Source organism: Streptococcus porci DSM 23759 (assembly GCF_000423765.1).
In the GTDB taxonomy this organism is placed as follows: Bacteria; Bacillota; Bacilli; order Lactobacillales; family Streptococcaceae; genus Streptococcus; species Streptococcus porci.
Window position 1 is genome coordinate 1 of the sequence record NZ_AUIP01000019.1, and the last position, 42,202, is coordinate 42,202.

Annotated in this window: 38 protein-coding genes and 2 pseudogenes; 7 read left to right on the top strand and 33 right to left on the bottom strand. The window is 43.0% G+C overall.

Going from position 1 to position 42,202, the window contains the following annotated elements:
- Positions 1-122: 122 nt before the first annotated feature.
- From rnhC to recD2, 3 genes are all read left to right on the top strand, one after another.
- Complete coding sequence (gene rnhC, locus G576_RS0108265) at positions 123-1,019, top strand: ribonuclease HIII (RefSeq protein ID WP_027974204.1); 897 nt, start codon at positions 123-125, stop codon at positions 1,017-1,019.
- A 58-nt stretch (positions 1,020-1,077) separates the two neighbouring features.
- Positions 1,078-1,674 carry a signal peptidase I gene (gene lepB / locus G576_RS0108270; protein WP_027974205.1) on the top strand — a complete coding sequence of 199 codons (597 nt, stop codon included), beginning with the start codon at positions 1,078-1,080 and terminating at the stop codon, positions 1,672-1,674.
- Positions 1,675-2,015: 341 nt separating this feature from the next.
- Positions 2,016-4,433 carry an SF1B family DNA helicase RecD2 gene (gene recD2, locus G576_RS0108275; protein WP_027974206.1) on the top strand — a complete coding sequence of 806 codons (2,418 nt, stop codon included), beginning with the start codon at positions 2,016-2,018 and terminating at the stop codon, positions 4,431-4,433.
- Between the two features lie 83 nt (positions 4,434-4,516).
- Here the strand turns inward: recD2 and nrdG are convergent, their stop codons facing one another.
- The 14 genes and pseudogenes from nrdG to G576_RS13940 form a co-directional block, all read right to left on the bottom strand.
- Complete coding sequence (gene nrdG / locus G576_RS0108280; RefSeq protein WP_027974207.1) at positions 4,517-5,116, bottom strand: anaerobic ribonucleoside-triphosphate reductase activating protein; 600 nt, start codon at positions 5,114-5,116, stop codon at positions 4,517-4,519.
- Positions 5,082-5,651, bottom strand: a complete 570-nt coding sequence (locus tag G576_RS0108285) for a GNAT family N-acetyltransferase (protein ID WP_169361576.1) — start codon at positions 5,649-5,651, stop codon at positions 5,082-5,084. The genes nrdG and G576_RS0108285 overlap by 35 nt, the downstream gene beginning before the upstream one ends.
- The gene (locus G576_RS0108290; protein WP_027974209.1) at positions 5,620-6,114 is read right to left on the bottom strand and encodes a GNAT family N-acetyltransferase; all 495 of its coding nucleotides are present in this window, start codon (positions 6,112-6,114) and stop codon (positions 5,620-5,622) included. The genes G576_RS0108285 and G576_RS0108290 overlap by 32 nt, the downstream gene beginning before the upstream one ends.
- 40 nt (positions 6,115-6,154) lie before the next feature.
- Positions 6,155-6,328, bottom strand: coding sequence for a hypothetical protein (locus G576_RS13600; RefSeq protein ID WP_169361575.1), 174 nt, complete (start codon positions 6,326-6,328; stop codon positions 6,155-6,157).
- Positions 6,329-6,389: 61 nt separating this feature from the next.
- Positions 6,390-8,573, bottom strand: coding sequence for an anaerobic ribonucleoside-triphosphate reductase (nrdD, locus tag G576_RS0108300; RefSeq protein WP_027974210.1), 2,184 nt, complete (start codon positions 8,571-8,573; stop codon positions 6,390-6,392).
- A 117-nt stretch (positions 8,574-8,690) separates the two neighbouring features.
- The gene (locus G576_RS0108305; RefSeq protein ID WP_027974211.1) at positions 8,691-10,301 is read right to left on the bottom strand and encodes a glycosyltransferase family protein; all 1,611 of its coding nucleotides are present in this window, start codon (positions 10,299-10,301) and stop codon (positions 8,691-8,693) included.
- A gap of 271 nt (positions 10,302-10,572) precedes the next feature.
- Positions 10,573-10,878 carry a DUF1292 domain-containing protein gene (locus G576_RS0108315; protein ID WP_027974212.1) on the bottom strand — a complete coding sequence of 102 codons (306 nt, stop codon included), beginning with the start codon at positions 10,876-10,878 and terminating at the stop codon, positions 10,573-10,575.
- Positions 10,879-10,896: 18 nt separating this feature from the next.
- Entirely contained in the window at positions 10,897-11,316 is a 420-nt protein-coding gene (gene ruvX, locus G576_RS0108320) for a Holliday junction resolvase RuvX (RefSeq protein ID WP_027974213.1), read from the bottom strand.
- Positions 11,313-11,582 (bottom strand): IreB family regulatory phosphoprotein, encoded by a 270-nt coding sequence (locus G576_RS0108325; protein WP_027974214.1) that lies wholly within the window; start codon positions 11,580-11,582, stop codon positions 11,313-11,315. Before G576_RS0108325 ends, ruvX begins: the two co-directional genes overlap by 4 nt.
- Positions 11,583-11,639: 57 nt before the next feature.
- On the bottom strand, positions 11,640-12,797 hold the full coding sequence (locus tag G576_RS0108330) for a glycerate kinase family protein (RefSeq protein WP_027974215.1): 1,158 nt from the start codon (positions 12,795-12,797) through the stop codon (positions 11,640-11,642).
- Between the two features lie 76 nt (positions 12,798-12,873).
- Positions 12,874-13,272, bottom strand: coding sequence for a transcriptional regulator Spx (gene spx, locus G576_RS0108335; protein ID WP_027974216.1), 399 nt, complete (start codon positions 13,270-13,272; stop codon positions 12,874-12,876).
- A gap of 149 nt (positions 13,273-13,421) precedes the next feature.
- Positions 13,422-14,579, bottom strand: a complete 1,158-nt coding sequence (gene recA, locus G576_RS0108340) for a recombinase RecA (RefSeq protein WP_027974217.1) — start codon at positions 14,577-14,579, stop codon at positions 13,422-13,424.
- Between the two features lie 32 nt (positions 14,580-14,611).
- Positions 14,612-15,883: a competence/damage-inducible protein A gene (locus tag G576_RS0108345; protein ID WP_027974218.1), complete on the bottom strand. Its 1,272-nt coding sequence runs from the start codon at positions 15,881-15,883 to the stop codon at positions 14,612-14,614.
- Positions 15,884-15,973: 90 nt separating this feature from the next.
- Positions 15,974-16,141 (bottom strand): annotated as a pseudogene (locus tag G576_RS13940) (ABC transporter ATP-binding protein); the annotation flags it as partial.
- Positions 16,142-16,185: 44 nt separating this feature from the next.
- Between G576_RS13940 and G576_RS13330 the strand changes: the two are divergent.
- Entirely contained in the window at positions 16,186-16,620 is a 435-nt protein-coding gene (locus tag G576_RS13330; protein ID WP_083959990.1) for an Rgg family transcriptional regulator, read from the top strand.
- On the top strand, positions 16,581-16,796 hold the full coding sequence (locus tag G576_RS13335; protein ID WP_083959992.1) for a hypothetical protein: 216 nt from the start codon (positions 16,581-16,583) through the stop codon (positions 16,794-16,796). The genes G576_RS13330 and G576_RS13335 overlap by 40 nt, the downstream gene beginning before the upstream one ends.
- A 64-nt stretch (positions 16,797-16,860) precedes the next feature.
- On the opposite strand, the pseudogene G576_RS12585 reads toward G576_RS13335, so the two are convergent.
- The 12 genes and pseudogenes from G576_RS12585 to argR all read right to left on the bottom strand — a co-directional run.
- Positions 16,861-17,460: pseudogene (locus tag G576_RS12585) on the bottom strand (group II intron maturase-specific domain-containing protein); the annotation flags it as partial.
- Between the two features lie 159 nt (positions 17,461-17,619).
- The gene (locus G576_RS13030; protein ID WP_051178066.1) at positions 17,620-18,285 is read right to left on the bottom strand and encodes a CPBP family intramembrane glutamic endopeptidase; all 666 of its coding nucleotides are present in this window, start codon (positions 18,283-18,285) and stop codon (positions 17,620-17,622) included.
- On the bottom strand, positions 18,258-18,668 hold the full coding sequence (locus G576_RS13035) for a helix-turn-helix transcriptional regulator (RefSeq protein WP_051178069.1): 411 nt from the start codon (positions 18,666-18,668) through the stop codon (positions 18,258-18,260). Before G576_RS13035 ends, G576_RS13030 begins: the two co-directional genes overlap by 28 nt.
- A 74-nt stretch (positions 18,669-18,742) precedes the next feature.
- The gene (locus G576_RS0108370; RefSeq protein ID WP_027974219.1) at positions 18,743-19,297 is read right to left on the bottom strand and encodes a DNA-3-methyladenine glycosylase I; all 555 of its coding nucleotides are present in this window, start codon (positions 19,295-19,297) and stop codon (positions 18,743-18,745) included.
- Positions 19,298-19,312: 15 nt separating this feature from the next.
- Entirely contained in the window at positions 19,313-19,903 is a 591-nt protein-coding gene (ruvA, locus tag G576_RS0108375) for a Holliday junction branch migration protein RuvA (protein WP_027974220.1), read from the bottom strand.
- Between the two features lie 12 nt (positions 19,904-19,915).
- Positions 19,916-20,593 carry a CPBP family intramembrane glutamic endopeptidase gene (locus G576_RS0108380; protein WP_027974221.1) on the bottom strand — a complete coding sequence of 226 codons (678 nt, stop codon included), beginning with the start codon at positions 20,591-20,593 and terminating at the stop codon, positions 19,916-19,918.
- A gap of 4 nt (positions 20,594-20,597) precedes the next feature.
- A complete protein-coding gene (locus G576_RS0108385; protein ID WP_027974222.1) occupies positions 20,598-21,344 on the bottom strand; it encodes an elongation factor Tu in 747 nt (248 codons plus the stop codon).
- A gap of 2 nt (positions 21,345-21,346) precedes the next feature.
- Positions 21,347-22,573 (bottom strand): MFS transporter, encoded by a 1,227-nt coding sequence (locus G576_RS0108390; RefSeq protein ID WP_027974223.1) that lies wholly within the window; start codon positions 22,571-22,573, stop codon positions 21,347-21,349.
- The gene (locus tag G576_RS0108395; protein ID WP_027974224.1) at positions 22,570-22,749 is read right to left on the bottom strand and encodes a hypothetical protein; all 180 of its coding nucleotides are present in this window, start codon (positions 22,747-22,749) and stop codon (positions 22,570-22,572) included. The genes G576_RS0108390 and G576_RS0108395 overlap by 4 nt, the downstream gene beginning before the upstream one ends.
- 331 nt (positions 22,750-23,080) lie before the next feature.
- Positions 23,081-25,045, bottom strand: a complete 1,965-nt coding sequence (mutL, locus tag G576_RS0108400) for a DNA mismatch repair endonuclease MutL (protein WP_027974225.1) — start codon at positions 25,043-25,045, stop codon at positions 23,081-23,083.
- Positions 25,046-25,119: 74 nt separating this feature from the next.
- Positions 25,120-27,669 carry a DNA mismatch repair protein MutS gene (gene mutS / locus G576_RS0108405; protein ID WP_027974226.1) on the bottom strand — a complete coding sequence of 850 codons (2,550 nt, stop codon included), beginning with the start codon at positions 27,667-27,669 and terminating at the stop codon, positions 25,120-25,122.
- Positions 27,670-27,750: 81 nt separating this feature from the next.
- Entirely contained in the window at positions 27,751-28,188 is a 438-nt protein-coding gene (argR, locus tag G576_RS0108410; RefSeq protein WP_027974227.1) for an arginine repressor, read from the bottom strand.
- Positions 28,189-28,661: 473 nt separating this feature from the next.
- Here argR and argS point away from each other — a divergent pair, with 473 nt between their 5' ends.
- Positions 28,662-30,353, top strand: a complete 1,692-nt coding sequence (argS, locus tag G576_RS0108415) for an arginine--tRNA ligase (protein ID WP_027974228.1) — start codon at positions 28,662-28,664, stop codon at positions 30,351-30,353.
- A 57-nt stretch (positions 30,354-30,410) separates the two neighbouring features.
- Here argS and G576_RS0108420 read toward each other — a convergent pair whose 3' ends face one another.
- The 3 genes from G576_RS0108420 to G576_RS0108430 all read right to left on the bottom strand — a co-directional run bounded on the left by G576_RS0108420 (position 30,411) and on the right by G576_RS0108430 (position 35,662).
- Positions 30,411-31,394 carry an LPXTG cell wall anchor domain-containing protein gene (locus G576_RS0108420; protein WP_027974229.1) on the bottom strand — a complete coding sequence of 328 codons (984 nt, stop codon included), beginning with the start codon at positions 31,392-31,394 and terminating at the stop codon, positions 30,411-30,413.
- 206 nt (positions 31,395-31,600) lie between these two features.
- The gene (locus G576_RS0108425; protein WP_027974230.1) at positions 31,601-34,948 is read right to left on the bottom strand and encodes an ABC transporter permease; all 3,348 of its coding nucleotides are present in this window, start codon (positions 34,946-34,948) and stop codon (positions 31,601-31,603) included.
- Positions 34,949-34,960: 12 nt separating this feature from the next.
- Complete coding sequence (locus tag G576_RS0108430; RefSeq protein WP_027974231.1) at positions 34,961-35,662, bottom strand: ABC transporter ATP-binding protein; 702 nt, start codon at positions 35,660-35,662, stop codon at positions 34,961-34,963.
- Between the two features lie 176 nt (positions 35,663-35,838).
- On the opposite strand from G576_RS0108430, the gene G576_RS0108435 reads away from it, so the two are divergent.
- Positions 35,839-36,375: a TetR family transcriptional regulator gene (locus G576_RS0108435; protein WP_027974232.1), complete on the top strand. Its 537-nt coding sequence runs from the start codon at positions 35,839-35,841 to the stop codon at positions 36,373-36,375.
- A gap of 63 nt (positions 36,376-36,438) precedes the next feature.
- On the opposite strand, the gene G576_RS0108440 is transcribed toward G576_RS0108435, so the two are convergent.
- The 4 genes from G576_RS0108440 to abc-f all read right to left on the bottom strand — a co-directional run bounded on the left by G576_RS0108440 (position 36,439) and on the right by abc-f (position 41,819).
- Entirely contained in the window at positions 36,439-38,004 is a 1,566-nt protein-coding gene (locus G576_RS0108440; protein WP_027974233.1) for a PASTA domain-containing protein, read from the bottom strand.
- A complete protein-coding gene (locus tag G576_RS0108445; protein ID WP_027974234.1) occupies positions 37,997-38,671 on the bottom strand; it encodes an ABC transporter ATP-binding protein in 675 nt (224 codons plus the stop codon). Before G576_RS0108445 ends, G576_RS0108440 begins: the two co-directional genes overlap by 8 nt.
- A 12-nt stretch (positions 38,672-38,683) precedes the next feature.
- Positions 38,684-40,144: an ABC transporter permease gene (locus G576_RS0108450; RefSeq protein WP_027974235.1), complete on the bottom strand. Its 1,461-nt coding sequence runs from the start codon at positions 40,142-40,144 to the stop codon at positions 38,684-38,686.
- A 274-nt stretch (positions 40,145-40,418) separates the two neighbouring features.
- Positions 40,419-41,819 (bottom strand): ribosomal protection-like ABC-F family protein, encoded by a 1,401-nt coding sequence (gene abc-f / locus G576_RS0108455; RefSeq protein ID WP_027974236.1) that lies wholly within the window; start codon positions 41,817-41,819, stop codon positions 40,419-40,421.
- Positions 41,820-42,202 lie beyond the last annotated feature (383 nt).

The window sequence follows — 42,202 nt, forward strand, 5'->3', positions numbered from 1 at the left end:
AAAAGGTGAACAAATGATAATAGGCACATCAGAAAAATGCTGAAAAACCTTGAGTTTTCGGGTGTTTTTATACTCAAATGGTAAAATATGACCTTTTTTCTCCTTTATGTTAAAATAAGTCTATGAGCACTATCGTCATGAAAATGGGGCAGGGTCGCACCAAATCTTTGAGTCAAGAGTTGGCTCCCCACCAGATTTCCAACAATAATCCTTACGTGACCTTTGCGGCTAAGGTGTCTGGCACAACGGTTCTAATCTACAGTTCAGGCAAGATTGTCTTTCAGGGCAACCAAGCTCTCCAAGTGGCCCAGTCTTTTGGCTATGTGGCTGAAAATAGCAGAGCTGAAAGCCCAGCTGGACAAAATCTCGCTTTGATTGGGTCTGATGAGGTTGGAAACGGTTCTTACTTCGGTGGCATAGCCGTTGTCGCCAGTTTGGTTACACCCGATGACCACGCCTTTCTTAAATCTCTAGGTGTTGACGACTCCAAAAATCTAAACGACACTAAAATCCGCCAGATTGCACCAATCTTGGAAGAAAAAATTCCCCACAAGGCTCTGCTATTATCCCCCAAAAAGTACAATGACGTCGTGGGCGATGGCAAGCTGCACAACGCAGTCTCCGTCAAAGTAGCTCTTCATAATCAAGCCATCTACCTGCTCCTGCAAGAGGTGGCAAGGCCTGATAAGATTGTCATCGATGCTTTTACCAGCCAGAAAAATTACGAAAAATACTTAAAAAACGAAGTCAACCGCTTTTCCAACACTCTGACTTTTGAAGAAAAAGCCGAAGGAAAATACTTGGCGGTGGCTGTTAGTTCCATCATTGCAAGAAACCTTTTTTTAGAGAATTTGGAAAAGCTAGGTCACGATTTAGGCTACAACCTCCCAAGCGGAGCAGGAGCAAAATCCGACAAAATCGCCAGCCAGATTCTAGCCGCTTATGGTATGGAGGGGCTCAACTACGCTGCTAAGCTCCATTTTGCCAACACTCAAAAAGCCCAGAACCTATTGAAATAGAACCTATCGAAAGGAATTGAGGCAGCCTGACGCACACAAGGCCTCTCTTAATTTAGCTATGAAACATTTTATTAAAGAATGGGGACTCTTTATCCTCCTTATGTCTGCCTTTATTCTCTCCTACATTTTTGTCTGGGTCAATGTTGCCGTCGATGGTCACTCTATGGATCCGACACTGGCTGATGGCGAGCGCCTCTTTGTCCTCAAAGTAGCTAAAATCGACCGTTTTGATATCGTGGTAGCCGATGAAACCGATGAAAATGGAAAGACCAAAAAAATTGTCAAAAGAGTCATCGGTATGCCAGGCGACACAATCACCTATGAGAACGATACCCTCTATGTCAACGGCAAGCAGACAGACGAACCTTACTTGAAAGAGTACCAAGAGCTCTTTGCCAAAGATAAATTGCAGAGCACCTACACTTACAATAAACTCTTCCAGCAACTAGCCCAGCAATCTCCAGCCTTTACCGCTGATAGAAGTAGATCAGCCAACTTTACCGTGACCGTACCTGAAGGACAATATTACCTGCTGGGCGACGACCGTATCGTGTCCAAAGACAGTCGCGAAGTGGGAACTTTCGCCAAGGAAGCCATCGTCGGTGAAATTAAATTCCGCTTCTGGCCCTTTAATAAAATTGGAACGGTTGATTAATAAGACCCCTACCGTGTGTCTGTGATTCAGAACAAAGATAGACTATGATGTTGTGATAAGTCAGCCCAGTAGCTCACAAACTGAGACTTTCCGATACGATAAAAAAGCTTGGTTTTAGATGTTCGAAAGATTTGGAGCTCCCAGACCTTTAAGACTAGAGAGGTCTGAGCTTAAAATGAAAAGACCAGCAGAATCAAATACTAGGTATAAACGCCCATAAACTTCTCGAATCATCCACTAATTAAGACACCCATCATCCGCAAGCACCTAAGGAAGTCTTAGATAAGACTTTAGCTACAGCCTCAATCACAGCTCGTCTGTGATTTTTTACTAGAAAGACTATGAACGAAGTATATTTTTCAGGCGAAATCAATCGCATTATTTTTGAAAATGCCAGCAATTTTTTTAAGATTATTCTGCTAGATGTGGAGGATACCGACAGCGACTTTGATGATTTTGAAGTTATCGTGACAGGCACCATAGCCGATGTCATTGAAGGGGAATCTTACACTTTCTGGGGAGAATTGACTCAGCACCCTAAGTACGGTGAGCAACTCAAAGTCAGCCGTTATGAACGTGCCAAGCCAAGCTCAACTGGGTTAGTCAAATATTTCTCCAGCGACCATTTTAAAGGCATTGGTAAAAAGACAGCTGAGAAAATTGTTGAACTCTACGGCGACAATACCATTGACAAGATTTTGGAAAATCCTGATAAGTTAGCCACCATTACAGGACTGTCCAAAGTCAACCGTGAAACCTTTCTAACAAAACTTAAACTCAATTATGGTACCGAGCAAATTTTAGCCAAACTGGCAGAATATGGCCTGACCAATCGCCTAGCTTTTGAGGTTTTTGACAACTACAAAGATATGACTCTGGAGATCATTCAGGAAAATCCCTACCAGCTGGTAGAAGACATTCAGGGAGTTGGTTTTAAGATTGCCGACCTCTTAGCAGAAAAGCTGGGCATCAAAGCCGACTCTCCCCAGCGCTTCCGCGCAGCCCTTGTCCACAGCCTACTAGAAGCTTCCTTAGAAAAAGGGGATACCTACGTGGAAGCCAAGGAATTGCTGGAGCGAGCACTCTATATCCTCGAAGAAGCAAGACCTCTGGAGTTAGATCCCGCCCTAGTCGCCAAGGAACTACAAAATCTCATCGCAGAAGACAAGGTCCAAAATATTGACACCCGCATCTTTGACAACAGCCTCTTTTACGCTGAAAAAGGCATCAAAAAGCACCTAAGCCGCATCATGAGCACGCCACTTGAAGAAAAGCTTTCTGATGATAAAATCACTAAGGAAATTTCACGGATTGAAGCAAATTTCACATTAACTTACGATGAGACTCAGAAAAAAGCCATCCACGATGCCCTCACAAGCAAAGTTTTTATCCTGACAGGTGGCCCTGGAACTGGAAAAACCACTGTCATTAACGGTATTATCGAAGCCTACGGTCAGCTACATGGCATTGATACCAAAAAAAATGAGGTGCCCATCACATTGGCTGCTCCTACCGGACGAGCTGCTCGCCGCATGAATGAATTAACAGGACTACCTGCAGCAACCATCCATCGCCATCTTGGTCTCAACGGCGATAACAATAACGATTATCAGGCGATAGACGACTATCTGGATTGCGAACTCATTATTATCGACGAATTTTCTATGGTAGATACTTGGCTTGCCAATCAGCTCTTTGCCTCCATTGCCAGTCACACTCAAGTCATCATCGTGGGGGATAGCGACCAGCTACCCTCGGTTGGTCCAGGTCAAGTTTTGGCAGATTTATTGAAAATAGCAGAGCTACCACAGGTTGCCTTAACTAAGATTTTCAGGCAGTCTGAGGACTCAACAATCGTTACACTTGCCAGCCAAATGCGTCAAGGGTGCCTACCAGATGATTTTACCCAGAAAAAACCAGACCGCTCCTACTTTGAAGCTCAAGCACACTTTATCCCAGACATGGTGGAAAAAATTGTTCGCTCGGCCTTAAAATCTGGTATTGAAGCTCAGGATATTCAAATCTTAGCTCCCATGTATCGAGGACAGGCAGGCATTACCAACCTCAATACCCTCATGCAAAATCTCCTCAACCCCAAAGACGACAAATTAGAATTTCTCTTTAACGAACAAATCTTCCGCAATGGTGACAAGGTTCTTCACCTAGTTAACGATGCTGAACTCAACGTTTTTAATGGAGATATCGGTTATATTACTGAGCTAATGCCAGCCAAGTACACTGACAGCAAGCAAGACGAAATTACCATTCAGTTTGAGGGCAATGACGTTTCCTATCCCCGCAATGAGTGGCACAAAATCACTCTTGCCTATGCCATGTCCATTCACAAATCACAAGGCTCTGAATTTCAGGTGGTTATTTTACCCATCACGCGCCAAAGCGGTCGCATGCTACAACGCAATCTTATCTACACTGCCATTACGCGCTCAAAAAGCAAACTCGTTATGTTGGGCGAGCTTGCCGCCTTTGACTATGCTGTCAAAAATGAAGGTGCCAGTCGCAAAACCTATTTGGTGGAACGTTTTGGCGGTCAAATTAAATCCTCTCAGACAAGCACCGCTTCTGAGGAAAGCCAGACAATAAGCGCTTCTTCAAGGACTGAACAGAAAGCTACTGAACGCTCCGCTCTTTCTCCAAAAGAGCCCAAAAGTTATCGACTGACCGAAGAAAACCTCCTGACCATTGATCCCATGATTGGGCTGTCGGAGGAAGATATTATGATGTTTTTTGAGAAAAAGTAAAACAGGTCTGAAAGGCTCCGCACCCTAAAAGTTAGATTTCTTCTGTCTAACATTTTGGGGTCAGTACCAGCAGACCTGTTTTTCTATATCAGTTCATCACGACTAACCTGCTCATAAGACTGATTGCCATCATTAAGTTTATCCCAAATGACGACCCTACCTTGTGCCAGCGATTTTTGCACATCAATGATACGCTGATTTGACGAACCTCGAAATTGTAACATAAGATTGCGCTTGGTACGATCATAGCGACCATCAACTAGAATATCAATCATTGAGAGCAGTTCTAGTTTGTCCTCAGTCTCTAGCATCATTTCTTCCCAAGTATAGCCAGTCCAAGACCAAATGTCCTTGGTCGGCAGTTCTTCTCGGATACGTTTAACCAAAGGAAGTAAAATGCCCGTATTGAGAAAAGGCTCCCCCCCCAAGAGCGTCAGCCCCTGCACATAAGGTTCTGCCAAGTCTTTCATAATCTGCTCTTCCAACTCCTGAGTGTAGGGAATGCCCGCTTTGAAAGACCAGGTTGCCACATTATAGCACCCTTCACAATGAAACAGACATCCCGATACATAGAGAGAATTGCGGACACCCTCGCCATCCACAAAGTTAAAGGCCTTGTAGTCAATGATTCGTCCTTGGCTTAGCTCTTCAGATTTCCATTCTTGCGGTTTGGGATTGTTCATTTGTCACCTCAATCCAATAATATTCATAATCGTTTGCTGATTTTTCAAAGGTTGCTTGGGTCGATAAAATAGTCTGACGACTGGCTTGATTACTCTTATGACAAACAAGTAAAAGCTTTGAAAGCCCCAGTTTTCTTGCTTTTTGGACAAGCAGTTCTAGTTGCTTTTTAGCGTAACCCTTACCCCTTTGGCTTGGACGAGTGGCGTAGCCGACATGATCCACATGATTTAGGACAAAGTCGGTATCTTCAAGACGAAGTGCTGAAAGCCCCACTAATTCACCCTTTTCAAAGCTCAGAAATTGGATAAACCTCCCGTGACCATTCTGTAAAAGATCTTCTTTTTCCTGTTGCTCTAAAAGTACCAACCACTTCTCAAAGTTTTCTCCACAAGCCTCCCAGGTTCTGGCACCACCGTGCATGACCTCTCCAGCCGCTTCGAATTCTGCAATCATTTGTAAAAAATCTTCCTTGTCTTCTTGATTTGGACGCCTGATTTCCATACTACACTTCAATCCAATAGCGTTCAGTCCCATTTCTGACATCTTCCAGAATGCCACCGCAGGCAAGAATGGTTCGCCGGCTAGCTTCGTTGCTGATATCGCAGGTGACTAAGACTTTAGACATATTTTTCGTTGTGGCAAACAGTAAACCTTGTTTTAACTGTTCTTTGGCGTAACCTTTCTGGCGCTCGCTAGGACGAATGCAATAGCCGATATGACCTCCTTTTTCTAAGAGCTTAAGGTTAAGGGCTAAGCGCAGATGTAAAAATCCAATCGCTCTGCCATTTTCAAAAGAAGCCAACTGAATCGCTGGCACCCAACCATCTGGAATGTTGAGCCCCATTTCAGCATCCTCATTACCAGCTAACCAGTCCTCATAATTAAAATCGTCTTGATTCCAAAAGCCACCGTCGCTGCGTGAGCCAGTCATTTCAAATTCTTCCATCATATCAAGCACAGCTGCCTTATCTGCTAAAGTTGGTCGTCTTAGTTCCATCACCATTTCTCCTACAAGAAAAGAGCTAAATAGCTCTTTTTTATTTTATCTTTTTCGCCTGTGCCTTTTTTAACAGCTCTTGCACGCGCGCTTTTTTATCATTTTTAACATTCGAATGCTTCTCGTGGAAACGCTCCACTTGCTGCATCCCTTTATAATCTAGTTGGTATTTTCCCATTTCCGTTACAGAGTCTATTCCTGCATTCAGTGACAAGAATACAAATACACCCTATTCCTCTCTAATTATTCTATTGCTAACCATCTACCTCAGTAGCCTATGATTCAGCCTGATTTCCTTCAACCTTAATCGTTGACCCATTCATATGTTTAACTCGTGCAGAAATCTCTTTATGGCGTCCATTGACCATAGGACGAGCTTGAGGATTGCCCAGATAGCCACAAGTGCGTTTAACCACATCTACCATTTTAGGGTCGGTGTTGCCACAATTTGGACATTTGAAGCCACGTTCAGTTGGTTCAAAGTCGCCTTCAAAGTGGCAGGCGTAGCACTTGTCTATTGGTGTATTGGTTCCAAGGTAGCCGACACGGTCGTAAGCATAATCCCAGACAGCCTCCAGAGCCTTAGGATTTTGTTGGAGAACTGGGTATTCACAGTAGTGGATAAAGCCTCCGCTAGCACCAGCTTCTGGATAAACTTTCTCAAAATCCAATTTTTCAAATGGCGTCGGATTTTTACGGACATCATAATGGAAAGAATTGGTATAGTATTCCTTGTCCGTAATGTTTTCCACAATACCAAACTTCTCTGTGTCAAGACGACAGAAACGATCGGTTAAGCTTTCTGATGGCGTTGAGTAAACTGAGAAATGATAGCCATATTCATCTGACCAGTCCGCACAAAATTGCTTCATGTGACGGATAATATCAACTGTAAAGTCCTTAGCAGCAGGGTTCTTCTCCCAATCGCCCCCGTAAAAGACAGTTGCCACTTCATAAAGTCCAATATAGCCAAGTGAGACAGTAGCTCTGCGATTTCTGAAAAGTTCATCCACCTTATCAGTCTTGTCAAGACGTTGCCCAAAAGCACCATATTGGTAAAGGATTGGGGCATTGGCAGGAGTGGCCTCTTTGACCCGCTCCACACGATAAACCAAGGCATCTTTGGCAATGGCCATGCGTTCCAAGAAAAGATCCCAGAATTTCTCCATATCCCCATCCGATTCAAGGGCAATACGAGGTAGGTTGAGTGTCACCACCCCTAGATTCATACGACCGGAAGTTACATCATTTCCAGTAGCGTCCTTCCAACCTTGCAGGAATGAACGGCACCCCATAGGCGCCTTAAAGGAACCTGTCAACTCGATAATCTTATCATAGCTCAACATATCAGGATACATACGCTTGGTTGCACACTCTAGCGCCAGCTGCTTGATGTCGTAGTTTGGTGTCCCAGGTTCAAGGTTGAGTCCACGCTTAACTGTAAAGATAAGCTTTGGAAAAATGGCAGTGCGACCTTCACGTCCTAACCCCTTAATGCGAATGTTAAGGATAGCTTTTTGAATTTCACGTTCAAACCAAGACGTCCCCAAACCAAATCCAAGCGAGGTAAAAGGCGTCTGACCGTTTGAGGTAAAGAGAGTGTTAATCTCATACTCCAAAGATTGCATGGCATCGTAGATGTCTTTTTGTGTTTTCTTACGGGCATAGTCTTCTCGCTTGTCCTCAACCACCCATTCTTCCGCGTCAGCCAAATGCTTTTTATAGTTGAGCTCTGCGTATGGTGCCAAAAATTCATCAATACGATCAGCCGTACAACCTCCGTATTGACTAGAAGCCACATTGGCAATAATCTGTGAAATCTGCGCGGTTGCGGTTTGAATAGACTTAGGACTTTCAACCTCGGCATTCCCAATCTTAAAGCCATTTTTCAACATACCTTCAAAATCAATCAGACAGCAGTTGGTCATCGGTGTGTAAGGGCTGTAATCAAGATCATGGTAGTGGATATCCCCCTTTTGATGAGCATTAGCCACGTGCGGAGGTAACATTTTCAGACCAATGGACTTCCCAACAATACCCGCTGTCAAATCACGCTGAGTATTAAAAACATCACTATCTTTGTTGGCATTTTCATTAACCACCGTTTGATCTTTATTGATTAATTTATCAATAGAGAAATTGATATCCGTCGCCTTAGCACGATCAAAATCACGTTGGGTACGGTAATTGATATACTGCTGAGCCAGAGCGTATTCACCTGCCTGCAAAAGTTCATGCTCAACGATGTTTTGGATTTCATAAATCTTGATATTATCGTGGAAGCGATCATTGATTTCAGCCACAACACTAGCTGCGATTCCCTCCAACTTACTCTCTATCAGAGGCGTCAGTGGGCCAACCTCATTACTAGCTCGAACCAATGCCTGATAAATTTTATCTGTATCAAAAGGCACCTTTCTGCCATCTCGCTTAATGACTGTAATTGATTTAATAACCATCACTGACTTCCTTTTTCTCTTTGTTTTCGTATAGGGTCTATTATAACACTCCGATAAAAAAAATCAATATCTTGTGTTAGAAAAACTTCTAAAACACAAGATATTGATTACCAGCGCTTATTTTAACTGATAAAGGGCAAAATGCTCCAATCCTTCAAAAGTCATTTGATCATAGTTTTTGGCTAGACTGTCTTTGACTGACTGACTTAACGTGAGACTCTTATTGACAATGACAAATTTAGACTGACTGCCTAAAAAATCATCTTCAAACTCCTTAATCTTATCCTCGGATGTCTGGTAAAGACTAGCAACCGGATAGTGGGTTGCCGTCCGACGACCACTAAGCAAATAGACATCTGCCTTATCATCTATGACTACCACCTTTTCCGCATCAGCAGTGTTTTCCTTTAGATAAGACGCAAGCACTACACGCTCATCATCGCGAGCTGTTTCAGTCATCCTTTGGTAAAATGGCAGGGCTACTGCCACAAGAACCAATAGAACTGGTCCAGCTAGATGACTAAAGAGGAAGGTTCCCCAGAGACTACGCTCATCTTCCCTACGACGATGAGAATTTTTACGTGATTGACGTTGTTTCTCAAAGCCATCCAAGCTGATAATAGTCAAAATCAGACCAAAGGGCAAAGCTGGCAAGAGTTGGTAAAAAGCCCAGCTTTTTGACATAACCGCCAAAGTGACATAAGCTAAAAGGCTCAAAAAAATCAAAACGCGTGACAGATAATCCCTCTCAGCCTTTCTGATATGCTCGAAGAAGACCAGAGCCCCTAGAAGCAAACCTGAGAAGAAGGCCAAACCAACCTGCAAGAGAGCTGTTTGCCAAAGAATACCCGTTCCCCAAGCTAGGTGCGTGAAATTATAACCCAGAACCTGAGTCAGATAAGGAATCGTTACCTCTAGATTGAAGACAAAGTAACCAACCGTGTAAAAAACTAAGATCAGTCCTAAAATGATGGCCAGATTTTGATAGAAACCACGCGCAAAGCGCTTTTTAGAAAGGTTATAACCTGACAAAAGCACATAGGCAAGTAGCCAGAAAACCAGCGTTTTGGACTCCAAAACCAAGGCCAGTGCTGCATGCAAGCCATAAAGGATAAAGCCCTCATCCTTTGTCATGCCTGCAAAATAGCGGATTAAAAACCAGAGTCCCATCAGTACAAAAGGCGCTGCCCACTGCATGGGGTAAAGGCCGCCAAAGCCTAAAGCAAGATTTCCCAAGTAAAAGGCTAATCCGGCAGCCATACTAGAAGCCGTATCATCAGTATAGAAAAAGACAATCTTGTAAAGGTAAATCCCTGCTACGTAGAGAGCTAAAAATTGAACTCCTAAAAGGTAGAGTTGGCTTCCCAAAATCTGGCTAATACCGATAAGAGCGTAGAAAAGAAAACCTCCCGTCGCAAAAATATCGCTATAAGGCAACTGATTTTTCGTCATCAAAGTCCCCGTATAGAGATTAAATTGCTGATAATCCGTCGCCAAGGAAGTCATATAAGGCAAGACCACCGTCAGTAAAGTCAGCACTATACTCAAAAGCAAAATCTGAAAATGGTGAGCCGCTCCCAGGCGAAAACGTCTAGGCCGTTTGCCTTCCTCTAAGGCCTGCACCTGTCTATTATCTGCTTGTTCGAAGTGACTTGCCCCCTTATCATCACGTTGGCGGCGACTATAAGTCTTGTGCTGTTCCACTTGCGTTTCCTTAGTATCGTTCACGATTGATCTCCTTGCTAGTTACCCCTCTAGTATATCCAAAAACTAGCTTATCGTCAATTTTTCCAGGAGTTTAGCGTAGCGCAATATCTCTTTAAATGTGTGTAAATACTTGGATTCATAACGCTTCATAAACTCCCTTTCTTCTTTTGTTAACGTCATTTAAACACCCCCCCTTCAAAAAAATATTCGTAAAAAGAAGAAGAAAGAGTCCTCTTATTCATTGAAATTCTATGTAAACAGATAGAAAAAAGCGCCTAGAGGCGCCTTTTAATTATTCGTTTTCATCAAGGAAGCTATTAAAGACTTCTTCAATCATATCCCACTCAGCGTCTGAGTCTTCTGGGATTGGTTGAAGGTCACCTTCAGTGCCGTCTTCATTTTCAGTGAATGAGTAGGCTTGGATTTCAACTTCACCATCAGCGTCTTCCTCAGCACCGTGCGGTACGAGAAGAACATAATTTTTACCAAATTCTTCGCGACCGTCAATGGTCATCAAAATTTCAAAAAGCGTTTCATTTCCTGCTTCATCGACAAGGGTAATTAATTCCACATCGTCGTGGTTGTGTTCATGTGACATAAGGTCTCCTTTTATCTTTTAAAAATGTCTATCTAGATAGTTCTGTAAAATAAGTTGAGCAGCTAGTTTATCAATGACTTTCTTGCGTTTGCCACGACTGACATCCGCCTGTTCAACCAGCATACGCTCTGCCTGAACTGTCGTCAAGCGTTCATCCTGATAATCCACTGGCAAACCAAAAAGCTCTGCTATTTTTTCTCCGTAAGCCCGACTTGCTTCAACGCGAGGCCCCTCGGTGTTGTTCATATTTTTAGGAAGTCCTACGACAAATTTATCAACGCGATACTCCTTGACTAGCTCACCCAGGCGATCCAAGCCAAGCTGACCAGCTTCCTCATCAATCTTGATGATTTCAACCCCTTGAGCTGTAAAACCTAGAGGGTCACTGATTGCAACGCCAACCGTCTTTGAGCCTACATCTAATCCCATGATTCTCATTTGAGGTCAATCCCATTTCCTTTGAGGTAGTAACGAACCAGTTCTTCAACGATTTCGTCGCGTTCATACTTGCGAATTTGGTTGCGAGCGTCATTATAGCGTGGCACGTAAGCAGGGTCGCCACTCAATACATAACCAACAATTTGGTTAATTGGATTATAGCCCTTTTCATCCAAAGAACGGTAAACACTTGTTAAGGTTTCACTAATCTCCTTACGATTCAGGTCGTTAAGATTAAAGCGGACAGTTTCTTCTGTAAATCCCATAAAAACACCCTCTTTCTATTATGGTTATGGCTTTATTATAGCTTATTCTAACCGATTTCACAAGTTTTCTGATGTCTTTTGACTAATAGCATGGTAAAAATTTGCAATACCTTGAGCGATTGTGAAAACCAAATCTAGTGTCTGCTCCATAGCCTCCTCCAAGGTCATGGGGGCATTGATAATCGGAAAGACAGCTGATAGCCCTGCCTGATAAACAGGAGTCAAATCTCCCTTGGTGGAACCGACAATAGCAACTGTAGGCACCTCGTAAAGCTGAGCTCTTTTAGCAATGCCCAGCGGAGCCTTTCCGTGTAAACTTTGACCATCCATGCACCCCTCCCCAGTGACAACCATATCTGCATTCCTTAGGGCTTGATCAAAACCTACCAAATCCAAAACCGTCTCAATTCCCGACTGAACAGTCACATCAAAGAAGGTCATGAAAGCAAACCCTAGACCACCAGCTGCTCCTGCTCCGGCCATATCCTTGCAAGATTTTCCTGTTGCCTGCTCACAAATTTTAGCAAAGTGCATAAGCCCAGCTTCCAGCTCATCAATTTCTTCTGAACGTGCTCCTTTTTGTGGGGCAAAAACGGCTGACGCTCCAAATTCCCCGCAGAGTGGATTGGTTACATCAGACAAAAGGATAATATCTAACCCCTCTGGTTGCGTCTGAAAATGAGTCAAATCCAGCTCTGCTATTTCCCCAAAAGAAGAAGGTATCGGATCCAACTCCTGCCCTTGACTATCTAAAAAACGCACACCCAAAGCTGCCAGAAACCCCATGCCAGCATCATTTGTCGCTGACCCACCAAGGCCTACGTAAAGGCGTTCAGGTTGGTGAGATAGAGCTTGGAGCATCACCTGACCTGTACCATATGTAGATGACCGTAGGATATCTCTTTTATCTTCCGACACTGTGGTCAGACCTGATGCCTCTGCCATCTCAAGGATGACCGACTTTCCACCATTAAAAATCCCATAACGCGCCTGACGGGTTTCACCCAGAGGATTCTGAACGTCTGCTGTCTGCCATGTCCCGGAAACCTTTGACATGACTGCCTCTACCGTACCCTCTCCACCATCAGCTACTGCAAAAAGAATCACCTCATCCTCTGGATAAAGAGACTTGATGCCTTTTTTCACATAAGCAGCAATTTCCAATGAACTGGCACTACCTTTGAAAGAATCTGATGCCACCACGATTTTTGCCATATCACGCCCTCCTTTTCTCCATTATAGGTCACAGCAAACAAAAACGCCAGAACTATCTGACGTCTCTTTTCTATTTTTACAAGGCTGCCCGCATGCGCGCTTGGGCATTCTCCACATTACGAATAGACCGTGGCAAGAATGTGCGAATGTCATCTTCCTTGTAGCCAACTTGCAGGCGCTTGTCATCAACCAAAATAGGACTCTTTAAGATACGAGGATTTTCCTGAATTAAGTTAATCACTTCGCTGACACTCAGGTCATTAAGGTCAAAATTAAGAGCCTTAGCGTAGCGATTTTTAGAAGAAATAATGCTTTCCACACCTTCTTCTGTCTTAGTTAGAATATCAAGGATTTCTTCTCGAGTGAGGGGTTCTTTACCAATATTTTGTTCTTTATAAGGGAGTTTATGGGCATTAAGCCAAGATTTTGCTTTTTTGCAACTAGTGCAACTTGAAACCGTATAAATAGTGATCATGTTTCGTCTCCTTTCACATGATAGTATGATTATACCACAAACTTCCTTTGAACGACATAGGTCTTCGGACCTATTTCCAGTCAGAATGGTATTTTCTGACTCATCTCTCAAACTTTTCTTGAGTATAATGATCTATTGCTAAAGTATTTTTAATCTTCCAAGTCCAGCTCAATCGCAATTTCTTCCGCATCAAATGCTTCTTTTGTCTCAGTTTCTTTGACGATTTCCTCGGTAACTTTAGCTGACTTTTCTTCTTCGCTTTCTTCGATAAGTCCATAGTGGAGACGAACTTTACGATCAATTTCATCAAAGACTTCTGGATGTGCTTTGAGATACTCTTTGGCTTTTTCTGAGCCCTGACCGATTTTCTCGTCATTATAAGAGAACCAAGCACCCGATTTTTTAACAATGTCAAGGTCTGTCGCGATTTTAAGAAGTTCTCCCGTGCGTGAAATACCTTCCCCGTACATGATTTCTACTTCTGCTACTTGGAATGGCGGAGCAACTTTGTTTTTAACGACCTTAATCTTAGTTTCTTTACCAATACTTTGGTCTTTTTGATCGCCAGTCCCCTTGATTTGCGTGCTACCACGCACATCCAAACGAACTGAGGCGTAGAATTTCAAAGCACGTCCACCAGGTGTGGTTTCTGGATTTCCAAACATAACCCCAACTTTTTCACGTAACTGGTTGATGAAGATGGCAATCGTTTTCGTTTTATTGATAGAAGCGCCTAACTTACGCATCGCTTGACTCATCATACGTGCTTGAAGACCAACGTGGCTATCACCGATGTCCCCATCAATTTCAGCACGTGGCACAAGCGCCGCTACCGAGTCAATAACCACTAAATCAACCGCACCGGAATCAATCAATTTACCAGCAATTTCAAGACCTTGTTCACCCGAGTCAGGCTGAGAAAGAAGAAGTTCGTCAATGTTTACACCAAGCGCCGCTGCATAAGCTGGGTCAAGGGCATGCTCAGCATCAATAAAAGCTGCAATCCCTCCCTCTTTCTGTGCTTGAGCAACAGCATGCAGGGCAACCGTTGTCTTACCAGATGACTCTGGACCATAGATTTCAATAATCCGTCCTTTTGGATATCCACCCGCACCAAGAGCAATGTCGAGCGCCAATGATCCTGAACTCATGACCTGAACTTTTTGTTCAGCACGTTCGCCAAGTTTCATCACAGCACCTTTACCAAAGTCTTTTTCAATGCCTTTTAGAGCTTCTTCCAAAGCCTTCTTACGTTCGTCACCAAATTTTTTAGTGATTTCTTCTGTCTTTTTAGGTTTCTTAGCCAATATTTCTACCTCTTTTTAGATAATTCTCTCTATTATACTAGATTTTCATCAGATAATAAAGCCTGACGCACAAGATTAAAGGCATGAAGAGTGGCAATATAACGGACATCCGCCCTACTTCTTCCCCCAATCATGACCTTGTGGCTTGTCACACCACTAGGACTAGCAAGTCCTATGAAAACTGTTCCTGCTGGTTGACCTTCAAGTTCATCTGGACCAGCCACACCAGTCAAAGATACGGCAAAGTCGCTACCGACCAAGCTTCTGCTTTGCTCTGCCATTTTTTCAGCCGTAAAATTAGAGACAACCCCGTGAGCTTCCAAATCTTCAGGTGCAATTCCCAGCATCTTAGCTTTTTCTTCGAGGCTATAAGTGACGTAGCCACCCTTGAAAATTTGCGAAGCTCCTGGAATATCTGCCAAACTGGATTGGAAAAGCCCTGCTGTCAGACTCTCAGCTGCCGTAATCGTCTTCCCTTTAATCTTCAAGAGTTCTACCACTATCTGAGCTAGGCTGTTGTCATCTCCATAACCATAGCAGAGCTCTTGAAGTTTTTTGCCCTCCAAAGTTTCAACAGCTAAGATGTCCTTTTCAAAAGCATCTAGCTTAGCATTGGCTTGCGCTTCAGAAGTCGCCTTGGTCGAGAGACGCAAGGTCACCTCGCCCGTTTTCGCGTAAGGAGCAATGGTCGGATCCTTCTGATAAGCAATCTCATCAGCCAAGACCGTCACCAGTTGACTTTCTCCCACACCAAAGAATCGAAGAACACGGGAATAAAGCCTCTGGTAATCATCCGTCAAGAGTGGCAAAAGATTCTCAGTCACCATCGGCTTAAGTTCGCTTGGTGGCCCAGGCAGAACCACATAGGTCACCCCAGCCACTTCTAGCAAAGAACCAACTGCCAGACCTGTCACGTTTTGGATGGGAATTGAACCCGCGACCAGCTGAGCCTGACGTTCGTTGTTTGGCGTACGGGCGTACTGTGGTCTAGTAGCAAAAAAATCGTCCAACTTAGCTGAGGCATCGGGGTCAAAAACAAGTTCCCTATCCAAAAATTTTGCCAAGGTCTGCTTGGTCAAATCGTCTTCCGTTGGTCCCAGTCCTCCACACAAAATTACCAAATCGCTCCGCTTTTTTGCAATGTCCAAAACAGACAAAAGACGTTCTTCGTTGTCGCCCACAGCCGTCTGGAAGTAGACATCAATGCCTAGCTCTGCCATTTTCTCCGACAAAAATTGGGCATTGGTATTGACAATCTGCCCCGTCAAAATCTCCGTCCCAACCGCAATGAGTTCAGCTTTCATATGACCTCCTATATCACTATTCGCAAGATGTCATTATTGTAACATAAAAAATCGCCACAAGGACGATTTTGCAAGATTATAATCACTTATTCACTCTGAAAGATTGATGATTTTCTGGCATTTTTCTGCCACGTCAAGGGCATGTGTGACGATGACGACCGTTTTGCCAGAACGATTCCTCTCCAAAAGAAAGTTCAAAATCGTTTCTCTATTTTCAAGGTCGAGAGACCCTGTCGGCTCATCTGCTAGAATTAATTTGTAATGAATACCAGCCTAGCGAGAGAAGGCAAATTATTAATAGCATGCAAAATCGCAATTCCTACTTAGATACTGTACATTTGGAAGAACTCCTCAAGAAATGCCAAAATTACTTAAAATCTCATAACGATATTCCTATTTACAATATCTATCAAATAGGACGTATTATCCTCGAAATTCGGAAAAACGGCATTCAAAATAATGCTACTCTTGATGCTCTTGCTGAAAAAGTTTGGGAAGATTTAAAAAAGAAAGATACTTGGTATGGCTCAGAACTCGCACTTATAGCTAATATTATCTTTTATTTTAGTAATGATGCCCTTCCACACATTGCTAAACGTATTCTCTCAAGCTTGGAGAAATTTAAAAACTATCGTGATATTAAGCCCTTTCAACTGACTTTACTAACAAATCTATCAACTGTTTTTTTAGAAAGAATATGCTATCACAATGTGAACAACTTACAAAGGAGGTTTTAGCTCTTTCAAAAACTCTAAAACAATACGATACTCTTGGTTTCTCCCAAGTCCGCCTGGGCATGTGTCAAAAAGATGATGAGCTAATTGACACGGGAATGGCGCTTCTGCACTTGACAGAGGAAAATCATCTGGTTGGAATGCTTGAGCAGGAACTAGAAGATTATTATCACTCGTAATAGAGTAGGGACTAAACTCTAGTCCCTCTCACACCACCGTGCGTGCCGTTCAGCACACGGCTGTTCAACTAACTTTTAACGCATGTCGTTTTAGATAATAATCTAAGCAAGAAACCAGTCCACGTTTAGCGAGGACTGGTTTTGATATGGCACGTTTCAGTACAGACCTCTGAGCCACTAATTGATAATGGTCTCCCCAGCCAGATACTTTATCCGCTATCCACTTCGGTACTCCTAATTTGAGAAGTCCCCATAATCGCCTAGATTTCTTCTTCCATTGTTTCCAGATAATAACTCTTATTCGAGTTCTTAGTCGTTCATCAATGCTTTCCATGACTGATTTCATGTTCGTCATAGAAAAGTAGTTTATCCAGCCTCGGATGACCCAGTTTAGTCGCTCAATTCGGCTGTCTAAGTCAATACTCCACTTACGGGCCGTTAGTTTCTTGAGTTTTCTCTTGAAACTCTGTACGCTATCCTGATGCGGACGACTTTTCCAGCCCTCAGAAGATTTCCAGAACCCAAATCCTAGGTACTTCAATTTGTTCGGTCTCACAATCTTGGTCTTGGTCATGTTGACTTTCAAACCTAATCGTTTTTCAAGGTAACGACTAATTGAATGCATAACACGTTTAGCCACTGCCTCACTACTAACCGCAATGAGTTCAGCTTTCATATGACCTCCTATGTATAGGAGGCGATTACTCGCTCATCTAAATTATTCGTAATGTACTTTCAATTTTCCAAATATAATTGTAGCACAAAAAGCAAGAGGACAGAATCGAAACTCTCTATCCGAGAAATTTCAATCTCATCCTCTTCGTTATTGTAGATAATAAATAAGAAGCAAGCTACTGTTTCCAAAAATGTGGAGAAGACTTGAAAAATAGATATTTCGATTGGTTTTTAAAAACAAACCTGAGTAAACCAAGCCTGAACCTAGATAGCCCATTACACTTATCACTTCTCGTAATTCCCAGCTATGCAGGTGACTAGCAGCAAATAGCAAACCGGACAGGACTACTGCTACTACCGTACCAAACCTATCCTCTAGGTAACTTGCTAAAAATTGTCGATAAAACAACTCTTCAACTAGAGGACCTAGAATTCCCACAATAGGAATAATCATCCATGCAGGGTAGAGTTGAAGTATCTTCCCTATATTCCCTTCATTGGTCATAGCTACTGTACCACCTGCCAATTCCTGCAAGTAGGCCAGAATCAGGGAAAATACCCCATCACAGCATATTGACAAAATATAGCCAAGAAACAGAATAAGACAGGACTTCCATTTGTGTTGGACAATCCAACCTAGCTTGTCGGCTAATTCTCTCCTCCAGGTATATAAACCTAGAAGAGCCAGAAGGACATAAGTAGCAAGTTGAAATGGGCTCCATACTACTCTAGGGAGAAATTGGTAGCCATTCAGCAAAAAGATAAATGTGTAAACGAATAAGAACGCTAGAGTTTCTTTCTTCGGGAGTGCCATAATACCACCTCTTTAAATAGTAATCGTGCAAGATCCCAAGAGGCCAAAACAATCACGACAGCGATAAAGATAAATATCAAGGACGACAGACTGCTCTCTGAAAATGGTAGGAGAAAGATGAAACCAAGCAGGGCGCTAAGATAGAAAATTAACCGTTTAGGTAACTTTCCCCTACCTACTTCATTTGTCTCCAGATGGAATAACTGATCTAAAGATAGCTGATATTCTTCACACAGCTTTTTCATATAGTCTAGTGCAGGTATCGTTCGGTCGTTCTCCCAACTAGAAATAGTTTGACGCGAAACGCCTAACTTTTCTGCTAAATCTTCCTGAGATAGATTGTATGCCAGCCTTAGCTGTTTGATCGTTTTACCTATAGTCATCTTACTCCTCCAGTCTACACTTCTTTGAGTCTGATACAAGACAAAATCCTCTGACTACCACTGTCAAAATCCCTTTACTTTTTCCATTCACAACTATCTTCATGGTCGTTGACAAGCCCCGCTGCTTGCAGATACGAATAGGCACAGACGGGACCAACAAATTTAAAGCCCCGTTTTTTTAGGTCTTTGGAGATGATTTCAGACAGCTCAGTCTTGGCTGGGGCATTTTGATAGTTGTCAACCTGATTGACAATCGGTGTAAAGTCTACCCAACTCCAAATATACTTATCAAAAGTTCCAAATTCTTTTTGAACCTCAAGAAAAGCTAGTGCATTGGCTCTTGTGGCATAGAGTTTTGCCTTATTGCGTATGATGTCTGGCGTGTCAAGCAAACTGTCAAGCTCACTATCGGTCATCTGTGCAACTTTTTCCACATCATAATCATGAAAGGCTTGGCGAAAAGCAGACCGCTTATTGAGCACAGTCTCCCAAGAGAGCCCTGCCTGATAAGTTTCCATACAGAGCAATTCAAACAAATCATGCTCATCATGTAGTGGTTTGCCCCACTCCTCATCGTGGTAGGCAATATATAGAGGATTGGTCATTTTGACCCAAGCGCAACGGTTCATGGTTCGTCTCCCTATCTATTTCATAAGCATTTTAAGAGCTGATTTGATGTAGTTTTCCGCAGTTTCCTTTGTTCCTTCAAAGAAGGCTTTGATTTTCTTGACTTCTGCTGCTTTGTAGCCTAGAGCCAAGAGGGCTTCCATGGCTTCGTCCAAGTCTGGGTTACCAGCAGGCGCGCTCTTAGCAGCTTTGCCGTTTTCCACAGGAACCTCGACAAATTTACCAGCCAAGTCCAGAACCATTTGCTGGGCTGTTTTTTTGCCAATTTTTGGGAATTTCATTAGGTACTTGATGTTACTATTGTCGATAGCTGCCACCAGTCCTGCATTGTCATCCACGGCGACAATGGCTAGCGCAGTGGTCGGACCAATGCCTGACACCGAGATGAGCTTGAGAAAGACTTCCTTTTCTTCCTCAGTGTGAAAACCAAAAAGGAGCTGAGCATCCTCACGGATAACATGATGGAGATAAATCTGAACCTCACTGCCAACCTTGTCAGAAAAGCTGTAGGGATTGGCAACGTTGATGATATAGCCAATTCCAAAGGTTTCTATAACGATATGCTTAGCTGTGATTTTAGTTAATTTTCCTTTGATGTAATCAAACATAATGATCGCTTTCTATGTAAAAAATGTTAGAGATAATGCTAATGTATTGGTTACCATGTGAACCGTCATCGAATAGTAAATATTTTGAGTTTTGTAATAAAGGTAACCCCAATAAATACCAATGATAAAATGAGGAATGACCTGAATAAATTCAATCAAAGATAAAAGATGTACATGAACCAGTGCAAAGAGCAAGGCTTGACAAAGAATAGCTATTTTTGGGGATAGCCTATCCCTTAACAGATTCAACAAGGATTTACGAAAAACCAATTCTTCGACAAAAGGACCAATAAAACCGACAAAAATTAGGAAAATATATGGCGGAACTTGTTTGGCAGTTTCCATGATTCTAATATCATTTTGGAGATTTGTATTTCCCGACTTGAGCAATTCCAGTAAGCCAGTAACCACCAAGCCAGACAGGATATTTAGGAATACATAAAGCAAAATATAACCTAAAATCTGAAGACAAAAAAGCTTTTTATATGAAAGAAGACTGTTCATCTCTTTTCTTAGTTCGTCAAAAAAGAGCAGGCATCCCACAAATGCTGACAGAGCGTATTTCCCCAGACCAAGCCAAATTTCTTGCTCCCGTGTGAGAGACAAAAGATTCTCAAAATCAATTTGAAATAGACAGACATACAGGAACAGATAAATCAAGAGCTTCCTTGATTTTGCATTGGCTAACATCTCATCAATCCTCCAATTCAAACCACTCTAAAAGCGTTAATGTTCTCTCACTCTCTGCCCAGTCATGATAGCTATTAAAAACAGCCTTGACCGAACCTAATTTATCGACCAAATGGTCAATGGCTAAAAAGCTACGCCAATATTCGTAAAAGATACTGGCATAAGAGCCTTGGTAGGTCTTTTGCCCAAATTTTGAGAGAGAATGCCAGCCGTATTTTTCTTGAAAAAGGGCGACTAATTCTTGATTGACAACTTTTTCATCCAAAAATTCTCTCTCTGTTAAAAAGTAGCGTCGGCTGATGTACTCAACCATGCCTTCCTCAAACCAAATATCCGAAGTTCTATCATCATCAAAATCATCCAAGAAAAGTTCGCTCCAGTGCGCGAGCTCGTGCCCCACAATTTGCAAAAGATGGCGCTCTGACAAATTTTGGTAATGTTGGTATAGGCGAAAAGTCTGATCCGTCTCCTCAAAATCATTCAACTGCTTGCTGTAAAGCTCCTGCCAGACGGGTAATTCTGGGGTTATCACCATGCGCAGGTCATTAGTGTAAGCAGGCACAGCAATGTCCCTGATATAGCGAGTTGCTATTTCCTTATCCGACCAAATAATCACCTCAGGCAAATCTTCAAGAGCGTAAACGTCAGCGAGGAAGGTCAGATAATCTTTCAAACTTTGCTCGTGCTTCTTCGCAAAGGTTTGATAGGATTTCAACTGCTCGGCATTTGCAACAGCGTATAAATAGTCCATTGTTATCCTTTCTGTTCGTGCATCTTAGCGGCTTTGACGATAAGGAAAACACCAGTAGTGGCAACCAAGGCAAAGACGATTTGCACACCGATGACTCCGGTAAATTGGCTCAGAGATACCATGCTACCTGCAAGGACGATGCCTAGCGGTTGGGCGATGGAAATAAACCCTGAGTAGGAACCAATTTTATTTTCATCCATCATTTGAGCACGCAGGACCTGGCTCGCTGGAACATTTATCATTTCACCGATAGTATAGACAACAGCCGAAATCAGGATGGGCAGAAGACTTTTAAAGGTAAAGGCTAAGAAGAGCCCGCTTGCAAAAATGGCAGAGCCTAAAATCAGTTGCGGTATCAATTTCATTTGTCGCGTCAGCCGATTTGCCGTCGTCATCAAGAAGACAATCATGACCGTATTGATTAGCACGGTTAAGCTCAGCAATTTTGCCCCAGTCACTTCAAATCCAAACAGTTGACTAGGTTGGTAAATGGTCTTGTAGTGAACTGCCACATAATTGTCAATCTGAGCCCAAACACTGGCAAAGAGAATGGTACCCATCGTATATACCATAAAGGCCTTATCCTTAATCACATCACCATAGTTAGCCAATGTGGATAGGACGCCTTTACCGTGCTCAAAGACAAAATCACTAGGCCCGGTCTCCGCAAACTTGAGACGCATGATTAAAAAGGTGAAGAGGGCAATAGCTGTCATGGCGATAAGGAGCTCAAAGAAATGATGGTCATAAAAAGCGCCAGCAATTCCCGCCCCTAGCATAACAGCAACATTGATTAGCCAGTAGTTAATGGTGTAAACATAGCGTCGATTACTTTCATCTGTCAAGTCAATAATCATGGCATCATAGGCCGGATGGTTAAAGTTGGACATAATTTCCACGATGAAAATACCCACGAAAGTCAAAAGAGGCATGACATGACCAGGGATGTTGGCAAGGGTTGTCAAAACATACCCCAGCACCACACCAAGATTACCAATATCAGCTACTTTCTTCCGCCCCATAGAGTCCGACAGATGACCACCATAAAGAATAGCCACAAAGCTGCAAATTTGAGTAATAATCACTAGCATTCCAGTGATAAAAGCTCCAAAATGAGCCACATAGTACATGGACATAAAGGGGAAAATGGCAGAGCCTAAAACGATAGATAGGAAGCTTAACTCCAAACGCCACTGTAATTGCTTGGGTAAAGTCAAGAACTCTTTCATTTATTCTTTTTCTCCAGCACACTAACCAAGACCCAATAGAAAAAAGTAGCCAAAGCCGACATACCAATCCCATCATACCAAGCATAGCTATCCGCTACCATCATATTTTTATAAACAATAAAGAGACCTGTCGTCACTAGGAAAAAAGTAAAAACAATCGCTAAACGCTTCAGCATAGGATTCTCCCTCAAAATAATCTTCCTTATTATAACACAAAACCACCCAAAGGGTGGTACATACTGAAGACAAAGCATCTGTTTCTCATCTGCTGACTAGCTCTGCCAAATGGTACAAGGAATCCTACCGAGCTAAGTTAGTCTTACCGCTACTTCCACTGTGTTAAACATCACATAAACTGGTACATACACAAAACGAAACTTTTGAGACTTCGTCCCAAGACTTAGCTATGCCATTCTACCAAGAAACCCCTACCGTCTGGAAACACCTACAGAAGTGGCACAAATAGACTTTGTCTACAGTCTCAAAGGACACTTTCGTAGTCAGAAATCAATACTTACCTAACTCTCGCAAGCTCGTATGGTTCTCCTGAATGCGACGGAACATTTTCTCCATGTCAGCCTTTGTAAAATTGACTAAAACTGGACGGCCGTGAGGACAGTTGTAGGGATTTTTAGTCTGGGATAGTTGCGTCAAGAGGTCACGAGCTGAATACTCATCAAGAGCATGATTGGCCTTGATGGACCGTTTACAAGACATCATGATAGCCAACTCCGCACGGTATTTCTTAATAGAAACCTCATTGGTCAAAAGCAACATATCACACATCTCATAAACACCTGATTCAATTTCTTCTTCCTTCATCCAAATGGGATGCTCACGTAAAATAAAGGTGTTATCTCCAAAAGGCTCCAAATGGATTCCAACTTGGTTTAGTAAAGGCATTTTGTCCTGTAAATTGATGTAATCAGATGTTGAAAATTCAAAAAGGTAAGGTACCAAGAGTTGCTGCAAAGAGCTGTCAACCTGACCTATTTTGTCCCGATAGTATTCATATTTTACCCGCTCCTGAGCAGCATGCTGATCAATGATATAGAGACCGCCCTGCCCTTGAGCAAAGAGATAAGTGCCATGCATTTGCCCAAAATAGTCTAATTCAGGAAAGGTGGAGCTCTCCTCGTTGTCTAGATTTTCTAAGAGACGATTGATTTTACTTTTATTTTTAAAATCAAGGTTTTCATGCTCACTATCCTCTTGGAAAAAGCTACGCTCTGCCACTTTAACGCTTGACAGTGAGTTGACAAGACTGTCAACCTTCTCTTGCGATGACGAGTCATCCTGCTCTGCTTTTTTTTCAGAAAAAGTCAGCTCCTCCACTACTGTAGGCTCTGATTGTGTGAAGAAATCCTGCTTTTCACTATCATAGTAAAGATTGGTGGACTTGAGCGGAAGACTGGTCTGAACAGGCTTTTCGGTCTTTCTAACACTAGATTTTGCCAGATTTTCAAGTGCATCTGGAATCAAATCTTGTTGTCGTAGAGCCTCTGCAATGGCAGACGAAATCAAAGTCATGAGCTCTCGCTCCTTGGAAATCCTAACCTCCTGCTTGGTTGGGTGAACATTAACATCTGCCAGATAAGGATCGATTTGAATATCAATAACTGTCAGTGGAAAACGACCAACCATAAGCTTTGAGCCATACCCATCCAAAATAGCACGGTTAAGCAAGAAATTTTTGATGTATCGTCCATTAATCAGGAGAGTGATATAGTTGCGGTTTGCGCGAGTCAGCTCAGGTAGGGAGATGTAGCCTGACACCTCAAAATCGAGGTCAGAAGCCGAAATCTCTATCATTTTCCTAGCCGTATTGAGTCCATAAATTCCAGCAATAGCCTGTCGCAAATCGCCAGTACCAGAAGTCTTTGTTAGTTCACGATCGTCAGCAATTAAGGTGAAAGCAACCTCTGGATGCGCCAAACTCAGACGATTGATGACATCAACAATATGAGCCATCTCCGACTGTAAACTTTTCATGTATTTAAGGCGTGCAGGGGTATTAAAAAAGAGATTTTCAACCGTGATTTTGGTGCCAACTGGAGTTGCAATAGGCTCAACTTTTTCAATCTCCCCTCCTTTTGCGACTAGCAGAGTCCCATAATCTTCTTCATCCGTTGCCGTCACAATAGTCATATGGCTAATGGAAGCTATAGAGGGCATGGCTTCACCACGAAAACCAAGCGTGCGAATCCTGAAAAGGTCTGCTTGACTTTTTATCTTGCTGGTCGCGTGACGGCGAAGCGACAATTCAACATCATCAGCCGACATGCCTTCGCCATTATCTGTGACTTGGATTTTTTTCAGACCAGATTCCTCGATTTCGATAGTAATCTGGCTACTTCTAGCATCGATTGCATTTTCAATCAATTCTTTAACCACACTGGCAGGGCGCTCCACCACTTCACCAGCTGCAATTTGATTGGCTAGAACCTCAGGTAATTCAATGATTTTAGTCATAGTTTTCCTCGCTTTACTTGCTTTCTATTATACCACAATAGAAAAAGGCCTGCCCAACCGAGCCTGCCTTTAATCTACAATAGCTTTTTCAGTTCATAGAGGGCATTCATAGCTTCCATCGGAGTCAAGTTCATGACGTCAATAGCCCGCAATTTCTCTAGGAGAGCTGAGTTTTCAGCTTCTGGGAAAAGGCTGAGCTGTCCTATTGGTGAGTTTTGACCAAGCACTTCTCCATCGATCTCCAGATGATTGAGCTGTGCTGCACCTGCCTCTAAAGTGGTCAAAATCTTATCTGCCCGAGCCAGCAATGATGATGGAAGCCCTGCGATTTTAGCCACATGAATCCCATAGGACTTATCTGCTGGTCCCTGAGCAATCTTGTGTAGGAAAGTCACCTCACCATTTTGCTCCAGCGTCGCTACATGAACGTTGACAAGGCTTGTCAAGGTTGTTGACAGCTCTGTCAACTCGTGGTAGTGAGTGGCAAACATAGTTTTTGCCCCAACTCTATCATGAATATACTCAATAATAGACTGAGCTAGAGCCATACCATCATAAGTCGCAGTCCCACGTCCCAACTCATCAAAAAGAATCAAAGACCTTTCAGTCGCTCGTTGAATGGCATGATTGGCCTCCATCATCTCTACCATAAATGTGGATTGACCCGAAATTAAATCATCAGCTGCGCCAATTCGTGTAAAGATGGCATCAAAAATCGGTAACGAACAAGATTCTGCAGGCACATAAGACCCCATCTGAGCCATGATGACAGTCAGGGCCAACTGTCGCATATAAGTGGACTTACCAGACATATTTGGACCTGTAATCAGTTGCATGCTTGTCTTGCTATCAAAAGCAATGCTGTTTGGAATGTAGGCTTGAACCCCCATAACCTTTTCCACTACAGCATGGCGTCCTTTTTCAATGGCAATCATTTGCTGGTCGTTAAAAGACGGACGAATGTAATGATTGGTCTCTGCCACAACCGCCAAACTTTGTAGGACATCAACTGTCGCAATAGCCTTAGCTAGAGCTTGTAGACGGTCAATATAGCGCTCTACTTGCGCTCGAATCCGCATAAAAATGTCGTATTCCAAGGTTGACGATTGCTCACGCGCCTCCAGCATTTCTCCCTCAATCTTAGCTAGCTCCGCTGTGCCAAAGCGCTCTGAATTTTTCAACGTTGCCTTACGGAAAAAGTGGTCTGGTACTAGAGAAAGATTCGAATTGGTCACATGAAAATAGTAGCCGTCCTTGCGATTGTAGTCAATTTTAAGATTATTGATACCCGTCGCCTCACGCTCACGCGCTTCAATATCAGCAATCCACGTCCGACCTTCTTTCATGACCTTGCGATAGTTGTCCAAGGTTTCATCAAAACCTGTACGAATGATATTCCCCTCAGAAATGGTTGCTGGAGCATCTGGGTCAATGGCAGAGCGGATAAGATTTTCTAGTTCCGGAAGGATGTCAATTTGCTTGACAAGTTTGTCAACCACCTCGTGATCAAAGGTCTCCAAGATTGCCCTGATGTAAGGAACTTGAGCCAATGTCTGTCCCAGTTGTAACAGGTCTTTTGGATTGGCCTTACCAAAAGAAACACGACTGGCCAAGCGCTCAATGTCGTAAACCCCTTTAAGGCTGTCAGATAAATCGCTGCGTTCGATAAAGTTATCTAAGAAAACTGAGATAACTTCCTGACGATCATGGATTTTCTCCAAAGAAATCAAAGGTCTGTCAATCCAATTACGGAGCAAGCGCATACCCATAGCTGTTTTAGTCTCATCTAGGAGCCAATAAAGCGAACCGTGCTTTTTCCCAGTCCGAGCATTTTCTAGCAAATCTAAACTGGTCTTAGTAGCATAGGTCATCTGCAAATAGTCCTTGACCTCATAGTGTACAAGTTTTTGCAGGTGACTGAGCTCTCTCATCTGAGTCCTATGGACATAATTGAGAAGTTTCCCAGCCACAGATTTCTCTAGCTCTGTCAAGTTAGGAGCAATCAAATGGTCATCGTTGTAAACATCAATCTCTTGGGAGAGCAGAATGTTCATCTGTTTGGTGAGAATCTGCTCATCGTCTTTAGCTAATGCAAAACCAATAACCACCTCGCGAGCTTTGAGGTTTTGGATTTCGCTACAGACACTAGCAAAATCCGTCAAATTGGTGACAAAAAACTCACCCGTTGATAAGTCCATGTAGGATAACGCAAAGCAATTATCCTTACTGTCAATAGCAACTAGAAAGTTATTGCTGCTGTCTGGTTTGGAAGAATCGACTGCCGTTCCTGGCGTGATGACCTGAACCACCTCACGTTTTACCACGCCGACAGCCGTCTTAGGATCTTCCATCTGCTCTGCGATAGCAACTTTGTAGCCTAAGTCGACTAAAACGTCAATATAAGCTTGTGCAGAGTGATGGGGGACTCCTGCCATAGGAATGGGGTTTTCAGCATTCTTGTTGCGGCTAGTCAACCCAATCTCTAAAATCTGCGCTGCTTTTACCGCATCCTCATAAAAAAGTTCGTAGAAATCGCCCATGCGGAAAAGCAAAAAAGCATCTGGATATTGTGCTTTAATATCCAAATACTGTTGCATTCCTGGCGAAATTTTATCATGTGTCATAATATGTGATACAAAGGAATAGCTTCCCGTATTTAGCTAGTTTCCTAACTAAACGCTCCTTTCTTATGTCTCTTGCTCGGTTTATAGACCCGCACGCAAATCTTTTTCAAAATCGCTTGCGATAGTCTCATCCTTGCAGACGACAAGAAGGGTATCGGCTCCAGCCACAGTCCCTAAAATGTTTTCGTTAGCATCTTTATCAATAATATTAGCCAAAACATCTGCCTCACCCAACTCCGTGTGGAAAACCAGCATAAAGCCTGCACGCGCCACTCGACGGATGTAAGAGCGCGCTGCTTGGCTAAACTGTGAGGTCACTGCTTCAGACAAGCTATAATAAAGTTTGCCCTCATCATCACGAAGTTTCAGCAAGCCTAATTCACGCAAGTCACGAGAGAGAGTTGCCTGAGTCACCGAAATGCCTTGCTCTTGGAGATGAGCTTTGATTTCTTCTTGCGTACCAACATGGTGGTTCAAAACAATACTTTTTATCAATTCATGTCTATTTTTTTTGTTCATTGATTTTCCTTCTAATTTTTAGATATTTTTTCTAAAATGATTAATTATGTAGATAAATTATACCAAATATAATGTAAATATACAAATCAAAAAAAGAGTTTTTACACTCTTTTAGTCCTCTCCTGTCTCCCTAAACTTAATCACCACACGAAAGTGACGTTTGGGGGAGCTCTGATATCTGCCATTTGGATATTTTGTCAGATAAAGACTTCCAGCTCCCAAGTAATCTGACTGCTATCAGTTCCCGTTTCCAACTTAAAAAGGGCTCCTAGGCTTTTCTAGTTATTATATGTAAGGACTACTAGATGAAAATCAATGAAACATCTGCTTGGCTCATAGTTATATTTTCCTGTGATATTCTCTTGTATTCGTTTTCATTTTCGATTTTCCTTTCTTAATTAACACATTTTTCCGAACCTCAGTCGCTTTTATGGTAAAATATAAGAAATGATTATATTTATAATGGAGACACTATGGACACAAAACAATTAATTGCAACTGAAATTGCAAAAGCTGTTCCCGAGCTTGAACTGGAGACTATCTTGAATCTCCTTGAAAAGCCTAAAAATGCTAGTATGGGTGATTTGGCCTTTCCAGCCTTTTCCTTGGCAAAAAGCTGGCGCAAGGCTCCAAACATGATTGCTAGTGATATTGCTGAAAAAATTGATGCAACAAACTTTGAAAAAGTGGAGGCCGTCGGACCTTACATCAACTTCTTCCTAGACAAGAGCCAAATCTCTGCCCAAGTTTTATCAGAAGTAATCTCAGCAGGTTCTCACTACGCTGACCAAAATATCGGACTTGGTCGTCATATCGCCTTTGACATGTCAAGTCCAAACATCGCAAAACCTTTCTCAATCGGTCACTTGCGCTCTACCGTTATCGCGGATGCTTTGGCAAATATCGTAGAAAAGCAGGGCTACAAACCCGTTCGTATCAACCATTTGGGTGACTGGGGCAAACAGTTTGGAATGCTGATTGTAGCCTATAAAAAATGGGGGAGCAAAGAAGCCGTCGAAGCTAATCCTATCGCTGAACTGTTGAAACTCTATGTTCGCATCAATGCAGAAGTTGAGGAACACCCTGAACTTGACGAAGAAGCGCGTGATTGGTTCCGCAAATTGGAAGCAGGGGATGAGGAAGCGACTGCACTTTGGCAATGGTTCCGAGACGAAAGTCTAGTGGAATTTAACCGCCTCTATGATCAACTTAACGTGAGCTTTGATAGCTATAATGGCGAAGCCTTTTATAATGATAAAATGGACGAAGTCGTTGAGCTTTTGACCGAAAAAGGTCTGCTGGAAGAATCTCAAGGGGCTCAAGTGGTCAACCTTGAAAAATACGGCATCGAGCATCCAGCTCTCATCAAAAAGTCTGACGGAGCAACCCTCTACATCACCCGTGACCTAGCAGCTGCCCTTTACCGTAAACGCACCTACGATTTCGCTAAGTCTATCTATGTGGTGGGCAACGAGCAAGCAGCTCACTTCAAACAGCTCAAAGCCGTCCTCAAAGAAATGGGCTACGACTGGTCTGACGACATGACCCACGTCCCGTTTGGCTTGGTAACCAAAGAAGGTAAAAAACTGTCCACTCGTAAGGGTAACGTTATCCTGCTCGAACCAACCGTGGCTGAGGCTATCAGTCGTGCTCAAGCACAAATCGAGGCAAAAAATCCTAACCTTGCTAACAAAGAAGCCGTTGCCCATGCTGTTGGTGTTGGCGCTATCAAGTTTTACGACCTCAAAACCGATCGTATGAACGGCTATGACTTTGACCTTGAAGCTATGGTCTCCTTCGAAGGCGAGACGGGTCCTTACGTTCAGTATGCCCACGCTCGTATTCAATCGATTCTTCGTAAGGCTGATTTTGTGGCAAAAGCTGACGCTACTTACAGCCTGTCTGACACCGAAAGCTGGGAAATTATTAAATTGTTACAATCCTTCCCGCAAGTCATTAACCGTGCCTCTGACAACTTTGAACCATCTATCGTAGCAAAATTTGCCATCAACTTGGCACAGGCTTTCAATAAATACTATGCCCACACCCGCATCCTTGACGAAAGTCCAGAACGCGACAGCCGCCTAGCCCTCAGCTACGCAACCGCAACGGTCCTCAAAGAAGCACTCCGCCTCCTTGGCGTAGAAGCTCCAGATGAGATGTAAGACTCGAGAATAAGGACTAAAAAAATGAGGTTTCAAACCTCATTTTTTTATCTATTCTTAATGATTGCGGCGTTCTTTCCAAGCTAGTAGGCTAGCAACGAGCACTCCTATTCCAGTCAGGCTAAGGAGCGCTTGTGCCTCTTCACCTGTCTTTGGTAAGGTCTTTTTCTCTTCTTTTTGAGTTGTTGGCGCCTCTGTTTTAGCTTCAGTGACCTCTGTTCTTGCAGTTGTGCTTGCTGTTGATGTGCTGTCTGCTTTACCACTTGTGGTGCTAGCAGAGCTGCTGCTTGAGGTTGCACTAGACTCGGCACTACTTGTCTCCGTCCATGGTGCTTCTGTCGTTGTTGGAGCTGTTGTTGTAGACGCTTCCGTCGTTGGTTCTTCGGTCACAGTAGAATCTGGAGTTGGTTTCGGTGTTGGTGTCGAGTGATCTCGTGTGTACCAGATACCGACGTGGGTTTCCCTTTCCATCGTTTCATAGGTATATGTGCCGGCCTTAGATCCGTCTGTAAGCCTATAGCCAGGGAAATCAAGCGCCGATACGGTGTGGCTCTCTCCCGGATTCACCGTAATGACTTCTTCTTTGAGAGTGGTGTTACTTAGGTCGCCATCAATAGAGATCCAAGCAACTTTAAGAGTCTTAGGTTGCTGAACTGGTTGTTCGGGGTTGGTTGGCTCTGGTGCTGGAGAGTCTTTTACCATCCAGAATTGAATCCAAGCTGACCCGCCCTCCTTATACATACGTAGAGCATAATCATATGTGAAAGTATAGGTAGGTTCTGTGTACTCATCTAATTTATATCCCGCCACTTCTGGTGCAGATACTGTTTTTGTTTCGCCTGGGTTAATCGTTACGAAGTAATGAGATAGTGGACCATCTTCAGCAGAGACTGTGCCAATAAGAACAGAAATAGCTTGTTGAGCTGTATCTTCCGCGTGAACGATATTTTTATCTAGAACAGGAACAACATTAGTTACTACACCTCCACCGAGAATAGCTAGGGAAGCAAGCGAGAGGCTAAATTTTGTGATTTTCTTCATCCTTTTTCTCCTTTGATAAAAACTTGATTTTGAGACTGTTTTTCATCAATTTTAAATATATATATATATATATAATTTGTCAAGTATTTATGCGTAATTTTTTTGAAATATTCGGAAAATCTTGATTATCCTACCATCCTCTGTTTGGTAATCAAACATCAAAAACATAAAATTATAAGAAAAGAGTTTCTCTGCGAAACTCTTTTTCACTCCACGCTTTTCAGGGCTTCTAGCATGTCCACGCGTCTGAGTTTATAGTTGACAAAGTAGCCTAGGACTGCCAAGATACTGGTGATGGCGATGATTGGCGCTAGGTAAACGTAAAAGGCAACTTTAGGTTGGAACATGATTTGGTTAGAGCCAATCATCCCTAAGATGATATGGTGAAGCACGCGCCCACCAATTAGTCCTACTACGATTCCGATAAGAGAGAGTAGGATGGTCTCACGATAGATGTATAGGGTGACCTCCTTGTTATGAAAACCGAGCACCTTTATGGTGGAGAGTTCACGAATACGCTCAGCCACATTGATATTTGTCAGATTATAGAGGATAACCACTCCTAAAAGCACTGACAAGATAATCAGGATAATCATGACAGATTGCAGAGAACCTGCCACTGTATGAAGGGTTTTCTCAAGAGCAGTGTTTTGTCCAACCGCTGCCACTTCTTCCATAGCTAGGAAATCAGCAGCAATAGCCTGGATAGCTTTGTCAGACCTATCTTTCAATGTTACCAGATAGCTATTGGTCTCAAAGTTCTGTCCGGTGATAGTTTTGTAATAGTCGGCAGTCATGTAAATGTACTGTCCCACATACATTTCAGTGACACCTGATACGGCTACAGTCACGGTCTGATCAGCTAGCGTCAGCTTGATTTTATCTCCCGCAGAAACACCGTACAATTTTGCTAACTTTTCGGTGATAATAGCACCGCTTTGTCCCAAATGAAGAACTGAGCCTGACTCTCTCTCGCGAAGATTGATATAGTCTTTCAGGGTGGACTGGCCCGTAACGATAAGATTAATCGCCACTTCTTCGTCCTGCCCTTTGATTTTCTCAGTCAAAGCCTGATAGTAAATGGCTTGCGAGTTGTCAATCTGAGAATTTTTCAGAACTTTCTCAATAACAGGCTTATCCTTTTGTCTCTTGCTAGCTACAATCATGTCATAGTGAACAATATCTCCAAACTGAGTCTCTGCCACTCCTGAAATGGAAGACTGGATACCTAAGCCAGCAAAGAGCAGAGCCGCTGAACCAGCAACGCCAAAGATAGTCATCAACATGCGCTGTTTGTAGCGGAAAATATTTCGAGCTGTTACTTTGTGAGTAAAACTGAGACGCTTCCAGATAAACGGCACTTTCTCCAAGAGAATTTTAGAGCCTGCTACTGGGGGCTTGGCTTGCAAAAGCTGCGCAGCTTTTTCACCGAGTTCACGACGAGCCACTAAGTAGGCGGGAAGTACCGCAGAAAGCAAGGCCAACCCTATTGCCAAGAAGGTCCAACTTGGATAGAAATAGGTATGACTGCTACCAATAACCGTTCCCTCAGTCAGGATTCTACCAATGATAGGTGATAATATAAAGTGACCTAGCAAGGTCCCCACACCGGTCCCTAGTAAACTAGCCACTAGGCCGTAGATGACAAATTTGGCAATAATCTGACCATTAGTATAGCCTAATGCCTTGAAAATCCCTGCTTTATGACGTTCCTCATCTACAAAACGTGTCATGGTAGTCAAGGTCACCATGGCGGCGACAAGGTAAAGTACCACAGGGAAAATATCCCCTACAGCAGAGATTGAATCTGCCCCCATCGAATAGGTAGCGTAGCCCTCCCCACCAGGAAGCGTCTTCCGAGTGTAGATGGTATAGTTAGGCTCTTTCAAAGCTTTTAAATCGGATTTAGCCTCTTCTAAGTCGCTCTTGGCGTCAGCAATTTTTGTATCAGCTTGCGACTTTTCTTTCTCATAGTCCCTCTCTGATTTTTTGAGCTCTGCGCTAGCTTTTTCAAGGTTATCTTGATTGTCTGAGATGGTTTGCTTAGTTTCTTCTAGCTTTTTAAGGTTTGCTTGGTAATCTGACTGACCTGTTTGATATTTAGCAAGTCCCTCTTGGTAGGCCGCTAGACCTGCCTCATAATCTGTCTTAGCTTGGTTGTAGTCCCTCAGCCCCGCTTCATACTGGGCACGCCCTGCTTGGTAGCTAGCCAGGTTACTCTCATAAGTCGAAAGCCCTGCTTTATACTGGGCTAAACCTTCTTGATAAGCTAATTTAGCCGCCTCTAGCTGGACTTCTTGTCGCGCCAATTCTTCTTGCGCTAGCCTAATTTCCTCCACGGTAGTCGGATCTTGGCCGGTGGCAACTAAAGCATCGGTTTTTGCATAAATCTCCGCCTGAGCCCTCTGAAGTTCCTGCTCGCTCACACTAATAGACTGGGCTGTCTCATCTAACTGAACTTTATTGGCGTCAAGTGTTGACTTAGCGAGGGTCAGTTCCTTCTCTGCACTATCCAACTGGGTTTTAGTAGCATCCAATGTTGCCTTAGCTTGGTCTATCTCTGCCTTTGCCTGATTGAGTTTAGCCTCATTGGCAGCTAATTCTGCTGAAGCTTGAGCAAGTTCCTTGGCGGCACCATCTAATTTCTCCTGACCTGAGGATAGCTCCGCTTGGGCAGACTCAATTTGTTTTTTCCCATTTGAGAGGTCTTTTTTCCCGTCAGAAATAGCTTTGGCTGCGTCAGCCAATTTTTTCTCAGAGTCAGAAACCTCGTCGTAACCTTTATTTATCTCAGCTTGCGCGGACGCTTGAACCGTCGTAAGACGGTTTTCCCCATTATCCGCCAATAAGTCATCCAAATCCCTGCGGTGCTTGCTGAGGCGCTCCTCGTAGCTCGTTTGATAGTAGGACAGCGATTTTAAGTCATCGTAGGAAATCCTAGCAATCATGTAGACATCCGAGTCAAAGCTGGCCTTGGGAACAACAGCATAACCTGTCAATTCACCTGTTCCCGCCGTCGTCTGACCCATCGTTTCATTGTCCCAGATCTCTGCAGAATTGACAAAACCAACCACCTTAAAGGTGTTTTGCTTCAGTATCCCTTGCTCCGACTGGGTAAAACTGATGGTGTCACCGAGCCGATAATGGTCTTTCATCTTCTCGGCCAGAGCGATTTCTGTCTCCGTTTTTGGGAGACGACCAGACATGAGCTGATAGCGAGAAACACTCTCTGACTGCGAAAAGACCCTGACCGCCTCCTGACTATCCGCAACCGTCACATCCGTTAAATAACCAAATTCGACAGTTGCTTTGGGCAAGTCTGACAACTCATTGACGTCTGCTTGGTCCAAGCCATAATCTGCCATAACCGCCAGATCCATCAGATTGGTCTTGTCAATAAAATCCTGGGCAGTCCGCCTCATGTTTGGAGTCGTGACTTTGAGCCCAATCAAAGCAAGGGCACCGATTCCCATCAGAGAAAAGATGGAAAAAAGTCGTCCCTTAGAGGTCGTGAAAGACTGGCGAATATCTTTCCAGTAGATTGATTTTTTCATGGCACCGCCCTCCTAGTATTCCAAGGTAGCAATGTCCTGAGGGTTAGCGTTGAGCTTTACAGACTTAACGGTGGCGTCCCGCATATGAATAACGCGGTCGGCGATGGGAGCCAGAGCCGAGTTGTGAGTCACGATGATAACCGTCGCCCCTTGAGTTCTAGACATATTTTGCAGGATTTGCAGAACTTGCTTGCCAGTTTCATAATCTAGGGCGCCTGTCGGCTCATCGCAGAGCAGGATTTTTGGTTTTTTTGCCACGGCACGCGCGATTGAAACCCTTTGCTGCTCACCGCCAGACAGCTGGGCGGGAAAATTATCCAAACGATGTCCCAAGCCAACCTCAGTTAAAATGTCAACAGGATCCATGGCATCCTTAACAATTTCCGAAGCCAACTCCACGTTTTCTTTGGCCGTCAGGTTTGCCACCAAATTATAAAATTGGAAGACAAATCCAACATCGTCCCGCCGATAATTTGTCCGCTGATGGGAATTAAACTGCGCAATATCAACACCGTCAATAATAACCTGCCCCTCGTCATTGGTGTCCATACCACCTAGAATATTGAGCAGGGTGGACTTGCCCGCTCCAGAAGAACCTAAAATAATGACCAGCTCCCCCTTTTCAATCTCAAAAGTCACATTTTCATTGGCAGAAATCACGGTATCCCCCATCTGATAACGCTTAGATGACTGCTTAACTTCTATATAGGACATAGTAACTCCTTTTCTCATTTGCTATCTTGACAGACTAATACATATTCTATATACTAATTATAGCACAAAAAATAGACAATGTGTTGATTTTGAACCGCGATACCTATCAATAAATAACTAGAGAAACGGCAATCAATTAGCCACCTCTCATTTCGTAAAAGGAGTAAGGATTTCCAATGGTGAAACAAATCCGTCATACAGAAACTAAAAGCAACATCAAGAAAGCTTTAACACAGCTTTTATCCCAAAAAAGTTTTGAAAAAATTTCCGTTACCACTATTTGTCGTACGGCTGGCATCAATCGAGGTACCTTCTATCTCCACTACAAAGATAAGTACGATATGATGGAGAAGATTAAGGAAGAGACTCTGACTAAGCTTTATGCTATCATCACTCAAGAAAACAAGACGTTCAACAAGAAAGTCGTCTGCGAAACAATCGACTACCTTCATCAGAACATAGACTTTTTTGAAGTTATGGCCAAGACATCCTATGCCAAATTGCCACAAATCACTCGCAATTTTGTCTCTTATATTTTGGATAATATTCCAAATTCAAGTGATCATATTACTAAAAAAATGGGAGTCCCAGTCAACTACGCCCGCATCGCGTATGTCGCTTCTATTGAAGCAGTCATGACCGAATGGATTCTTTCAGGTGGAAAAGAAAGCCCCGAGGAAATGACTGAAATCCTCTTGCAAATTGGATCATAAGCTTGTCAATAAATAAGCCTTAGCCACAAAAGGACTTAAATCGGCGATTTAAGTCCTTTTGATTTATTCTGCCCCACCTAGTCCTGCTTGAGTCGTTGAGGTATCTGTAGGAGTTGTTTGGTTCGCTGGTGGTGTAACGGTACCTGTGAAATAAGCGCCATTACTGATACCAACTTCCACTGTATAGGCTAAAGGTAACCAGGTTTCCTTTGCACTTTGGGCAACAACAGTGCCTTTTGGCTGATCAGAATTGACATAGTAGCTGGTAAAGTAGATTTCTGCTCCTTTGGAGCGGAATTCATCGTAGAAGTATTGTTGCAGGTCACCTTCATTTTTCCCGGATAAATCACGGATATAAGGTGAACCTGCTGAATAAATAACTTCGACATTCTTATCATCTTTTTCAGTCAGTTCTGTCCCTGCTTTCTGAGATTGAGAAATCAGAGATCCATAAGGGGAGTCCCCGTACACTTGACGAACAATAACTGTCAGTCCCGTAACGGAAGCTGCCTGCGTCATTGTTAAGGTTGAGAAGTCTGGAACTGTTATCCCTTTACCTGCTGAAACTTGGACGGTCATCTTAGATTTTTTTGCCACTTTTTCATTAGCAGCGACAGATTGCCCCATGATGGTTCCTGCTGCAATGCTTGCGCTAGCTTTTTCCTCATAGGTCACTTCGATGCTATTAGTTTTTGCCCAAGATTCAACCTCCGTCTTAGCCTTGCCAGAAAAATCTGGTACTTCAATATTGGCCTCAAGCACCTCTTTACCACGAGAATAGGTCAGGGTCGCCTTGTCGCCTCGAGTATAGTCACTAGCAGGGATGGAATTTGCAATCTCTAACTTGATAAATTTTCCTTTGGCGGTTGTGTCACTATAGACTTGAGTCAGGTTAAGGTTTTCTGCCTTATTCTCCTCAATCCATTTTTGAGCGTCAGCGTAAGTCAACTGAGCAAAATCTGGTAGATTCAGCACTTCCTCGGGGTCAGCTCCCAAAGAACTTACGACAGCTAACTTACCACCTTTAGAAATCTTTTTTCCTTCTTTTATCTCTTGTGACAAGATGATATTTTCATCGTATTTGGTGCTGTGTTCCTGAGTCAAAACAATTTCTACGCCCTTATCATTTCCCCACTCGCGAGCTTCCGTAACCGTCTTTCCGACAAAATTAGGTACAGCTACATGGGTAAACTGATAAAAAAGGAAAAAGCTTAGGGCTAAAACCGCAATGGCGCTACTCCCAATCAGAATGAATTTTCGTCTTTTCTTTTTCTGATAATCAGGATCCACCTCAGTTTCTTCATGAGACTCCTCCCGACGTCGGCTGACAGCTTCCTCGCTTTCCTGACGCCTACGACTTGGTCGGCTCAGCTCTTCTTCCTCCACTTCCTGGTGAGCGAAAAAGTGGTCTATTCTTTCCTGCTTTTCTTCAGACATCTTTGCTAATGGTTCAGCTTTTTCTTGAACAGTGTCAGCAAAAGAAGGCTCGAGTTGCTTTACTTTTTCAGAAGCAAGCGGCGCTTGAGGAGCGGGCTTAGGTTTTTCCTTTTGAACCCGTTTTACTTTTTTATCTTCTTCCAAGAGGTCGTCGTAGTTATTACCAGAAAACTTTGACAAAAAATCACTCATAAACTTTTAGTTTTCCTTTCCTAAGGTAGTAAATCTCATCAGACAGGGAGGCGATTTCCTGAGAGTGTGTGACCACGATGACACATTTCCCGTGTTCGTGCGCCAGCTTTTGGAAAATCTCAACAATTTCTCCTTCCATCTCTTCGTCCAAGTTCCCTGTTGGTTCGTCCGCTAGAATCACGTCCACATTTGTTGCTAGCGAACGGGCAATGGCTACACGTTGTTGCTCACCACCAGAAAGACGGTTGACCTGCCGTTCTGCTTTACTTTTGACAATGCCGATATAATCCAAGAGGTTGTAAGCCACCTCAGCTTTATTGGCAGGCAGTTCGTTTTCCGTAATGGCCATAGGCACCATGACATTCTCCACAGCAGTCATATATGGAATGAGGTTGTAATGCTGGAAAACAATGCCAATATTATTGCGGCGGAAAGTCTCATAACCAATCTCCTTGAGGTCTTTTCCGTTATAGAAAACCTTGCCTTCTTTGGGGCTTTCTAGGGCACTAAGAAGTGATAAGAGAGTGGTTTTCCCAGAACCGGATTGACCTAGAATGGTGTAGAATTTTCCTTTTTCAAAGGCAACGCTAGTATCTTTCAAGATGTAACGTCGATTTTCACCATCCTGATAAAAATAGGACAGGTTTTGTGCTTCTAAAATTGCCATAAATACTCTCCTTTACATCATAATCCGTTTAGGGTTAAGGCGTGTGATATAAGCTGTTGGCACAATTGTTGCAAGAAAAACCGTGCCAAGACCGATACCATACATCAATAGGACATAACTTGCAGATAAAGTCACCTTGTATTGATTAAGAACATCATCAAGAGTAGTGTTAGTAGTCAACTCACTCAAACCTCCGTAAACAACACCTCCTGTTTGATTCATTTGGTTTAGCTGTTGTTGCAAGAGGGTGTCAGATAGCGCTTGAGCGATAAGATTTCCAGTGAAAACAGCCAAAGTCAAGGCTACAAAGGCAATCATAAAGACCTCTACAAGAGTCTGCAAGACCACTTTACTGCGAGCTTCTCCAAGAGAAAGATAGATGCCTAACTCGTGTTTGCGGTCGCGTAAAAAGAGGAGAACAACTAAAGTGATAATCAAAATAGTCGCCCCAATGGCTACATAGAGGACATAACCAGAAAGTTTTGACATGGATTTGACCGGTGCAGCAATAGTATCATAGTTATCAGAGCTTGCGCTAGCGATGAAGAATTTAGGGAGATAAGGTTTTGCTTCTTGTTTGAATTTTTCAAGATCATCTGGGCTTTTTAAAATATAGACGGGCTCACCTATATAGCCTCCACTGCTTACTTCCTCACCTGACATTTCTGCATAGGCAGCGCTCTGCTCCTTACCAACATCTTCGATGATTTTATTTGGTACAAACAGGGTGTTTTCAGCCTGCATTTCTTCATAAGCCTTGGCATATTTGTCTGATTCAGCAGAATCGCTAGACGTATTCTTATTCGTCTTTTGAGAATTGACTCGATAGATACCAACGATTTCTAGCCCATAGTCTGTCTCAGACTTAACCTTATTGGTCTCATAGTCCATAATGTAGTTTTTAAAGGTCGCTGTATCCCCAACCTTTAAGTTGTTTAGCTCTGCTAATTTATCAGAGATCATTACCACAGACTTACCAGACTGCACTTCTTCATTAGTCAGAGAGCGACCAGCCGTCAGGCTGATTTTTCCTTCTTCAAGAGTGATAATCTTTGATGAAGAAACGCCACGCAGAGAGAAAGCATAGCGAGCTGCATCTTCAGATGAGTGAAAGGAATCTTCTGAAAGCAAATCAGGAATATATTGCTTGATGCTACTGCTAGCTCCAATGCTGCCTTGCATAATCGCCTCAAAGTATTTGACGTAAGGTAGGGCTGCAATTTTTTCAAGAGTTTCCTTATCTAGTTGACCCACATTTTCCCAATCTGACTCCTTCATATTCTCATAATCAGGTCGGAGTGTGACCGCTGCACCCATCTGGGATTTGATGGTTCGTTCAACGTTCAGAGTAGCCTGCTGGATAGAAACCGCGCCAGCAATGACATTTCCCAAAATGAAAATAATGATAAAGAGTAAGAGTGATTTCCCCTTACGACGGGTAACACTCAGCCAAGCACGTTTTAGGTAGTTCATAAGAAACCTCCTTTGGTTATAAAATGGTTAATGGTTTTGTTCAGCCTTCAAGAATCTTATTCAAGCCTTAGAAATACCCTTATATATAAAATATATACCTATATAAAGCAAAAGTCAATCATCATTTAAACGTTTTCAATTTTTTATCCATCTGTCCCTAGCGCAGCCATGCTCAATTACCTAACTAAACAAATCTACAGAAAGCGTTTGTTTACTAAATTTTACTACTTTCGCATGTGATTTTCAAGCGTTTTCCAAGTTTTGTTCTATTACTTCAATACATGTTATCCCTATTTTTCTCACTTAACAGACCATTCTGAATTTCCCAGTGACGGACAGTTAGGTTGTCTATAAAGCGTTGATCATGCGAGATAACCAAAATGGCACCAGGGTAGGCGCACAAGCCTTTCTCTAGAGCCTCGATGGCAACAATATCAAGGAAATTGGTGGGTTCGTCTAAAATCAGGAGATTGCTATCTGAAAGAAGAACTTTAGCCAACTGAAGCCGCACCCGCTCACCACCAGAGAGCTGGGAAACGTTTTTCTGAGCCTTGTCGTAGCGAATATTTAGCATGGCCATGGTATTGAGAATAGTCTTCCTATCTTGGACAGAGCTACTTGCCACATTGTCGTAGGCTGATTTTGTCACGTCCAGTTGATCCATGTTTTGGGCAAAATAGGCGATTTTTAGCTCCTTAGCGTAGTAGGCAGGTAATTCCCTCGCCAATATCTGTCTGACAAAGCTGGTTTTTCCCACCTGATTGGCTCCTGTCAGTGCTATTTTATCTCCTAGCCGAATGACCAGTTCTGGAAAATCAAAGAGCCACTTGTTTGCCACTGTTAGCTCTCCAGCTTTCAGACGCAGCAAGGTACGAACTTCTCCATGCAGAGCTCCTATTGAAGTGAACTTTGCCCAGGAGTCCTTTTGCGGCCGTTCGACTGCCTCCATGTGCTCCATTCGTTTTTCCATGCTTTTGGCCACCTGCGCCAGCCTTTTTTCCTTACCATCGTAGCTACCTAACCTAGAATTTACCTTCCAGTCAGAGCTGGAGACAGACCTTTTTTTCTTAGTCAGCTTATTGGCTTTTTCTTTTTTCAATAGCAGAGCTTCTTGTAATTGTTTGACCTTGTATTGATAAGATTGATAGGCTTTTGCCTGTCTGTCACGCTCTTTTTGCCTAATAGCCAGTGCGTTTTCATAACTCTCATGGTAAACCTTGATGCTCTCTTCTTCCAAATACCAGGTCTTATGAGTCACTTGATTGAGAAAATAACGATCATGGCTCACCACCAAGAGAGTTCCGCGGTAGCCTTTTAGCACCTTTATCAGCCAAAGCCGATTATCTCTATCTAGGTTTGCTGTGGGTTCATCTAAAATGAGCAGCTCTGCCCTTTGCCTGATGGCATGCCGTAAAAGTTCTAGCGCCTGCTCTCCACCAGATTGCTGCGAAGCCTTTTTCATTTGAGGAACATAGGCAAAATCTGGTGTAACCAAAAGCTTCCCATCAAAATCCTGATCCTCACCCACAATAAGTCGTAAAAGGCTAGACTTGCCAGAACCATTTTCTCCAACCAGACCTACCTTCTCCCCAGATAAAAGATGAAGACTAGCAATGCTAAATAGAACCTTGTCTGGGATTTCTTTTTTGACCTCTTGTAATTTAACAACTTCCATAAAAAACCTCTTTCAAAAAAACAAAGAGGAGGATTGTCTCATCTTGACGAATCAAAAACATACTAAGATTAGTAGTGAAGAAATCTCCGACGGGAGAGAGTAGTCACTACTTTTTCTTTATGTTAAAGTAGAGGTGTCTTGTTAAGTCGAGAACTCTTTTGACGCTAGACGTCGCATCAAAAACTGGCAAGACACCTGTTTTAGAAAGAATGTTATCAAAGTATGTGGGACGCCAGACGTCGAGTATTGAAAATGACATCACTAAAACAAGGAATCATTCAAGACAAAGAGGTAATATCATGCGTGCAGTTTTTGGGATTGATGTGAGTAAGGCAAGTTCAGAAGTGGCCATTCTAGTCAATGGTGAGAAAGTTCATGGCTAT

Excerpts from the sequence above, each read along its gene's own strand:
- G576_RS0108420 (WP_027974229.1), bottom strand. The coding sequence starts at position 31,394 with ATGAAGAAAATCACAAAATTTAGCCTCTCGCTTGCTTCCCTAGCTATT.
- G576_RS13030 (WP_051178066.1), bottom strand. The coding sequence starts at position 18,285 with ATGGCACTCCCGAAGAAAGAAACTCTAGCGTTCTTATTCGTTTACACA.
- lepB (WP_027974205.1), top strand. The coding sequence starts at position 1,078 with ATGAAACATTTTATTAAAGAATGGGGACTCTTTATCCTCCTTATGTCT.
- G576_RS0108390 (WP_027974223.1), bottom strand. The coding sequence starts at position 22,573 with ATGAAAGAGTTCTTGACTTTACCCAAGCAATTACAGTGGCGTTTGGAG.
- G576_RS0108395 (WP_027974224.1), bottom strand. The coding sequence starts at position 22,749 with ATGCTGAAGCGTTTAGCGATTGTTTTTACTTTTTTCCTAGTGACGACA.
- rnhC (WP_027974204.1), top strand. The coding sequence starts at position 123 with ATGAGCACTATCGTCATGAAAATGGGGCAGGGTCGCACCAAATCTTTG.
- G576_RS0108435 (WP_027974232.1), top strand. The coding sequence starts at position 35,839 with ATGGTGAAACAAATCCGTCATACAGAAACTAAAAGCAACATCAAGAAA.
- G576_RS0108290 (WP_027974209.1), bottom strand. The coding sequence starts at position 6,114 with ATGGAACTAAGACGACCAACTTTAGCAGATAAGGCAGCTGTGCTTGAT.
- mutL (WP_027974225.1), bottom strand. The coding sequence starts at position 25,045 with ATGACTAAAATCATTGAATTACCTGAGGTTCTAGCCAATCAAATTGCA.
- G576_RS0108370 (WP_027974219.1), bottom strand. The coding sequence starts at position 19,297 with ATGAACCGTTGCGCTTGGGTCAAAATGACCAATCCTCTATATATTGCC.
- argR (WP_027974227.1), bottom strand. The coding sequence starts at position 28,188 with ATGAACAAAAAAAATAGACATGAATTGATAAAAAGTATTGTTTTGAAC.
- G576_RS0108450 (WP_027974235.1), bottom strand. The coding sequence starts at position 40,144 with ATGAACTACCTAAAACGTGCTTGGCTGAGTGTTACCCGTCGTAAGGGG.
- G576_RS0108380 (WP_027974221.1), bottom strand. The coding sequence starts at position 20,593 with ATGTTAGCCAATGCAAAATCAAGGAAGCTCTTGATTTATCTGTTCCTG.
- mutS (WP_027974226.1), bottom strand. The coding sequence starts at position 27,669 with ATGACACATGATAAAATTTCGCCAGGAATGCAACAGTATTTGGATATT.
- G576_RS0108330 (WP_027974215.1), bottom strand. The coding sequence starts at position 12,797 with ATGGCAAAAATCGTGGTGGCATCAGATTCTTTCAAAGGTAGTGCCAGT.
- nrdD (WP_027974210.1), bottom strand. The coding sequence starts at position 8,573 with ATGGTTATTAAATCAATTACAGTCATTAAGCGAGATGGCAGAAAGGTG.
- G576_RS13335 (WP_083959992.1), top strand. The coding sequence starts at position 16,581 with ATGCTATCACAATGTGAACAACTTACAAAGGAGGTTTTAGCTCTTTCA.
- G576_RS13330 (WP_083959990.1), top strand. The coding sequence starts at position 16,186 with ATGCAAAATCGCAATTCCTACTTAGATACTGTACATTTGGAAGAACTC.
- G576_RS0108315 (WP_027974212.1), bottom strand. The coding sequence starts at position 10,878 with ATGTCACATGAACACAACCACGACGATGTGGAATTAATTACCCTTGTC.
- G576_RS13035 (WP_051178069.1), bottom strand. The coding sequence starts at position 18,668 with ATGACTATAGGTAAAACGATCAAACAGCTAAGGCTGGCATACAATCTA.
- G576_RS0108345 (WP_027974218.1), bottom strand. The coding sequence starts at position 15,883 with ATGAAAGCTGAACTCATTGCGGTTGGGACGGAGATTTTGACGGGGCAG.
- recD2 (WP_027974206.1), top strand. The coding sequence starts at position 2,016 with ATGAACGAAGTATATTTTTCAGGCGAAATCAATCGCATTATTTTTGAA.
- ruvA (WP_027974220.1), bottom strand. The coding sequence starts at position 19,903 with ATGTTTGATTACATCAAAGGAAAATTAACTAAAATCACAGCTAAGCAT.
- G576_RS0108425 (WP_027974230.1), bottom strand. The coding sequence starts at position 34,948 with ATGAAAAAATCAATCTACTGGAAAGATATTCGCCAGTCTTTCACGACC.
- G576_RS0108445 (WP_027974234.1), bottom strand. The coding sequence starts at position 38,671 with ATGGCAATTTTAGAAGCACAAAACCTGTCCTATTTTTATCAGGATGGT.
- spx (WP_027974216.1), bottom strand. The coding sequence starts at position 13,272 with ATGATCACTATTTATACGGTTTCAAGTTGCACTAGTTGCAAAAAAGCA.
- ruvX (WP_027974213.1), bottom strand. The coding sequence starts at position 11,316 with ATGAGAATCATGGGATTAGATGTAGGCTCAAAGACGGTTGGCGTTGCA.
- abc-f (WP_027974236.1), bottom strand. The coding sequence starts at position 41,819 with ATGGAAGTTGTTAAATTACAAGAGGTCAAAAAAGAAATCCCAGACAAG.
- G576_RS0108325 (WP_027974214.1), bottom strand. The coding sequence starts at position 11,582 with ATGGGATTTACAGAAGAAACTGTCCGCTTTAATCTTAACGACCTGAAT.
- G576_RS0108285 (WP_169361576.1), bottom strand. The coding sequence starts at position 5,651 with ATGGGACTGAACGCTATTGGATTGAAGTGTAGTATGGAAATCAGGCGT.
- G576_RS0108440 (WP_027974233.1), bottom strand. The coding sequence starts at position 38,004 with ATGAGTGATTTTTTGTCAAAGTTTTCTGGTAATAACTACGACGACCTC.
- argS (WP_027974228.1), top strand. The coding sequence starts at position 28,662 with ATGGACACAAAACAATTAATTGCAACTGAAATTGCAAAAGCTGTTCCC.
- G576_RS0108430 (WP_027974231.1), bottom strand. The coding sequence starts at position 35,662 with ATGTCCTATATAGAAGTTAAGCAGTCATCTAAGCGTTATCAGATGGGG.
- nrdG (WP_027974207.1), bottom strand. The coding sequence starts at position 5,116 with ATGAACAATCCCAAACCGCAAGAATGGAAATCTGAAGAGCTAAGCCAA.
- G576_RS0108385 (WP_027974222.1), bottom strand. The coding sequence starts at position 21,344 with ATGGACTATTTATACGCTGTTGCAAATGCCGAGCAGTTGAAATCCTAT.